The organism is Telluria sp. AZSoR62 (assembly GCF_058111565.1).
The window spans coordinates 56,395-112,275 of record NZ_JBYTST010000002.1 but is presented as its reverse complement, the minus strand read 5'-3'; the positions used below and the strand labels follow the sequence as shown (position 1 = coordinate 112,275).

52 protein-coding genes (2 of these 52 cut by a window edge) are annotated in these 55,881 nt (G+C 66.0%); 27 read left to right on the top strand and 25 right to left on the bottom strand.

Annotated elements, in window-relative coordinates; all coding sequences use genetic code 11:
- Positions 1-405, bottom strand: the 5' portion of a protein-coding gene (locus AC3XQU_RS03945) for an NAD(P)H-dependent oxidoreductase (RefSeq protein ID WP_489872837.1). 171 nt of this gene lie to the left of the window's left edge; only the first 405 of its 576 coding nucleotides appear in the window; the start codon lies at positions 403-405; its stop codon lies off the left edge, out of view.
- Between the two features lie 228 nt (positions 406-633).
- On the opposite strand from AC3XQU_RS03945, the gene AC3XQU_RS03940 reads away from it, so the two are divergent.
- Positions 634-999: a hypothetical protein gene (locus AC3XQU_RS03940; RefSeq protein ID WP_489872836.1), complete on the top strand. Its 366-nt coding sequence runs from the start codon at positions 634-636 to the stop codon at positions 997-999.
- A 161-nt stretch (positions 1,000-1,160) separates the two neighbouring features.
- Complete coding sequence (locus AC3XQU_RS03935; RefSeq protein ID WP_489872835.1) at positions 1,161-1,802, top strand: TetR/AcrR family transcriptional regulator; 642 nt, start codon at positions 1,161-1,163, stop codon at positions 1,800-1,802.
- Between the two features lie 74 nt (positions 1,803-1,876).
- Here the strand turns inward: AC3XQU_RS03935 and AC3XQU_RS03930 are convergent, their stop codons facing one another.
- The 5 genes from AC3XQU_RS03930 to AC3XQU_RS03910 form a co-directional block, all read right to left on the bottom strand.
- The gene (locus AC3XQU_RS03930) at positions 1,877-2,383 is read right to left on the bottom strand and encodes a porin family protein (protein WP_489872834.1); all 507 of its coding nucleotides are present in this window, start codon (positions 2,381-2,383) and stop codon (positions 1,877-1,879) included.
- Positions 2,384-2,625: 242 nt separating this feature from the next.
- Positions 2,626-4,038 carry a dihydrolipoyl dehydrogenase gene (gene lpdA, locus AC3XQU_RS03925; protein ID WP_489872833.1) on the bottom strand — a complete coding sequence of 471 codons (1,413 nt, stop codon included), beginning with the start codon at positions 4,036-4,038 and terminating at the stop codon, positions 2,626-2,628.
- 7 nt (positions 4,039-4,045) lie between these two features.
- Complete coding sequence (locus AC3XQU_RS03920; protein ID WP_489872832.1) at positions 4,046-5,377, bottom strand: dihydrolipoamide acetyltransferase family protein; 1,332 nt, start codon at positions 5,375-5,377, stop codon at positions 4,046-4,048.
- The gene (locus tag AC3XQU_RS03915) at positions 5,378-6,391 is read right to left on the bottom strand and encodes an alpha-ketoacid dehydrogenase subunit beta (protein ID WP_489873199.1); all 1,014 of its coding nucleotides are present in this window, start codon (positions 6,389-6,391) and stop codon (positions 5,378-5,380) included.
- 38 nt (positions 6,392-6,429) lie between these two features.
- Positions 6,430-7,662 carry a 3-methyl-2-oxobutanoate dehydrogenase (2-methylpropanoyl-transferring) subunit alpha gene (locus AC3XQU_RS03910; protein ID WP_489872831.1) on the bottom strand — a complete coding sequence of 411 codons (1,233 nt, stop codon included), beginning with the start codon at positions 7,660-7,662 and terminating at the stop codon, positions 6,430-6,432.
- A 229-nt stretch (positions 7,663-7,891) separates the two neighbouring features.
- Between AC3XQU_RS03910 and AC3XQU_RS03905 the strand changes: the two genes are divergently transcribed.
- Complete coding sequence (locus AC3XQU_RS03905; protein ID WP_489872830.1) at positions 7,892-9,481, top strand: EAL domain-containing protein; 1,590 nt, start codon at positions 7,892-7,894, stop codon at positions 9,479-9,481.
- Positions 9,482-9,554: 73 nt separating this feature from the next.
- Here the strand turns inward: AC3XQU_RS03905 and AC3XQU_RS03900 are convergent, their stop codons facing one another.
- Both AC3XQU_RS03900 and AC3XQU_RS03895 read right to left on the bottom strand, forming a co-directional pair.
- Complete coding sequence (locus AC3XQU_RS03900) at positions 9,555-10,715, bottom strand: hypothetical protein (protein ID WP_489872829.1); 1,161 nt, start codon at positions 10,713-10,715, stop codon at positions 9,555-9,557.
- 47 nt (positions 10,716-10,762) lie between these two features.
- Positions 10,763-12,145, bottom strand: a complete 1,383-nt coding sequence (locus AC3XQU_RS03895) for an amino acid permease (RefSeq protein ID WP_489872828.1) — start codon at positions 12,143-12,145, stop codon at positions 10,763-10,765.
- A gap of 459 nt (positions 12,146-12,604) precedes the next feature.
- On the opposite strand from AC3XQU_RS03895, the gene AC3XQU_RS03890 reads away from it, so the two are divergent.
- Positions 12,605-13,192 (top strand): PEP-CTERM sorting domain-containing protein, encoded by a 588-nt coding sequence (locus AC3XQU_RS03890; RefSeq protein ID WP_489872827.1) that lies wholly within the window; start codon positions 12,605-12,607, stop codon positions 13,190-13,192.
- Between the two features lie 64 nt (positions 13,193-13,256).
- On the opposite strand, the gene AC3XQU_RS03885 is transcribed toward AC3XQU_RS03890, so the two are convergent.
- The 4 genes from AC3XQU_RS03885 to AC3XQU_RS03870 all read right to left on the bottom strand — a co-directional run bounded on the left by AC3XQU_RS03885 (position 13,257) and on the right by AC3XQU_RS03870 (position 16,360).
- Complete coding sequence (locus AC3XQU_RS03885; protein WP_489872826.1) at positions 13,257-14,207, bottom strand: retroviral-like aspartic protease family protein; 951 nt, start codon at positions 14,205-14,207, stop codon at positions 13,257-13,259.
- 95 nt (positions 14,208-14,302) lie between these two features.
- Positions 14,303-14,668: a hypothetical protein gene (locus tag AC3XQU_RS03880; RefSeq protein ID WP_489872825.1), complete on the bottom strand. Its 366-nt coding sequence runs from the start codon at positions 14,666-14,668 to the stop codon at positions 14,303-14,305.
- A 201-nt stretch (positions 14,669-14,869) separates the two neighbouring features.
- Positions 14,870-15,865 carry an amidohydrolase family protein gene (locus AC3XQU_RS03875; protein ID WP_489872824.1) on the bottom strand — a complete coding sequence of 332 codons (996 nt, stop codon included), beginning with the start codon at positions 15,863-15,865 and terminating at the stop codon, positions 14,870-14,872.
- An 84-nt stretch (positions 15,866-15,949) separates the two neighbouring features.
- Entirely contained in the window at positions 15,950-16,360 is a 411-nt protein-coding gene (locus tag AC3XQU_RS03870; protein WP_489873198.1) for a secondary thiamine-phosphate synthase enzyme YjbQ, read from the bottom strand.
- A gap of 125 nt (positions 16,361-16,485) precedes the next feature.
- Here AC3XQU_RS03870 and AC3XQU_RS03865 point away from each other — a divergent pair, with 125 nt between their 5' ends.
- Positions 16,486-16,776, top strand: a complete 291-nt coding sequence (locus AC3XQU_RS03865; protein WP_489872823.1) for a hypothetical protein — start codon at positions 16,486-16,488, stop codon at positions 16,774-16,776.
- A 21-nt stretch (positions 16,777-16,797) separates the two neighbouring features.
- Here AC3XQU_RS03865 and AC3XQU_RS03860 read toward each other — a convergent pair whose 3' ends face one another.
- From AC3XQU_RS03860 to AC3XQU_RS03835, 6 genes are all read right to left on the bottom strand, one after another.
- A complete protein-coding gene (locus AC3XQU_RS03860) occupies positions 16,798-19,089 on the bottom strand; it encodes a putative bifunctional diguanylate cyclase/phosphodiesterase (protein WP_489872822.1) in 2,292 nt (763 codons plus the stop codon).
- 155 nt (positions 19,090-19,244) lie between these two features.
- Positions 19,245-19,946 carry an MBL fold metallo-hydrolase gene (locus AC3XQU_RS03855; protein ID WP_489872821.1) on the bottom strand — a complete coding sequence of 234 codons (702 nt, stop codon included), beginning with the start codon at positions 19,944-19,946 and terminating at the stop codon, positions 19,245-19,247.
- 57 nt (positions 19,947-20,003) lie between these two features.
- Complete coding sequence (locus AC3XQU_RS03850; protein ID WP_489872820.1) at positions 20,004-20,810, bottom strand: TlpA family protein disulfide reductase; 807 nt, start codon at positions 20,808-20,810, stop codon at positions 20,004-20,006.
- Between the two features lie 57 nt (positions 20,811-20,867).
- Positions 20,868-22,184, bottom strand: a complete 1,317-nt coding sequence (locus AC3XQU_RS03845; protein WP_489872819.1) for a hemolysin family protein — start codon at positions 22,182-22,184, stop codon at positions 20,868-20,870.
- Positions 22,185-22,368: 184 nt separating this feature from the next.
- Positions 22,369-22,668 carry a hypothetical protein gene (locus AC3XQU_RS03840; RefSeq protein ID WP_489872818.1) on the bottom strand — a complete coding sequence of 100 codons (300 nt, stop codon included), beginning with the start codon at positions 22,666-22,668 and terminating at the stop codon, positions 22,369-22,371.
- Between the two features lie 140 nt (positions 22,669-22,808).
- Complete coding sequence (locus AC3XQU_RS03835; RefSeq protein WP_489872817.1) at positions 22,809-23,702, bottom strand: LysR family transcriptional regulator; 894 nt, start codon at positions 23,700-23,702, stop codon at positions 22,809-22,811.
- Positions 23,703-23,788: 86 nt separating this feature from the next.
- Here AC3XQU_RS03835 and AC3XQU_RS03830 point away from each other — a divergent pair, with 86 nt between their 5' ends.
- From AC3XQU_RS03830 to AC3XQU_RS03820, 3 genes are all read left to right on the top strand, one after another.
- The gene (locus AC3XQU_RS03830) at positions 23,789-24,586 is read left to right on the top strand and encodes an NAD(P)H-dependent oxidoreductase (RefSeq protein ID WP_489872816.1); all 798 of its coding nucleotides are present in this window, start codon (positions 23,789-23,791) and stop codon (positions 24,584-24,586) included.
- Positions 24,587-24,636: 50 nt separating this feature from the next.
- Positions 24,637-25,035, top strand: coding sequence for a nuclear transport factor 2 family protein (locus AC3XQU_RS03825; protein ID WP_489872815.1), 399 nt, complete (start codon positions 24,637-24,639; stop codon positions 25,033-25,035).
- A 115-nt stretch (positions 25,036-25,150) separates the two neighbouring features.
- Positions 25,151-27,043 (top strand): metallophosphoesterase family protein, encoded by a 1,893-nt coding sequence (locus AC3XQU_RS03820; protein WP_489873197.1) that lies wholly within the window; start codon positions 25,151-25,153, stop codon positions 27,041-27,043.
- Here AC3XQU_RS03820 and hmgA read toward each other — a convergent pair.
- On the bottom strand, positions 27,040-28,335 hold the full coding sequence (gene hmgA, locus AC3XQU_RS03815) for a homogentisate 1,2-dioxygenase (protein ID WP_489872814.1): 1,296 nt from the start codon (positions 28,333-28,335) through the stop codon (positions 27,040-27,042). The genes AC3XQU_RS03820 and hmgA overlap by 4 nt on opposite strands.
- Positions 28,336-28,494: 159 nt before the next feature.
- On the opposite strand from hmgA, the gene AC3XQU_RS03810 reads away from it, so the two are divergent.
- From AC3XQU_RS03810 to AC3XQU_RS03795, 4 genes are all read left to right on the top strand, one after another.
- Entirely contained in the window at positions 28,495-29,400 is a 906-nt protein-coding gene (locus AC3XQU_RS03810; protein WP_489872813.1) for a LysR family transcriptional regulator, read from the top strand.
- A 79-nt stretch (positions 29,401-29,479) separates the two neighbouring features.
- Positions 29,480-30,568, top strand: a complete 1,089-nt coding sequence (hppD, locus tag AC3XQU_RS03805) for a 4-hydroxyphenylpyruvate dioxygenase (protein ID WP_489872812.1) — start codon at positions 29,480-29,482, stop codon at positions 30,566-30,568.
- A 114-nt stretch (positions 30,569-30,682) separates the two neighbouring features.
- Positions 30,683-31,036, top strand: coding sequence for a CidA/LrgA family protein (locus AC3XQU_RS03800; protein ID WP_489872811.1), 354 nt, complete (start codon positions 30,683-30,685; stop codon positions 31,034-31,036).
- Positions 31,029-31,766, top strand: coding sequence for an LrgB family protein (locus AC3XQU_RS03795; protein ID WP_489872810.1), 738 nt, complete (start codon positions 31,029-31,031; stop codon positions 31,764-31,766). Before AC3XQU_RS03800 ends, AC3XQU_RS03795 begins: the two co-directional genes overlap by 8 nt.
- Positions 31,767-31,899: 133 nt before the next feature.
- Here AC3XQU_RS03795 and AC3XQU_RS03790 read toward each other — a convergent pair whose 3' ends face one another.
- Positions 31,900-32,496: a hemerythrin domain-containing protein gene (locus tag AC3XQU_RS03790; protein WP_489872809.1), complete on the bottom strand. Its 597-nt coding sequence runs from the start codon at positions 32,494-32,496 to the stop codon at positions 31,900-31,902.
- A 346-nt stretch (positions 32,497-32,842) separates the two neighbouring features.
- Here AC3XQU_RS03790 and AC3XQU_RS03785 point away from each other — a divergent pair, with 346 nt between their 5' ends.
- Both AC3XQU_RS03785 and AC3XQU_RS03780 read left to right on the top strand, forming a co-directional pair.
- Positions 32,843-33,865, top strand: coding sequence for a manganese catalase family protein (locus AC3XQU_RS03785; protein WP_489872808.1), 1,023 nt, complete (start codon positions 32,843-32,845; stop codon positions 33,863-33,865).
- A 60-nt stretch (positions 33,866-33,925) separates the two neighbouring features.
- Positions 33,926-34,849 carry a ZIP family metal transporter gene (locus AC3XQU_RS03780; RefSeq protein ID WP_489872807.1) on the top strand — a complete coding sequence of 308 codons (924 nt, stop codon included), beginning with the start codon at positions 33,926-33,928 and terminating at the stop codon, positions 34,847-34,849.
- A gap of 17 nt (positions 34,850-34,866) precedes the next feature.
- On the opposite strand, the gene AC3XQU_RS03775 is transcribed toward AC3XQU_RS03780, so the two are convergent.
- The gene (locus tag AC3XQU_RS03775; RefSeq protein ID WP_489872806.1) at positions 34,867-36,117 is read right to left on the bottom strand and encodes a lipopolysaccharide biosynthesis protein; all 1,251 of its coding nucleotides are present in this window, start codon (positions 36,115-36,117) and stop codon (positions 34,867-34,869) included.
- Between the two features lie 493 nt (positions 36,118-36,610).
- Positions 36,611-37,954 (bottom strand): MFS transporter, encoded by a 1,344-nt coding sequence (locus AC3XQU_RS03770; RefSeq protein WP_489872805.1) that lies wholly within the window; start codon positions 37,952-37,954, stop codon positions 36,611-36,613.
- 189 nt (positions 37,955-38,143) lie between these two features.
- Between AC3XQU_RS03770 and cyoA the strand changes: the two genes are divergently transcribed.
- The 11 genes from cyoA (at position 38,144) to AC3XQU_RS03715 (ending at position 48,440) form a co-directional block, all read left to right on the top strand.
- Entirely contained in the window at positions 38,144-39,169 is a 1,026-nt protein-coding gene (gene cyoA / locus AC3XQU_RS03765) for a ubiquinol oxidase subunit II (RefSeq protein ID WP_489872804.1), read from the top strand.
- 2 nt (positions 39,170-39,171) lie between these two features.
- A complete protein-coding gene (gene cyoB, locus AC3XQU_RS03760) occupies positions 39,172-41,175 on the top strand; it encodes a cytochrome o ubiquinol oxidase subunit I (protein WP_489872803.1) in 2,004 nt (667 codons plus the stop codon).
- A complete protein-coding gene (gene cyoC / locus AC3XQU_RS03755; protein WP_489872802.1) occupies positions 41,168-41,806 on the top strand; it encodes a cytochrome o ubiquinol oxidase subunit III in 639 nt (212 codons plus the stop codon). The genes cyoB and cyoC overlap by 8 nt, the downstream gene beginning before the upstream one ends.
- Positions 41,803-42,204, top strand: coding sequence for a cytochrome o ubiquinol oxidase subunit IV (gene cyoD / locus AC3XQU_RS03750; RefSeq protein ID WP_489872801.1), 402 nt, complete (start codon positions 41,803-41,805; stop codon positions 42,202-42,204). Before cyoC ends, cyoD begins: the two co-directional genes overlap by 4 nt.
- Positions 42,204-43,001, top strand: a complete 798-nt coding sequence (locus tag AC3XQU_RS03745) for an SURF1 family protein (RefSeq protein WP_489873196.1) — start codon at positions 42,204-42,206, stop codon at positions 42,999-43,001. The genes cyoD and AC3XQU_RS03745 overlap by 1 nt, the downstream gene beginning before the upstream one ends.
- A gap of 17 nt (positions 43,002-43,018) precedes the next feature.
- A complete protein-coding gene (locus tag AC3XQU_RS03740; RefSeq protein ID WP_489872800.1) occupies positions 43,019-44,356 on the top strand; it encodes an ATP-binding protein in 1,338 nt (445 codons plus the stop codon).
- Positions 44,353-44,895 (top strand): response regulator transcription factor, encoded by a 543-nt coding sequence (locus AC3XQU_RS03735; protein WP_489872799.1) that lies wholly within the window; start codon positions 44,353-44,355, stop codon positions 44,893-44,895. The genes AC3XQU_RS03740 and AC3XQU_RS03735 overlap by 4 nt, the downstream gene beginning before the upstream one ends.
- Before the next feature lie 2 nt (positions 44,896-44,897).
- Positions 44,898-45,269 carry a c-type cytochrome gene (locus tag AC3XQU_RS03730; RefSeq protein WP_489873195.1) on the top strand — a complete coding sequence of 124 codons (372 nt, stop codon included), beginning with the start codon at positions 44,898-44,900 and terminating at the stop codon, positions 45,267-45,269.
- 120 nt (positions 45,270-45,389) lie between these two features.
- Positions 45,390-47,231 carry a hypothetical protein gene (locus AC3XQU_RS03725; RefSeq protein ID WP_489872798.1) on the top strand — a complete coding sequence of 614 codons (1,842 nt, stop codon included), beginning with the start codon at positions 45,390-45,392 and terminating at the stop codon, positions 47,229-47,231.
- Positions 47,232-47,263: 32 nt separating this feature from the next.
- Positions 47,264-47,722: a hypothetical protein gene (locus AC3XQU_RS03720; protein ID WP_489872797.1), complete on the top strand. Its 459-nt coding sequence runs from the start codon at positions 47,264-47,266 to the stop codon at positions 47,720-47,722.
- 211 nt (positions 47,723-47,933) lie between these two features.
- Positions 47,934-48,440, top strand: coding sequence for an MOSC domain-containing protein (locus tag AC3XQU_RS03715; protein ID WP_489872796.1), 507 nt, complete (start codon positions 47,934-47,936; stop codon positions 48,438-48,440).
- Positions 48,441-48,537: 97 nt separating this feature from the next.
- Here AC3XQU_RS03715 and AC3XQU_RS03710 read toward each other — a convergent pair whose 3' ends face one another.
- The 3 genes from AC3XQU_RS03710 to AC3XQU_RS03700 all read right to left on the bottom strand — a co-directional run bounded on the left by AC3XQU_RS03710 (position 48,538) and on the right by AC3XQU_RS03700 (position 51,834).
- On the bottom strand, positions 48,538-50,520 hold the full coding sequence (locus tag AC3XQU_RS03710) for a S8 family serine peptidase (RefSeq protein WP_489872795.1): 1,983 nt from the start codon (positions 50,518-50,520) through the stop codon (positions 48,538-48,540).
- Positions 50,521-50,826: 306 nt separating this feature from the next.
- A complete protein-coding gene (locus AC3XQU_RS03705) occupies positions 50,827-51,186 on the bottom strand; it encodes a ZIP family metal transporter (RefSeq protein ID WP_489872794.1) in 360 nt (119 codons plus the stop codon).
- 150 nt (positions 51,187-51,336) lie between these two features.
- Positions 51,337-51,834, bottom strand: a complete 498-nt coding sequence (locus tag AC3XQU_RS03700; RefSeq protein WP_489872793.1) for a MarR family winged helix-turn-helix transcriptional regulator — start codon at positions 51,832-51,834, stop codon at positions 51,337-51,339.
- A gap of 103 nt (positions 51,835-51,937) precedes the next feature.
- Here AC3XQU_RS03700 and AC3XQU_RS03695 point away from each other — a divergent pair, with 103 nt between their 5' ends.
- Positions 51,938-54,748 carry a bifunctional diguanylate cyclase/phosphodiesterase gene (locus tag AC3XQU_RS03695; protein ID WP_489872792.1) on the top strand — a complete coding sequence of 937 codons (2,811 nt, stop codon included), beginning with the start codon at positions 51,938-51,940 and terminating at the stop codon, positions 54,746-54,748.
- A 148-nt stretch (positions 54,749-54,896) separates the two neighbouring features.
- Positions 54,897-55,881, top strand: the beginning of a protein-coding gene (locus AC3XQU_RS03690; protein WP_489872791.1) for a penicillin-binding protein 1A. 1,487 nt of this gene lie beyond the right edge of the window; only the first 985 of its 2,472 coding nucleotides appear in the window; the start codon lies at positions 54,897-54,899; the stop codon falls past the right edge of the window.

Genomic DNA, 55,881 nt, shown 5'->3' with positions numbered 1-55,881 from the left:
CTCCAGCGGGGCCAGGTAGTCCGGCAGCGCGCGGCCATGCACGCCGCCTGCGCGGTAGTCGTCCGGCGCGCCGCTGGCGGCCACCGCCGCCCAGGCAGCCTTGCCCGCCAGCGGGCCGGGTTGCCGCAACGCCCATTCGGGTTTGAACACGGTGTCGAACCATTCCTTGAGCAGCGCCGGCATCGCATACCAGCCGAACTGGAACACGAACACGATGAGGGGCGCGGCCTTGACCAGCTCGCGCTGGCGCCGCACGTCGATGTAGAAATCGGGATAGAGCTGGTACAGGTCCTGCACCGTCACGCCGGGCAGGCTGGAAATGGCGTCGGCCACGCGCCGGCTGATGCGCGAGCGGTGCAGCGAAGGGTCGGCGAACACGACCAGGGCGCGCAGGTCTGAAGTCATGGGCAGCAAGGCAAGGGAGGGAAACCCGGATTGTACATTGCGACATTGCCAAGCTGTACGATCCGCGTAATCGCAGCCTGGGCGCGTGCCAGGTTCCTACGGCCGCCGGGCCCCGGAAGCGAGCCTTCCGGGACGGCCTGATCCTACAGGCGGCGCGGGCCGGGGCCTATTCGTGCGCGCCCCGTGCAGGACTATCATGTCCTTCTGAATTCATTAAAGGAGGCCAGCATGTCGATGCAAAGCGAAGGCAAGGACGCCAAAGGGCGCAACTACGACCAGGTCACCAAGAACGGCACCAGCAGCGCAGGCAGCATGGGCGTGGGCGGCACCGGCGACGCGGGCAAGCTCGAGCAGCAAGGCTCGGAGCAGCGCGACAGCCGCACCGATGACCTGCTGGCCGGCGATACCGCCGACCAGGAAGCCGACCAGGGCTTCGGCGGCGGCAGTTTCAGCGGCGAGATCCAGACCGGCATGGAAGGCATCGCCAGCCGTTCCGGCAGCGGCGCCGGCAACCGCCAATCGGGGCAGGAGGACCGCCAAGGCAAGGAAGACGGGGGCGGGCGCGCGGACAAGGAAGCAAACCCACAACGCTGATTCCATCGCGCCCACCTGCGCCGGGCGTGCTGGTCTACCTCCGCGCCGGCATGGCGCCCATCACCGACCGGTAAGGCGCTGAATCGCGGTTGCCGGCAGCCCGATGCTGACACTCTGCATTGTCATAATTGATATGACAAGTTTCTGTGTAGAATGTCGGCATGAAAGCTGAGCTGACCACCACGCGCTCCTACCGGGGCCTGTCGCAGGACGAACGGCGCGCCGAGCGCCGCTCGCGCCTGATGGCGGCCGCCATTGCCGTCTACGGCGAACGCGGCTACCACCAGGCCACCGTCAAGGCGGTGTGCGATCAGGCCGGCCTGACCGAGCGCTACTTCTACGAATCCTTCGCCAACAGCGAGGCGCTCCTGATCGATTCCTTCAACGCCGTCACGCATGCCGTGCTGGGCGAGATCACGCGCGCCGCCGAGGCGGCAGGGCGCGGGCGCATCGCGCGCTCGCGCGCCATGCTGCACGCGTATTTCGCGGCCCTGCAGCGCGAACCGCAATCGGCGCGCGTCTTCCTGGTCGAGATCCGCGGCGTGAGCCGGGCGGTGGACCTGGCCTTCGATGCGGCCCTGCGCGCGATCGGCCGCGAAGTCGCCCGCATCGTGGCGCCGCCGGGCGCCCCGCACGACGAGCTGCTGCAGGCCGGCGTGGTCGGCGGCGTGATCCACATCGCCCTGCGCTGGATCGAGGACGGCTACCGGCCGGGCATCGAGGCGGTGGTCGACTCGGCCCTCACGCTCGGCGCCGTGCTGGCGACGGCGCGCCGGCCCAGGGCCGCACTCGCGGCCGCATGAAAAAAACCCGGTGCGAGCCGGGTTTTTTTCTTGGTGCCGGCGCTGCCACATGGGCAGCGCTTGCTCGATGCTGCTTAGAACTGGAAGGCGACGCCAACGCTCAGGTTGGTGGTGTCGCTGGCCGGCTTTTGCAGTTCCAGGCGAGCCGACACGGCCGGGGTGAACGCGTAGCCGACGCCCAGGCCGATCACGGCGCCCGAGGTCGATTCATCGGCGCGCGAACCGCGCACGTTGACCTTGGCTTCCAGGTGGTTGTAGCCCAGGCGGCCCAGCAGGCTGAAGCCGTTGCTCAGCGGCAGGGTGCCGACGACCGACAGAGCGGCCTGGTCGACGTCGAGGTCGCCCGACACGCCGAAGGCGGTCACGGTGTACTCGCCGAGGCGGCGGAAGCTGGCTTCGACGGCGACGTTCTGGACGAAGGTGTAGCCGGCGAACACGCCGGCGCTGGTGGCGCGGCCCGATGCGTCGTCGATCTTGGTCTTGCCGACGTCGGCGCCGACGTAGAAGCGGCCTGGTTCGGCGGCGAAGGCCGACGACGAAGCGATGACGAGGGCTGCTGCAGCTGCGATTTGCTTGAACATGATGTAAACCTTTTCTGTTTTTTTCCTGCGGACTTCGCAGGGCCGCGATTATTGCATGGCATGGTGAAATGCGCAAATTCGGCGCGACGCGTGCGTATGCCAATATTATTCGGTATGCACGCTATTTATGCAAATGGGATAAGGCTCAAGGACGGTTATCCCGAATTCCTCGTGTAGGCAGGCTGGGGCGGGCAGGCAGGAAGGCCAGATGCTGCCGCCCGGGCGGGCGGCAGCAGGACAACTCAGATGTGCAGGGCGTGGCCGAGCGCGCGCATGGCTGCTTCCTGCACCGCCTCGCCCAGGGTCGGGTGGGCGTGGATGGTGCCGGCGATGTCTTCCAGCTGGGCGCCCAGTTCGATCGACTGGGTAAAGCCCGCCGCCAGTTCGGAGACGGCGCCGCCGACGGCCTGCCAGCCGACGATGCGGTGGTCGCTCTTTCTCGCCACCACGCGCACGAAGCCATCGGTGCTCTCGATGGTCATGGCGCGGCCGTTGGCCGAGAACGGGAAGCTGGCGGTGACGATCTCGATGCCCGCCTTGTCCGCGTCCGCCGGCGACATGCCGACCACCACGATCTCCGGATCGGTGAAGCATACCGCCGGGATCGCGCTCGGTGCGAACGCGCGGCGCTTGCCCGACACGATCTCGGCCACCATCTCGCCCTGGGCCATCGCGCGGTGCGCCAGCATCGGCTCGCCGGCCAGGTCGCCGATCGCCCACACGTTGCGCATCGAGGTGCGGCACTGGTTGTCGACCTTGATGGCGGGCCCGTTCATGTCGAGCATCAGGTTTTCCAGGCCCCAGCCGACCGTGCGCGGCTTGCGGCCCACGGCCACCAGCACGCGGTCCGCCTCGAGCAGGGATTCGACGCCGGAGGCGTCGCGCACCCGCACCCGGGTCTGCCCGTCGCTGTCGTCCATCCCCAGCACCGAAGTGGCCAGGCGCAGCTCGACGCCCAGGCGTCCCAGGGCCGAGGCCACCGGTTTCACCAGGTCGGCGTCATAGGCCGGCAGGATGCGGTCGGCCGCTTCCACGACCGTGACCTGGGAGCCGAGCTTGCGGTAGGCCGTGCCCAGCTCCAGGCCGATGTAGCCGGCGCCGACCACCACCAGGCGCTGCGGAACGCCGCCCGGGGACAGCGCTTCCGTCGACGAGATGACCGGGCCGCCGAAGGGCATGAAGGGCAGCTCGACCGGGACCGAGCCGCTGGCCAGCAGCATGTGCTCGCAGCGGATGCGTACCGTGGCTTCGCCGGCGCCGTCGGGCGTGACTTCGACCGTCTTGCCATCCAGGATGGTCGCCCAGCCGTTGACGAGCTTGACGCCGTTTTTCTTGAGCAGCGCGCCGACGCCGCCGGTCAGCTTCTTGACGATGCCGTCTTTCCACGCCACGGTCTGGTCCAGGTCGATGCGCGGGTCGGAACCGGTGATGCCCAGCGGCGAAGTCTCGGCCGCGTAACTGCGCGCCTTGCAGAATTCATCGGCTGCGTGGATCAGCGCCTTGGACGGGATGCAGCCGATGTTCAGGCAGGTGCCGCCGGGCTGCGCGCCTTCGACCAGGATGGTCGGCACGCCGAGCTGGCCGGCCTTGATGCCGGCCACGTAGCCGCCGGGACCGCCGCCGATGATCAGGAGGGTAGTGTTGAGTGTTTCCATGCCTTGTCTATTCCACGAAAATGGTGGCGGGGGTTTCGAGATAGGCGCGGATCGCCTGCACGAACTTCGCCGCCACCTGGCCGTCGATCACGCGGTGGTCGAACGAGGACGACAGGTTCATCATCTTGCGCGCGACCATGGCGCCGTCGCGGATCACCGGACGCTCGACGATGCGGTTGGTGCCGATGATCGCCACCTCCGGCCGGTTGATCACCGGCGTGGTCACGATGCCGCCCAGCGGTCCCAGGCTGGTGATGGTGATGGTCGAGCCGGTCAGCTCGTCGCGCGTGGCCTTGCCGTTGCGCGCGGCGTCGGCCAGGCGCGCCACTTCCTGCGAACTGGCCCAGGGGTCGCGCGCCTCGGCATGGCGCACCACCGGCACCATCAGGCCGGCCTCGGTCTGCGTGGCGATGCCCAGGTGGACCGGGTCGTATTGCGTGAGCAGGTTGTTCTGGTCGTCGTAGCGCGCATTCATCATCGGATACGCGCGGATCGCCAGCACCACGGCGCGCATGATCAGCGGCAGCAGGGTGAGCTTGCCCCGGTCGGCGCCGTAGCGGGCGTTGAGCTGGGCGCGCAGGGCTTCCAGTTCGGTGACGTCGATCTCTTCCACATAGGTGAAGTGCGGGATCTGGCGTTTCGCTTCCTGCATCTTCTCGGCGATCTTGCGGCGCAGGCCGATGATCGGCGTGGCGTGCTCGCCCTGCAGCTGCGCATAGCGGTTGTCGCTGCCGCCGCCCTGGCCGCCCTGGCGGCGACCTGCGACGTGCTCGTCGAGGTCGGCGTGGGTGATGCGCCCGGCAGGGCCGCTGCCGTGCACGAACTGTAGCTCGATGCCCAGGTCCCAGGCGCGCTGGCGCACGGCCGGCGCGGCGTGCGGTTTGTCGCCTTCCGCGCGCATGCCTGGGGCGTGCTGGTGCGCCTTCTGCTGCGGTTTTTGCGGGGCCGGCGCCGGAGCCGGGGCGCGCGCAGGCGCTGCGGCTTCGGCCAGCGCCACGGCCGCCAGCTGCGGCTCGCCGACTTCTTCGGCCGGCGCCGTCGCGGCTGCGGTCTTGACCGGTTCCTGCCTGGCCTTGTCCCCGGAATAGTTGCCGGCGCCGGCGACTTCCAGGCGAATCAGTTCCGCGCCGACCGCCATCGCCTGGCCGATCGCGCCGCCCAGGCTCGTGACGGTGCCGGCCACCGGCGACGGGATCTCGACCGTTGCCTTGTCGGTCATGACGTCGGCCAGCACCTGGTCTTCTTTGACGGTGTCGCCGGGCTGGACATGCCAGGCCACGACTTCGACTTCGGCGATGCCTTCGCCGAGGTCCGGCATTTTAATGACGTGAATGCCCATTTATTTCGCCTCCATGGTGCGCTTCAGGGCCGCCGCGACGCGGTCCGGCCCCGGGAAGTAAGCCCATTCCTGCGCATGCGGGTAAGGGGTGTCCCAGCCGGCGACGCGTTCGATCGGCGCCTCCAGGTGGTAGAAGCAGTGTTCCTGCACCAGCGCGGCCAGTTCGGCGCCAAAGCCGCTGGTCTTGGTTGCTTCGTGCACGATCACGCAGCGGCCGGTCTTCTGCACCGACTTGACGATGGTGTCGAGGTCGAGCGGCCAGATGCTGCGCAGGTCGATCACTTCGGCATCGACGCCCGATTCGCGCGCCGCCGCTTCCGACACCCACACCATGGTGCCGTAGGCCAGCACCGTCACGTCATTGCCCGGGCGGACGATGTTGGCCTTGTCCAGCTCGACCGTGTAATACCCGGTCGGCACGTTGCCCAGTGCCTGGCCGGACCAGGGCACGACGGGACGGTCGTGGTGGCCGTCGAAGGGGCCGTTGTACAAACGCTTGGGTTCCAGGAAGATCACCGGGTCGTCGTTCTCGATCGAGGCGATCAACAGGCCCTTGGCGTCGTAGGGATTGGACGGCATCACCGTGCGCAGCCCGCAGACGTGGGTGAAGAAGGCTTCCGGGCTCTGGCTGTGGGTCTGGCCGCCCCAGATGCCGCCGCCGCAAGGCATGCGGATCACCATCGAGGCGGTGAATTCGCCGGCCGAGCGGTAGCGCAGGCGCGCCGCTTCCGACACGATCTGGTCGGTCGCCGGATAGAAATAGTCGGCGAACTGGATTTCCACGACAGGGCGCAGGCCGTAGGCGGCCATGCCGACCGCCGTGCCCACGATGCCGCCTTCGGAAATCGGCGCGTCGAACACGCGCGACTTGCCGTACTTGGCCTGCAGGCCGTCGGTGACGCGGAACACGCCGCCGAAATAGCCGACGTCCTGGCCGTACACCACGACGTTGCCGTCGCGTTCCATCATGACGTCCATGGCCGAGCGCAGCGCCTGGATCATGGTCATCGGCATGGTGGCCACGTCTTGAGTTTGATCGTCGCGTGCCATGTTCATACTCCCAGTTCCTGGCGCTGCCGGCGCAGGTGCTCCGGCATGTCTTTGTATACGTCCTCGAACATCGTCGCAGCGCTCGGCGCGCGCTCGTCGCCCAGGATGCCGTAGCTTTCGGCTTCCTTCTGGGCCGCGAGGATTTCGGCCTCGAGTTCGGCCTGCACGGCCTCGTGCTCTTCGTCCGACCACCAGCCGAGATTCGTCAGGTGCCGGCGCAGGCGCGCGATCGGGTCGCCCAGCGGGAAGCGCGAGACGTCGTCGGCCGGACGGTAGCGCGACGGATCGTCCGAGGTCGAGTGGGGACCTGCGCGGTAGGTGACCCATTCGATCAGGGCCGGGCCCAGGTTGCTGCGCGCACGCTCGGCGGCCCAGCGCGAGGCCGACAGCACGGCCAGGAAGTCGTTGCCGTCCACGCGCAGCGAAGCGATGCCGCTGCCGATGCCGCGGGTGGCGAAGGTGACGCTCTCGCCGCCGGCAATCGCCTGGAAGGTCGAGATCGCCCACTGGTTGTTGACCACGTTCAGGATCACCGGCGCGCGGTACACGTGGGCGAAGGTGAGGGCGGTGGAGAAATCGGATTCGGCGGTGGCGCCGTCGCCGATCCAGGCCGACGCGATCTTCGTGTCGCCCTTGATGGCCGATGCCATGGCCCAGCCCACCGCTTGCGGGTATTGGGTGGCGAGGTTGCCGGAAATGGTGAAGAAGCCGGCGCGGCGCACCGAGTACATGACCGGCAGCTGGCGGCCCTTGAGCGGATCGCGCTCGTTCGACAGCAGCTGGCAGATCATCTCGACCAGCGGCACCTGCTTGGCGAACAGCAGGCTTTGCTGGCGGTAGGTCGGGAAATGCATGTCGCCGTCCTGCAGGGCCAGCGCCTGGGCGGTGCCGAGGGCTTCCTCGCCGAGCGAGATCATATAGAAGGACATCTTCTTCTGGCGCTGGGCGATCACCATGCGCGCATCGAAGATGCGGGTCTTCATCATGGTGCGCAGGCCGAAGCGGAACAGCTCGCGGTCCGGCTCGGGGGCCCATGGGCCGACGGCGTTGCCGTCCGCGTCGAGCACGCTGATCAGGGACGAGGCGATGCCGCTGGTGTCGATCGGCGCGACATCGATCGGCGGACGCGGGACGGAGCCCGCTGGACTTAATTGAAGATACGAAAAATCGGTCTTGCAGCCCGGGCGGCCGGTAGGCTCCGGTACATGCAGCGACAGAGGCTTACTCTGACTCATAAACGCTACCCCTTTGTAAGGTGACTTGCGGCAAGCATGATAAGGCGAATGGGCCGGTGCACGGGAGTGCCGGCTAAGTATTTTCATGATGCTATGCAGCATAAAAATGCTGTAAAGAAATATCACCACGACATGTGCCGCCCAGCGACGGTGGTGTTTGCTACGCGTGGCGGGTAGCGGTAGTATGGAACGCAGCCTGCCCGCCAACTGATGCCCGCCGCAGGGAACCATGAAAAAGACGTTTCCCGTGATCCTGACCCTGCTGGTGGCCGTTGCCGGTATCGGCTTGCCGATCTGGGTAGCCATCGAAGAGTCGGAGCGGCAGGCATTCGATGCGGTCAGCGTGCACGCCCTCGGCTATGCGCGCGACGTCATGATGCGGGCCGATGAGACCGGTGACCAGGTAGCCGCGGCAACCGCCCGGCTTGCAAGGGAACACGGCCAGGCGCCGTGCGCGCCGGCCAGCATCGATGTCATGCGCCAGGCCGACCTGTCCTCGAGCTACATTCAGGCGGTGGGCCATGTCGTGGGCAACCGCATGCTGTGCTCCTCGATTGCCGGACCTTCCGGCGTGCTCGAACTGGGCCCGGTCGACTACGTCACCGCCGCCGGCGCCGAGATCAGGCGCAGCGTGCGCTTCCCGTTCGCACCCAATGATTCCTTCATCGTGGTCGGGAGGAACGGCTTTGCCGCCATCCTGCACAAGCGCCTGGCCATCGATACCGCCAAGAGCGAGCCGGACGTGGCACTGGCCGTGCTATCGCTGGAGAATCCGGTGCCCATCATTGCGCGCGGCCCGGTCGAGACGGCCTGGATCAAGCGGCTCGCCGCGCGCGAGGCCGTATTCGTCGACGGCGACTACCTGGTGGCCCTGGTGCGCTCCCAGCGTTACCGCACGGTCGCGGTCGCGGCGCTGCCGGTGCGCTACCTGAACGGACGTTCGGCCGATGTGTCGCTGCGGCTGGTGCCCGCCGGCCTGGCCGCGGGCGTCATGCTGACAATGGCGATCCTGTACCTGGGGCGCCAGCAGCTGTCCTTGCCGGTGGCGGTCAAGGTCGCGATCCGCCGGCGCGAGTTCTTCTTGGAGTACCAACCCCTGGTCGACTTGCGCAGCGGCGCCTGGATCGGGGTCGAAGCCTTGCTGCGCTGGCGCCGGCCGACTGGCGAGATCGTGATGCCCGACCTGTTCATCCCGATCGCCGAGCAGAATGGCCTGATCGAGCGCCTGACCCAGCAGTTGCTGCAGATGGTGGCGCGCGATACCGGCGCCTACCTGGCCGCGCACCCGGAGTTCCACGTCGGGATCAACGTCGCGCCTGCCGACTTCCATTCCAGCGGCTTCCTGGACAGCCTGCGCGCGACCGTGCAGGGCATCCAGGCCCGGCCCGGCAACATCATCCTCGAGGTGACCGAGCGCGGCATGCTCGACCCGGTGGTGGCGCGCCAGACCACCGGCGCCTTGCGCCGCCAGGGCTTCGCGGTGGCGATCGACGATTTCGGCACCGGCTACTCGAGCCTGTCGTACCTGGAAACGCTCGAAGTCGACTACCTCAAGATCGACCGCAGCTTCATCGAAGCGATCGGCACCGGCGCGCCGACCAGCCAGGTGGTCGGCCACATCATCCGCATGGCGAAAGACCTCGGGCTGCAGATGATTGCGGAGGGCATCGAGAGCCAGGCGCAGGAAGACTTCCTGCGCAAGCATGGGGTGCAGTATGGACAGGGCTGGCTGTACGGCAAGTCGATGGCCTTCGCCGACGTGGTCCAGCGCATCGCCGAGATGGAAGAGGCCGGGGCCAGCCTGGCCCAGGCCAGCTGATTGGACGCCGGGGACGACCGGATGGGCTCAGCCTCGCGGGAAAGGCCTGCTGCGCCTCGGATGCGAAGCGGGCCTATGGGCCGGCGCCCGCAAGGCAGGCTTGCTGCAGGATGTCTGCGAACGTTGGCGCCGCATTGTTGACCACCATGCGTATGTCGCGCGAATCGGTGCGCTGTTCCCCGAGAACGCGTCCCCGTACCGAGAAGAAGCGATCCATATCGGTCAGGCGTGTCCCTTGTGCATGGCAGGCTACCTCCGTTGCAATGCGGATTTCTACAGTGATGTCTTTGCCGGGCTCGACTCGGATGTAGGCAAAAGCGTGGTCCGATTCTTTCGCCGGTTGCCACCGCAACCGGGCTGTAAAGCCGGTGCGCTGCGCCTCGCCGAGCGTCCAAGGACCGATCAGCTCGTAATCCTGCCACTTCACAGGGAACAGGGTGACCGCACATGCGATGTCCTGCGGTGTCTTCGTGCAGGTCTGAACCAGCGCGGACATCGACGCGGCCCGTACGCGGTTGACTTCGCGGCCTCGCATGAGGAATGCGTCTTCGAGCTCATCCCAGATGAACAAGCTGGCAATCATGCAGGTGGTCACCGCTCCCATACTGATCGCTAGCGGCGGCAGGATATGCATGCGGGCGGGTAGCCCGGTTCGTCTGAACACCCTGGAAATTCCCCAGGTTGTTAGAGGAAGCACGACGACGGACGCAGCCGTGACCCATCCGAAGATAAAAAAGGAAATATTCAGCACGTCCAGAAGCCATCCGGCGGCGACGATCAACAGGGAGACAAGCGCATACGTGGCTGTCGCGCCCAGTGCGGCGTAGCCTGCCAGGCGGCGCGTTGCCCTGCGCGTCGCAGCCGACCCGGCTCCGAGTTGCCGGGCTGCGAGCATGCTGGTGCCATAGCCCACCGCACCTGCGAGCAGCACGTACAAGCTGCACCGGAATAGCACGGCGAGCTGCAATTCAGGCTTGATCTGAAGCGCCAGCTTGAAGGTCCACAGCGAATCCCACGGATTCACGAAGGGCGCGCCCTCGCTTGACACGATGATCAACATGGTGATGAACATGACCGAGCCGATGGCGATCGGGAGTCCGTACGACGGGTGCTGTTGCTGTTTGGCAGTCTTCAGGGGATCGGTCGCCTGCAACACCGCGAGCGTCGCCTTCATGGGCGGGAAGGCGATCAACGCGTACGTTTTCATGCGGTCGAGCGCCTCAACGAAACCCATAGTGCACTCCTCCCGCTTGATTCTTGACTGCGTGTCGCTTCATCCGGTCAGGCCGGGGCAACCCGTTGCGCGCCCCTATTGCGCTGGCGCATCCAGTAGCCCAGGCCCAGCAGCAATAGCCAGGCCGGAATCATGAACACCGACACCTGCAGGCCGGGTGTCAAATACATCACCACTACGATGCCGGCCAGGAAGGCCAGGCACAGGTAGTTCGTCAGCGGGAACAGCGGGCTGCGGAAGGCGGTGGCCTGGCCGGCCGCATCCTTGCGGCGGCGAAAGCGCAGGTGGCTCCAGCAAATCATGCCCCAGTTGATGACCAGGGCCGCCACGGCCAGGCCCATCAGCATGCCGAAGGCTTCGCGCGGGAGAAAATAATTGATACAGATGCAGATGCCGGTAGCGAACGCAGACACCGCCAGCGCCGCCAGCGGCACGCCGCGGCGGTTCACCTTCATCAGGGCGCGCGGCGCATTGCCCTGTTCCGCGAGGCCAAACAGCATGCGGCTGTTGGCATACACGCAGCCGTTGTAGACCGACAGCGCGGCGGTCAGCACGACCAGGTTGAGGATATTGGCCACTACGTTGCTGTCGAGGGCGGCGAAGATCAGCACGAAGGGGCTGCCGCCCAGCGCGACCTTGGTCCACGGGTAGAGCATCAAGAGCACGGCCAGCGCGCCGACATAGAAAATCGCGATGCGCCAGATCGCCTGGTTGATGGCGCGCGGGATGGTCCGCCCCGGATTGTCGGCCTCGGCGGCGGTGATGCCGATCATTTCCAGCCCGCCGAAGGAGAACATGATCACCGCCATCGACAGCGCCAGTCCGGCAAAACCGCTCGGGAAGAAGCCGCCGTGGCGCCACAGGTTGGCCACGCCCGCCTGCGGGCCGGCGGTGTCGCTCACCAGGAGATAGACGCCGAACACGATCATGCCGACCACGGCTGCGACCTTGATAATCGAGAACCAGAATTCGAGCTCGCCGAAAGCCTTCACGTTCATCAGGCTGAGCAGGTTGACCAGCACGAAGAAGCCGAGCGCCGACATCCAGGTGGGAATCTCGGGGAACCAGTACTGGATATAGATGCCGAGTGCCGAGAGTTCGGCCATGCTGACCAGGATGTACATGACCCAGTAGTTCCAGCCCGACATGAAGCCGGCCATGGGGCTGCCGTATTTCGCGGCGAAATAGCCGAAGGAGCCGGCGACGGGCTCGTCGACGATCATCTCGCCCATCTGGCGCATGATCAGGAAGGCGATCAGGCCGGCGAACGCATAGCCGAGCAGGGCCGAGGGGCCGGCCATCTGGATGGTCTGGGCAACGCCGAGGAACAGGCCGGTACCAATGGCGCCGCCGAGGGCGATCAGCTGGATGTGGCGGTTCTTGAGACCGCGCTTGAGTTCGTTACTTGCTTGGTGCTGCGGCTCGTTCATCGCTGGCCTCTGGGTCCGAAGGCAACAGTTGCCTTAAAGCCAGCGATTCTACTGCAAGGACGGCGCAGCGGGCGAAAACTTGCCCGTGCCCGTCCATGGCGCGTGCCTAGAAGCCGCGGTAGTTGCGTGGATAGCCCGAACGGCGTACCGATTTGCCGCCGAGTTTTTTCCAGAGGAAGCCTGCAATTGCCATCATGATCATTTTGCGCATCTTGTTCTCCATTGGATAGACAGCGTGTGCACGCTGCGATGGAGACAGCTTACCTGCTGGCGCGCGAAGGCGGCGCGAGCCTGGACCGGCGCTGCGCTGCCCGCGATTAAGCAATGCCTGTCGGATCTTTTTACACTCAGTATTTACGATGAGAAAAATTGCCTAAAGATTCAATATGTTGCATTGCTGGCATAGAGATTGCATATGAACATCATCGTAGTTCAAAATATAACCAAGGGAACCCTGAAATGAAAAAAATCACTGGCTCGATCGCCGTCCTGGCAGCATTACTGTGCAATAGCGTCGCAGCCGCGCCGCTGATGACCACCGAACTGCCGAAGAATGCCTACATCACCGTCGGCAAATACGACATCGCCTGGATCTCGCCATGGAGCCAGTTGACTACGCCGAGCGGCATCGATTTCTCCATCCAGTCGAAGTACGGCTGGGGCGCGATGACCAAGGCCATCTACAACGAAATCGGCGGCCTGGACGCCGACCAGTTCTCGTTCGTGGGCGCCAATGTCGACTACAAGACCGGCAACAACCTGGATGAAGCCAGCGGCGCACGCCTCGACTACGTGGTCAATGGCGCGCCGATGTTCGACGTGGCTGTCGCCACCCCATGGTTCACCCGCCACACCTGGATCGACTGGGGCCAGGGCCAGGTTGGCCAGTGGAGCCTGCTCGATGGCGACGTCGGTGGCGGCTGCGCCGGCGCTTGTAACGAGTCGCTGGCCGTGCGCCTGCACCAGGTGCCGGAACCGGCATCGCTGGGCCTGCTGGCCGCCGGCATCGCCGGCCTGGGCCTGTCACGCCGCCGCCGCAAGGCTTGAAGCGTCCTGCTTCGGCAATGAAAAGAGGCGCCTCGGCGCCTTTTTTCGTTGCTGCGGAAGGGGTTCAAGGTGCGGCAGCACCCGCCGCAGCCTGCGCCACCTGGCTGAAATAGATCCGGTTCTGGCTCATGGCGACGTACACGCGGTAGCGCTTGAGGAAGTCGGTGCCCAGCACCAGCATCTCGCCCGAGCGTTCCATGTTCACCAGGCGCAGGCTGAAGTCTTTCGTCTCCAGTTTGCCGATCGCCATCTGCGGCACGGGAACGGTCCAGAATGTCGAGTCGCGGTCATTCCATTTCAATCCGGGCTGCCCGCGCGTCGCGCCGGGCGATTCCGGGGTCAGACCCATGCGTTTGGCCGTGAACAAATCGAGGTAGGAGTGCGTGGTCGTGGTCGAGATCACGGCGTTGACGTCCTCGCCGTTGATGCGCACCTTGAACCAGGGGCGCAGGTCCTTGCGCTGCGGGTGGACCTGGAAGGGCACCGACGGCGTCTTCGGGTCCCAGTAGGCGAGCGGCGCGCGCAGGCAGCCGGTGGGCTTGAAGAACTTGAGGTAGCGGTCCTGCAGGTTGAGTTCGACGTCGTTGCGGAACAGGTAGTTGGCGCCGATGCGCGCGCCGACGCCCTCGTCGGTGAGCTTGTCGACCGCGAACCAGGCTTTGCGCAATTCGGTGGCGCCGATGGCGATATGCTCGATATTCGCGTTCAGCACGTAGACCCCGGCGTAATTGGTCTCGGAGCTGATCACCTTGACGCCCATGGCCTCCAGCGTGTCCTTGTCGAGCACGGTCGCATGCTGTCCGCCGCTGTCGATCAGGGCCTCGACCGGCTTGCCGTTGATGCGGGCCTCGGCCACCGGCACGCTGTCGCCGTGGAAGGTGAGCGGCAACGTCGCGACTTCACCAAGGACGCAGCCGGGCGGCAGCGACTGGGCCGATGCGGCGGTCGCGAGCAGGGCGGCGAAGAGGGCGCAGCCCAGAGGGCGCGCAAGACGGACGGGAAGGAGTGGGCGCATGACGGTCCTGAAGTGAATGTGCGGGGATTATAGGCAGGGGAGGCGGCGCCGGGAGTCCGGGCCATGCAATTACCCGGCGCGCATGGTTTGCGGCCTCAACCCGGCATCAGGAAGAAGGCGATCGCGCCCATCACGGTCGCCCCCATCATGGCCAGCACGAAGCCGGACATGCGCGCCAGCGAGCGCAGGCGCCGGCCTTTCTCGCGGCTGCGGATCAGGTAGACCGGGATGGCGACCGGCCCGATGCCGACCACGAAGGCATTCATCCAGCGCGAGCGGCGGAACATGCGCGCCTCGCTGTCCTGGCGGTACCAGTAATAAGGCAGGAAGTTGAGCAGGAAGGCGGTCAGGAGGATCCACCAGGCCGGCATCTGCATATGGGCCGCGGCGTACAGCGCTTCGGCCATGCCGCTGGCGAGCATGAGCGCCAGCAGCGCCCACAGGGTGTTCTTGGGTGTCATTCGTTCGGTGTCGACTGCGGTATTGTCTGCGGCGCCGGCCGCGCGCGGGTGCGTGCAGGCTAGCGAAGGCCGCGAGCATAGCAGCCGCCGGTGGCCCCGAAATTCAACAAAACTCACAATTGACACGAAAACGTGCCTGTCTGCGCCGATTATGCGCGGCAGGTGGCGCCAGGCCCGCCGCCGCGCCGCCGGCGGCGCTGCTCAGCGCAGGTAGGGCGCCACGTTGTTGGCGATGCGGTCGATTTCCGTGGGCGTGAGCGGCAGGGCGCGCAGGGCCGCCCAGGCCTGGCGCGGCTTCATGTTGGTGGGCGTGGCCGCGTCCGAGCCGTACAGGATCCTGTCGACCCCGACCTGGCGGATGCGTTCCACCATTTCGCGCGCGTGCAAGGGCGTGATAGCCGGCGTGGCGATCGAGGCGACGTCGAACCACAGGTTGCGGGTGTGCGGGTCCTTGCGCGCCGCGGCTTCGGCAAAGGCGCGCATCACCTCGTTGGCCGGCGGATCCTCGTAGCCGGGACCGGCGCCGGCCAGATGCGCCACCTGCACCACGATGTCGGTGGCCAGCGGCATCAGCTGCGTGAGGAAAGCCTGTGCCTGCGCCTGGCCATAGGGACGCTTGAGCGAGATCGAGGCGCGCATGTGCACGGCGATCGCCATGCGGTGCCGGTTGGCTGCGCGGAAGACTTCCTGCAGGCGGGCGATATGGGCCGGGTTCTCGAGCTGGACGTCGGAATTCCCGAAGTGCATCTTGATCCCGTGCCTGAGCTGCGGGTGGGCCGCGCAGCGTTCCAGTTCGGCCAGCGCATAGTCCTTCAGCGGGTTGAAGCCGCAGAAGGCGCGCAGGCGGCCAGGATATTTTGCGGCCTGGGCGCCGGTCCAGTCGTTTTCAAGCTTCACCTTGGCGTATTCGTCCTCGATCACGCGCGAGGGGCGGCCGTACATATAGGCCACCGACATCACGGCGGCGCGGCCGATCCCGGCCTCGTCGAGGTAGGCAATCAGGTCGGTCACCGGGATTTCCACCAGCGCGTCCGGGCCGGGCTTGGGCGCGATCAGCGCGATGATGCCGGGGCTGAACAGGTGCTGGTGGTGGTCGGCGGCGGGCGAGCCTGGCGCCGCTGCCGGGGTGGCCTGGCAGGCGCTCAAGGATAGCAGGAGGCTGGCCGTCGTCAGCAGCGCGGTGAGCAGGCGGGACATCGCGGTTCCTCTGGCGTGGAATGACACCGCAGCTTACCCAGCGCTGCCCGCGCTGTCCACGACAAACGGATACATATGGCGCAATCACATCACCGTGACCACCACGCGCCGCCGGTGCGGCGCAGTGCGGTGCTCGTACAGGTAGATGCCTTGCCAGGTCCCGAGCAGCAGGCGCGCGCCGCCCACCGGCACGGTCAGGCCCGACCCGGCAAGCATGGTGCGCACATGGGCCGCCATGTCGTCCGGGCCTTCGGCATCGTGGCGGTAGGCCGGGTCGGCGTCGGGCGCGAGCCGCGCCAGGATCGTCTCGAGATCGCGCCGGACGTCGGGGTCGGCGTTCTCGGTGATGAAGACCGAGCAGCTGGTGTGCTGCACGAACACGTGGGCCAGGCCGCACTGCACGCCGGATGCGCGCACCACGCCCGCCACCGCTTCGGTGATGTCGCGCGTGCCGCGCCCCGGCGTGGAAAAGTCGAGGATGCTCTGGTGCGCCATGGCTTGTCTCCGGGTGCTTGGTGATGCCATGATTATCCACCGATCGCGTCCCGGCTGCTTCCCCATCGCGTGGGCTACACTGCTGCCTGCAGGACGCACCGACTACCTTGAACAGGATGAACACGATGGATAACGCGACCCGGACTGAAATCGCGGCCCTGGGCCACAAGGCGCATGCGCTGACCGAGTCGGCCTACCGCCGGCATGCGGCCACGCGCGGCGACGCGGCATGGGCCGGCAAGCAGCGCATCCTGCTGGCCGACATGGCGCTGCACCTGCTGCAGACGGCGCTGCGGGAAGGCGAGCTGCCCGCCGATGAACTCAAGCGCAACCTGTACGCGATCCTGACGATCTCCGACCAGTTCCTGCCGGATGCGGGGCTGAAGGAAAGTGCCGGACGCTTGCTTGCTACCTGAGCCTGCCGGCGGCGCCGGCGCTCAAGCCGCCTTGATGGACAGCTGCGCCAGCAGGTCGTCGAGCGGCGCCGGACGCGAGAACAGATAGCCCTGCATGCAGGGGCTGCCGTTTTCGGCCAGGTACTGGGCCTGCTGCGCCGTCTCGATGCCTTCGGCCACCACGCGCAGGCCCAGGTGGTCGGCCATGGCCAGGATCGACTGCACGATCGCGGTGCCGTTGACGTCGTTCGGGGTGTCGCGGATGAAGCTCTTGTCGATCTTCAGTTCGTACAGCGGCATCTTCTTGAGGTAGGCCAGGTTCGAATAGCCGGTGCCGAAATCGTCGATCGAGAAGCGGATGCCCAGGGCCGCCAGTTCGTGCATGCGCGCGATGGTCTCGTCCAGGTCCTGCACCAGCAGGCCCTCGGTGACCTCGAAGATCAGCTGGCCGGCCGGGGCGCGGGTCTCGCGCAGGATGCTGCGCACGCCCTCGACGAAGTCGGCCTGGCGGAACTGCGCCGGGCTGACGTTGATCGACAGCGGGATCGGGTGGCCGGCCGCTTCCAGCCGCAGCCAGGAAGCGCAGGCTTCGCGCAGCACCCAGTTCCCCAGCGGGACGATCAGGCCGCTCGACTCGGCGATCGGGATGAACACGTCGGGCGGCACCAGCACGCCGTCGGCGCGGCGCCAGCGCATCAAGAGTTCGGCGCCGACCGGATGCTGGTTGCTGTCGACCTGCAGCTGCAGGTGCATCGCCAGCTCGCCGTTTTCCAGCGCGGATGCCAGGTCGCGCTCGAGCGTGAGCTTGCGCTCGGCCTCGGCCAGCATATTGGTCTCGAACAGGGCCACGCCGTTGCGCCCGCCGGCCTTGGCCTGGTACATGGCGGTGTCGGCTTCGCGCAGCAGGTCGTGGGCCGAGTGGCCCGACAGCAGCGGCAGCGCCACGCCGACGCTGCCGGTACAGCGGTAGGTATGCTCGTCGATGGTGACTTCTTCGCCCAGCGCCGCCAGCACCTTGTCGGCCACGGCCAATGCGGTCGCGGTGGCGGCATCGGTGTTCTCGCCCAGGTCGCCCAGCAGGACCACGAATTCGTCGCCGCCCAGGCGCGCCACGGTGTCGCGCTTGCGCACTACCGAACCCAGGCGCGCGGCGGCGTGCTTGAGCAGGGCGTCGCCGGTGGCGTGGCCGCGGGCGTCGTTGACGTACTTGAAGTTGTCGAGGTCGATGAACAGCACGGCGCCGAGCATGCCGGTGGCATTGCGGGTGGCGACCAGGGTATCCAGGCGCTCGGTCAGCAGGCGCCGGTTGGGCAGGCCGGTGAGCACGTCGTAGAAGGCCAGGCGGTGGATCTTGGTGTCGGAATTGCGGCGCTCGGTGACGTCGCGCCCGACCGCCACCCAGTGCGTGTTGCGGCCGGCCTCGCTGGCGAAGGGCACCATCTCCATCTGGACCCAGAACGGCTCGCCGGACTTGGTGTAGTTGATCAGCTCCGCGGTGACGGACTCGTTGCGCGCGACCGCGTCCAGGATGCGGTCAAGCTCGCGCGGATCGGTTTCCGGGCCATGCAGGATGCGCATGCTCTGGCCGATGATGTCGTCGCGGCTGTAGCCGGTGCGGCGTTCGAAGGCTTCGTTGGCGAAGATGATCGGCTGGTGGGCGCCCGGCTCGTCGACGGCCTGGGCGATGACCACCAGGTCGTTCAGGCGCGCCACCGCGGCCGACGTCAGGCGCAGCTCGGCGTTGAGCTCGTGCAGCTTGTCCTGCTTGGCTTCGAGCGATTCGGCAAAGCCCTGGATCTCGCCCAGGGTCTGGGACAGCCCCTTGAGCAGGGTGCCGCAGGTGATCGTGATCAGGGCGCCCACGCACAGGTAGTTGAGGGTGACGATCAGGGACGGCAGCAGGGTGCCGCCGCCCAGGCCCCTGACCACCAGCTCGGCGTGCCCGGACAGCCCCAGGCCGAGGATGATGGCGGCGCTGAGCAGGAGGGCGGCGAGCGCCTGCCGGGTGCCGAGCAGGATCACCGCCAGCACTGGCGGCGCCATCAGGAAGATCTGGCTGACGGCGCCCACCGTGAGCATCAGGCCGGTGCCGACCATGAACAGCACGGCGAGGAAATTCAGGACGCGCAAGGTGTAGGGCAGGCGGTCGTACGACCAGATCGCGAAGATCCAGCTCAGGGCGATGGCATCCATGACGGCGATCTGCCACATGCCCTGGCTCAGCGCCAGCGTGGCGCTGGGCACTGCGGCGACCGTGCCGAGCACGAGCACGGTCGACATCAGCTTGGTGAAGATCCGAAGGCGCCATTGCGCAATGTCGTAGAACTGTTTCATTCAGCGGCCCTGGTACGCATCGCTTCATGAATAGTTACTTCTGCGCACTACGTATTAACTAAAGGAAACAGGATACCTTAAGTATCGATTCCTGTCATGCGCCTTGAATGGAGGTGTTGTTCTACTGTCGCGCCTGGCGCGGCGCCGGCCGCCTTTCAGGCGCCGTGGGCCAGGCCGAGGTTGCGGTTGGCCGGCAGCGCGACGTCCATCAGCTTCGGACGCGGCAGGTTCAGGCCCGCCATCAGCACGACGAATTCCTCGCGCGAGCGCGCGGCCAGGCGCGCGTTGTGGCGCTTCTCCCAGCCGATCGAGGACAGCGACTGGCCCTTGTAGTCATGACCGGGCCAGACGCGGGTGGCGTCGTCGAGCGCGAACAGCTTGAGGGTGACGCTGTCGTACAGGGCACCGGCGCTGCCGCCCTGGAAATCGGTGCGCCCGCAGCCGTCCACCAGCAGGGTGTCGCCGGTGAACAGGTTGCCGCGCCACAGGTAGCACATGCTGCCCGCGGTGTGGCCGGGCGTGTGGATCACGGCGATATGCTCGCGCCGGCCGAAGCGCACCACGTCGCCGTCCTCGAACTGCACTTCGGCCGGCCCGATGCCGCATCCGCTCGGCACGCAGGCCTTGGCGCCGGTGAGCGCGCGCAGCTTGCCGGCCGAGGTGACGTGGTCGGCATGGGCATGGGTTTCCAGCACGTGGGTCAGCGTGAGGCCAAGGCGCTCGATGTGGCCGAGGTCGCGCTGCCAGTGGCGGTCGACCGGATCGATGATGACGGCGTCGCGGTTGTCCGGCGCGCACAAGATATACGTGTAGGTGGACGACTCGGCGTCGAACAGCTGGATCGGGGTGGCTTGCATGGGCTCTCCTGGGTGCGCGCTGTTGTACCACAAGCGCGGCCGTGCGGGAAGCCTGGCCTACCTTCCCATCGCCGCGAGCTTGTCGCGCAGGGTGGCTTCCGACAGCTCGCCCGCGTGGCGCGACTGCAGCATGCCGCGCGGGTCGTAGAACAGCGTGGTGGGGTAGCCGGGCGAGCCGGTGCGCGCCGACACCTGGGCGGCCGGGTCGATTACCACGTTCGCCATCTTCAAGCCCTGGTCCGCCAGATAGCGCGTGACGGTGGCCGCCGATTCCCCCTGGTTGACGAACACGAAGGCCACGCCCGGATTGGCCAGCTGCGCGGCGTGCAGGGCCGGCATCTCGCGCCGGCAGGGCGGGCACCAGGTGGCCCACAGGTTCACCACCAGCGGCTTGCCCTGGTAGCTGCGCAGCGCCACTTCGGCGCCATCGAGCCGCCGCACCACCAGGTCCGGCAGCGGGGCCCGCGCCGGCGCCATGGCGCGCTGCATCACGGTGCCGCCCAGCCAGACGGCGCCGCCCACCAGGGTCGCCAGCAGCAAGGGGCGCCGCAGCGGCGCATGGCGGCGGGTCAGTTCGGCGGCGATGGCGCAGGCCACGATCACGCCGACGCCGCGGTCGAAGCCGCCGTCGCGGATGTCGAAGGCGGAGAGGGGACTGGCCAGGAACAGGTCGTGGTGGCGCAGCACGAACACGGCGCGGGCGGCGAGGAAGCCGCCGATAAGGATCTTCCACAGCAGCGGCCCGGCGTCCAGGCCGTGGCGGCGGCGCTGCCATTCGGCCACGCCATTGGCGGCCAGGATGGCGGCAAGCACCAGCAGGGTGGCCACGGGAAGCAAGACCGGTCCGAGTTTGACGACGTCCACCGCATTGCTCCCGCTGTTGAGTTGGCGGGAGCTTACCGCAGAACGCTTAAGAGATGGTTAATCCAGCTCGGGTTCCGGCGCCGGCGGCGGATCGCGGCGCGTCACCAGGATGCGGTCGATCCGGTTGCCGTCCATGTCCATGACCTCGAAGCAGAAGCTGTCCCACTCGACGATGTCGGCCCCCTTCGGGATGTAGCCGAGCTGGTAGAGCAGGAAACCGGCCAGGGTGTGGTAGGCGCCGGTGTCTTCGCCGGGGAAGGTCGCGTTGGCCGCGAGCAGGTCGCGGAAGCGGTCGAGCGAGACGCCGCCATCGAGCAGCCAGCTGCCGTCCTGGCGCTGCACCGCATCGGCATCGTGCTCTTCGCCGCCGACCGCCACGTCGCCCACCAGCGCGCTCATGATGTCGGAGAGCGTGACCATGCCCTGGATGTCGCCGTATTCGTCGACGATCAGGGCCAGTTCGGCGCGGTTCTTCTTGAACATCTCCAGCAGCACCATGGCGCCCACGGTCTCGGGCACATACAGCAAGTCCTGCACCGCGCCGTCGATGTCGATCGCATCGATCGAACCGACCTGCACCGCCTGCGCCAGCAGGTCGCGCGCCAGCACGTAGCCCAGGATGTGCGAGCGGTCGCCGCGGCAGACCAGGAAGCGGCTGTAGGGCTGGGAGACGATGGTCTGGAGGTTGGCGGCGCGGTCCTCGGCCAGGTCGAGGATCACCAGGTCCACGCGCGGCGTCATCAGGGACTTCAGGTGCTGGTCGTCCAGGCGCAGGGCGCGCGAGACGATGTCGTATTCGGTCTTCTCGAACACGCCCGTATCGGCGCCTTCCTTGATGATGCCGGCGATGTCTTCTTCGGTGGGTGCTTCTTCCTTGGCCTGGTGGATGCCCATCAGGCGTACGATGGCATTGGTGCTCAGCGACAGGAACTTCACGAAAGGCGACATCAGCACCGACAGCGTGCGCAGGGGCGGTGCGATCAGGGTGGCGACCATCTCCGGGTAGGCCATCGCGATCCGCTTGGGCACCAGTTCGCCGAAGATGATCGAGGCCACCGTGATCACGAGCACCACGATCGCCAGCGCGACTTCGCGCGCATACGGGCCGATGCCGGGCAGGGTCTCGAGGTGGGGCGTGAGGTGGCTGACCAGCGAGGCTTCGCCGAAGGCGCCGTTGAAAATGCCGATCAGGGTGATCCCGACCTGCACGGTCGAGAGGAAGTGGCTGGGATCGTCGGCCAGCCTGAGCGCGGCGCGCGCCCCGCGGCTGCCTTCCTCGGCGCGCCGTTCCAGGCGCATGCGCTTGGCCGACACCAGCGCCAACTCGCTCATGGCGAACACCCCGTTCATCAGAATCAGGATGGAGATGATCAATATGTCGGTCAACACTGGCGCACAGGCCTTTCGCGGGCAAGCCGGGCCGTGTCCGGGCGCGCGGGGATTGCGCACGGCACATCATAGCCTGCCGGGCCCCAAACCTGCCGCACGATCATGACAAAAGGCTAATTCGACGGTTTCCTGCGGCTTGGCCGGCGGCCCGGCCAGCTGTTCCTTGCCGTCAAGGCAGGGTCATGTCCAGGCTGAGTTGGCCGAGGATGAAGAAGGTGGCCAGCCCCAGGCCCAGGAGCGACAGCACGAACAGGGCTGCCGCCTTGCCGGCCGCGCGCAGCACGGCGCGCTTTTCCATCGCCTGCTCCTTGTTCGCTTGATCGAAGTGCCATTTGATGGCGAAGAACATGCCGGTGCCCAAGGCGAGAACCTTGAACGTGCCGGCGACGATGGGGAACCAATCCATGATGAAGACTTCCGGGTGACGTGCCGCATACGGATGAGACAGGGGCACGGCAGCTTTCAGCATGCCGGGAGCCCTTGCTCGGCGTGATGGCCATTGTACGGAAAGGCAGGCCTCCTGCATCCGGACAAAATGTCTCAGTTGCAAGCAAGACAAGAGCGTGGCGCCGATCCGGCCTGTGGCGCTCTGCCGCACGGCAGCTTGCGTCATACCGAGCCGGCGATGGTCTCGCGCAGCCACTGGTGAGCCGGGTCGCGGTGGGAGCGCTCATGCCACAGCATCACCATGTCATAGGCGGGGACATCGACCGGGGGCGCGACGATCTGCAGCGCACGGGTGCTGCGCGCCAGCCGGGAAGGCAGCATGGCGACGAGGTCGGTACTGGCCAGCACGGACATCATGAACAGGAAGTGCGGGACCGAGAGCACGACCTTGCGCGCCACGCCCGCCTTGGCGAGCACCGCGTCGGTCGCCCCGAGGAAACCGCCGCCGTCGGGCGACACGATGACATGCTCGAGTTCGCAGAACTGCGCCAGCGTCAGTCGCGGCCCCAGGCGCGGGTGGCCCACTCTGCCGGCAAGCACATAGCGCTCGGCGAACAATAAACGGCGGCGTAGCCCTAACGGGGACCCTTCGGCGGTATGCAGGGCCAGATCGATCTCGCCCTGCTCGGCCTGCCTGGCTATGTGGGCCGGGACCAGGTCGAGCACGGCCAGCCGGGTTGCCGGCGCCAGCGAGCGCATGCCGGCCATCGCAGGAAGGAGGATCGACGATCCGCTGGAATCGGAGGCGGCGATGCGCCAGGTACGGTCGGACTGCGCCGGGTCGAACGGCCGGGCCGGCGCGACGGCGAGCTCGAGCGTTTCGAGCGCTTCGCGCAGCGGCTGAAGCAATTCTTCCGCGCGCGCGGTGGGCCGCATCCCGCGCGGCCCGGGAAGCAGCAGCGGATCCCCGAAGATATCGCGCAATTTGGCGAGATGCACGCTGACGGACGGCTGCGACAGGTTGAGGCGGCGCGCCGCACGCGTGACGTTCCGCTCGGCCAGCAGCACGTCGAGGGTCACCAGCAAGTTCAGGTCGAGCTTACGCAAATTAAGCATGTTAATAGCTTGTATGTGGATTATTCATTTCCAATATACCAGTTGCGGATCTATCCTGAATTTTTCCAACCATTGAAAGACCAGCGATGAACGTCCTTCTCGTATATGCGCATCCGGAACCACAATCCTTGAACGGCGCGTTGAAAGCATTCACCATGCAAAGGCTGCAAGACGCCGGGCATGCAGTGCAGGTGTCGGACCTGTACGCCATGGAGTGGGAAGCCTCGATCAGCGCGCAAGACAGCACCCGGCCGCAGTCCAACTCCCATTTCAGTGTCGCCTCCGAATCGATGCATGCCTTCCAAAACGGCCATCAAAGCCCGGACATCGCCAGCGAGCAGGAAAAGCTGCTGTGGGCCGACGCGGTCATTCTCCAGTTTCCTTTGTGGTGGTACTCGATGCCGGCCATTCTCAAGGGCTGGGTGGAGCGGGTCTATGCCTGCGGCTTTGCCTACGGCGTCGGCGAGCATTCCGATACCCACTGGGGAGACCGTTTCGGCGAGGGCACCCTGGCCGGAAAACGCGCCATGCTGATGGTCACGGCCGGTGGCTGGGAATCGCATTACGCTCCGCGCGGCATCAACGGCCCGATGGACGACATCCTCTATCCGATCAACCACGGCATCCTGTTCTATCCGGGCTTCGACGTCATGCCGCCCTTCGTGGTGTACCGCACCGGCAGCATCGATGCGCCCCGGTTCGCGCAGATCCGCGAGGAACTCGGGAACAGGCTCGATACGCTCTTCAGCGCCGATCCGATCGCGTTTCGTCCTCAGAACAAGGGCGATTACGAGATCCCGGCACTCACGTTAAAGGCCGCCATCTTGCCCGGCCAGTCCGGACTGTCGATCCACATCGACGATGCGCGAGCGTCCTCGATCTGATGTGTACCGCGGCGGCAGCCCCGCTTGGCGTGCTTTGAAAAGGAAATTCCATGGATGTGAATACCAACAAACATCTGGTCGGCCGCTTTCTCGCTTGCTTCGACAGCGCGCGGACCGACCACATCCTCGAGATGATGGACGAGGATGCCAGCTGGTGGGTCAACGGCAAGCCGCATCTGTTCCCGTTTGCCGGCTTGAAGCACAAGGCGGAGATGCAGTCTGTTTTCGATGCGCTGTTTTCCTTCTTCGAGGGCGGCTTGAAAATGGAAGTGAACAGTGCGATCGGAGAGGGAGACAGCGTCGCGGCCGAAGTGGTCTCGCATGGAATGACGAAAACCGGAAAGCGCTATGCAAACGAGTACCACATCCTGTTTCGCTTCCGTGAAGGGAAGATCCTCGAGGTCCGCGAATATACCGATCCGATGCATGCGGTCGAGGTGATGGCCTAGCCCATCGACCGCGCCGTGCTCGGGCCGCCGGCCCTGTCTGCTACACTGTTTTGGTCATTCAACCAGCCCAGCGCCGCGATTGCCCCAGCTTCCTGTCTCCGATGCCTTGCCGCCCGTGCTTGCCGGCCCGATCCTGCGCCGCCTCGAGCCGGGCCGCCTGGTGTTGTGGCTGGTCGGCAGCGCGCCGCTCGACCTGATCCTGGTGCTGGCGCCCGAGGCAGGCGCGTCCCGGCGCTTGCAGCTGGACGCGCAGAGCTGCCGCGTCCTGCCGGTCGGCCGCCACGCCTGGGTGCACCTGATCGACGTCGCGCTGCCGCAGGCGCTGCCGCTCGACATGGTCATCGAATACGACCTGCTCCTTGCCCAGGAAGATGGCGCCGCCATCGGTATCGGCGACTATGCGCCGCACCTGCTGCATGCCGGCGCGAGCCGGCCGAACCTGGTGCTGCGCAGCCGCAGCGACAACATCCTGTACGGCTCCTGCCGCAAGCCGCACCATCCGGCGCGCGACGGCCTGGCGCGCGCCGATGCCATCATCGCCGAACACCTTCACCAAGCCGACGAGCGGCCCGCCATGCTCATGCTGTGCGGCGACCAGGTGTATGCCGACGACGTGGCGGGGCCGATGCTGGCGGCGATCCATGCGCTGGTGCGGCGCCTGGGGCTGTATGGCGAGACGCTCGAGGGCGCGGTGGTGGCCGACAGCGAGGCGCTGTACGCCCATCCGGCCAGCTATTACCGGCGCGTGGAGCTGCTGCCCGCGGTCAGGTCCAACGAGGCGCTGCGCGACCGCTTTTTCGGGGGCAGCGAAAAGCCGATCTTCACCACGGCCAACGCCCATAACCACCTGGTCACCCTGGCCGAGGTGATGGCCATGTATCTGCTGGTATGGTCGCCCGTACCATGGCAACTGGTGGCCGATGCGCCGGCCCCCCGGATGGACCAGGCGCATGCCCAGCGCTGGGCGCGCGAGTCGCACGCACTGGCGGGCTTCCGGCGCGATCTGCCGCGTGCCGCGCGGCTGCTGGCGCATGTGCAGACCCTGATGATCTTCGACGACCACGACATCACCGACGACTGGAACCTCTCAGCCAAGTGGGAGACCACCGCCTACGGGCACCCGTTCTCGCGCCGCATCGTGGGCAATGCCTTGATCGCCTACATGCTGTGCCAGGGCTGGGGCAACCGCCCCGAGGTGTTCGGGACGATGCTCGACGCGATGGCGCGGCTCACTGCCACCGCAGCCGGCGACGGCCGCCTGGACGCGCCCTTGCAGGACGCGCTGGTCACGCGCCTGCTGGCGTTTCGCCAATGGGACTTCGTCATCCGCACCAAGCCGACGATCATCGTGCTGGACACCCGCACCCGGCGCTGGCGCAACCGGCGCCGGCCCGGCCATCCTTCGGGCCTGATGGATTGGGAATCCCTGTGCGAGCTGCAGCACGAGCTGCTGGACGAGACGGCCGCCGTCATCGTCTCGCCGACGCCCATGTTCGGGGTCAAGCTGATCGAGGTGGTGCAGCGGATTGCTACCTTCGCCGGCCTGGCCCTGACGGTCGACGCCGAGAACTGGATGGCGCACCGGGGCGCTGCCAGCAGCATGCTCAATATCTTCCGCCACTCGCGCACGCCGGGCAATTACGTGGTGCTGTCGGGCGATGTGCACTATTCGTTTGCCTACGACGTCGAGGTGCGTGGCTCGGAGCGCTCGCCGCATATCTGGCAGATCACCAGCAGCGGCATCAAGAACGAATTCCCGCCCCGCCTGCTCGACTGGCTCGACCGCCTCAACCGCTGGTTGTATTCGCCGCGCTCGCCGCTGAACTGGTTCACCCAGCGCCGCGACCTGACCTTCACGCCGCACCTGCCCGCAGGGCGCCGGCACGGCGAGCGGGTCTGGAACGGGGCCGGCATCGGCCAGGTGTGGCTCGACGCGCAAGGGCGCCCGGTGCGCATCGTGCACCACAATGCCGACGGCCGGGAGTCCACCCGCTTCCTGGCGCCTTAAGGCGCGAGCCGGAAGTTCTTCTGGATACCGGCCCAGCACTGCTGGTAATCGGCCTGGCGCTGTTTCGAGGCCAGCGCATAGGGAGTGGGCACGATCACCTGGCGCGTCTCGAACATGAAGGCCATGGTGTCGGCCACCTTGTGCGGCTGCGAGGTGTCGCTGCTGCTCGCCTTGGCGAAGGTGGCCGCGTCCGGCCCGTGTCCGCTCATGCAGTTGTGCAGGCTGGCCCCGCCCGGGTTGAAGCCGTCGGCCTTGGCGTCGTAGGCGCCGTGGATCAGGCCCATGAATTCGCTGGCCACGTTGCGGTGGAACCAGGGCGGGCGGAAGGTGTCTTCGCCGACCAGCCAGCGCGGCGGGAAGATCACGAAGTCCAGCGTGTCCACCCCGGGCGTGTCGCTGGGCGACTGCAGCACCAGGAAGATCGACGGGTCCGGGTGGTCGTAGCTGATCGAGCCGATCGCGTTGAAGTGGCGCAGGTCGTATTTATAGGGCGCGTAGTTGCCGTGCCAGGCGACGACGTCCAGCGGCGAGTGGCCGATGGATGCTTTCCACAGGCCGCCGCAGAACTTGGCGACCAGCTCGAAATTGCCCTCGATGTCTTCGTAGCGGGCCACGGGGGTGAGGAAGTCGCGCGGGTTGGCCAGGCCGTTCGAGCCGATCGGGCCCATGTCGGGCAGCTGCAGGAGGGCGCCGAAATTCTCGCAGATATAGCCGCGTGCTTCGCCGTCAGGCAGATCGACCCTGAACCGCACGCCGCGCGGGATCACGGCAATCTCCTGCGGCGCGACGTCGAGCAAACCGAGCTCGGTGTGGATGGCCAGGCGCCCGAGCTGGGGCACGACCAGCAGTTCGCCGTCGGCGCTGTAGAAATACCGCCCCTGCATCGGCTTGTTGGCCGCGTACAGGTGGATCGCGCAGCCGCTCATGGCTTCGGGCGAGCCGTTGCCGGCCATGGTGACCCAGCCTTCCAGGAAATCGGTGGGGGCGTCCGGCATCGGCAGGGGGCTCCAGCGCAGCTGGTCGGGCGGCGCCGGGGTGTCGAAGCGGCTCACGATGCGGCCCGCATCCATCGCCTCGAAGGCGCCATGCACGGCGGCCGGGCGAATCCGGTACAGCCAGGAGCGGCGGTTGTGGCTGCGCGGCGCGGTAAACGCCGTGCCGGAGATCTGCTCGGCATACAGGCCGTAGGCCACGCACTGCGGCGAATTGCGGTGCTGCGGCAGGGCGCCCGGCAGCGCCTCGGTGGCGAACTCGTTGCCGAAGCCTGACTGGTAGCCTGGGTGCTGGCTCATGCTGGAATCTCCTGGATTGCGGGGTCGTTGAGGTAACGCGGGCTACTGTAGAAGAATTCACACTACTTTACGAGATGAATAGCGAAATGTAGACTATTCATCAAGCAAATACTGCTATTCCTGCGCGAGCCCCGCGCCCACAATGCACGCCGAGACCCCATGATCGAACCGCACGCCATCGACCTGAACCTGCTGTCGGTCTTCCAGGAAGTCTACCGGGAACGCCAGATTTCCGCGGCCGCCAAGCGCCTGGGACTGTCCCAGTCGGCAGTGAGCAATGCGCTGGCGCGGTTGCGGCGCAGCTTCGGGGACGAGCTGTTCGTGCGCACGGCGACCGGCATGCAGCCGACCCCGCTGGCGACGCAGATGGCCGAGCCGATCGGGGTGGCGATGGCGCAGGTGGCGCTGGCCCTGAACCAGCGCAGCCGCTTCGATCCGGCCACCAGCGGCAGGCGCTTCGTGCTGGCGATGACGGACGTGGGCGAGATTTATTTCATGCCGGCGCTGATCGAGCGCTGCCGCGTACTGGCGCCGCTGGTGGAAATCAGCTCGGTGCGGGCCGCGGCGGCGGCGCTGAAGGAAGAGATGGAAAGCGGGCGGGTCGACCTGGCGATCGGCCCGTTCGAGGACGTGTCGGAAGCGCTGTACCAGCGCCAGCTGTTTCGCCAGCCGTACGTGACGATGTTCCGCAAGGGGCATCCGCTGGGCAAGGGCCCGATGACGCTGGCGCGTTTCGTGCGCGCCGAGCACGTGCTGGTGGCGTCCGGCGAAAGCCCGTACGAGCGCGTCAACGCGCTGCTCGAACGGGCCGGCGTGGGCCCCTCGGTGCGCTTCCGGGTGCCGCATTTCACCGCGGTGCCGTATATCGTCGGCACGAGCGATCTGGTGGTGACGGTGCCGCAAAAACTGGCCGAGCGCGCCGCGGCGCCGTTCGGGCTCGAATGGATGGTGCCGCCTTTGGAACTGCCGCCGCTGCAGACGAATGTGTTCTGGCACCGGCGCTACAACCAGGACCCGGGCAACCAGTGGCTGCGCGGCTTGCTGGCGGAAGTATTCGCAGAATAAGCAACAAGCGAGAGAACACGCATGACCCGGCCGCACCAGACGGCGGCCGGCTTGATCAACGACATACAAGGAAAGAACAATGGCAGACCTGTTTGAGAATCCCATGGGCCTGATGGGCTTCGAGTTCGTCGAGTTCGCGTCGCCGACGCCGGGCGTGCTGGAAGCGGTGTTCGCGCAGCTGGGCTTCACCAAAGTCGCGGTGCACCGCTCGAAGCAAGTCGCCTTGTATCGCCAGGGCGGCATCAACTTCATCATCAACAACGAGCCCAAGAGCTACGCAGCCTACTTCGCCGCCGAGCACGGCCCGTCGGCCTGCGGCATGGCCTTCCGCGTGAAGGACGCGCACAAGGCCTATGCGCGCGCGCTGGAACTGGGCGCCCAGGCGGTCGAGATCCCGACCGGCCCGATGGAACTGCGCCTGCCCGCCATCAAGGGCATCGGCGGCGCGCCGCTGTACCTGATCGACCGCTTCGAAGAAGGCAAGTCGATCTATGACATCGACTTCGAATTCATCGAGGGCGTCGAGCGCAACCCGGTCGGCCACGGCCTGAAGATCATCGACCACCTGACCCACAACGTCTACCGTGGCCGCATGGCCTTCTGGGCCAACTTCTACGAGAAGCTGTTCAACTTCCGCGAGATCCGCTACTTCGATATCAAGGGCGAGTACACCGGCCTGACCTCGAAGGCGATGACGGCGCCGGACGGCATGATCCGCATCCCGCTCAACGAAGAAGGCAAGGCGGGCGGCGGCCAGATCGAGGAATTCCTCATGCAGTTCAACGGCGAAGGCATCCAGCATATCGCCCTGCTGTCGGACGACCTGATGAAGACGGTGGACTCGCTGCGCGCCGCCGGCGTGCCGCTGATGGCCGCGCCGCCGGAAACCTATTACGAAATGCTCGAAGGCCGCATCCCGGGCCACGGCGAGAATGCCGACGAACTGAAGTCGCGCGGCCTGCTGCTCGACGGCAGCGTCACGGACGGCAATCCGCGCCTGCTGCTGCAGATCTTCTCGACCACCCAGCTCGGACCCGTGTTCTTCGAGTTCATCCAGCGCAAGGGCGACGACGGTTTCGGCGAGGGCAATTTCAAGGCGCTGTTCGAGTCGATCGAGCGCGACCAGGTGCGGCGCGGGGCGATCGCGGGGGCTGCGGCCGAAGCGTAAGGTTTCGGCTTTTGCAGAAGGTCCACTTGGGCCCCGGCGAAGGCCGGGATCCAGGTTTGGGCGCACGCCGCCACTGCCATTTGCTATGCTGAGCGCGATCCCCAAGGAGCGCCCATGCTGCCCGCATTTACCATCCTCCTGCTGTTCCAATGCCTCGGCGAAGGCATCGTCTTCATGCTCGGCCTCCCGCTGCCGGGGCCCGTGGCCGGCATGCTGCTGCTGATGGCGGCGCTGGTCGCCCATCCGCCCTTGATGGACGCCGTGGAGCAGGGCGCCAACACCTTGCTGTCGCACCTGTCGCTGCTGTTCATCCCGGCCGGCGTGGGCATCGTCGCCACCGTCGGCAGCGGTAGCGGGCACTGGCTCGCCATCCTCGCGTCGCTGGTCGCCAGCACGATGCTGACGCTGGCCGTCACCGGCCTGCTGCTGCGCGGCCTCGAGGCCGGGACGAAAGCAGACGATGCCTGACTTCACGGGCCTGGGCCAGTTCTGGGTCTATCTATCGGCCTCGCCCTTGCTGGGGCTGACCATGACCCTGTGCGCCTACCTGGCGGCCCAGCGCGTGTTCGTGTACTTCGGCGGCTCGCCCCTGGCCAACCCGGTGGCGATCGCGATCGGACTGATCGCGCTGGCGCTGTGGTTTTCCGGCATGTCCTACGGCCGCTATTTCGCCGGGGCCCAGTTCGTGCATTTCCTGCTCGGCCCTGCGACGGTGGCGCTGGCCGTGCCCCTGGTGCGCCAGCTGCCGCGGCTACGGCGCGCCTTCCTGCCGCTGGCCTGCGCGCTGCTGGCAGGCTGCGTGACGGCCATCGTGTCGGCCGTGTCGGTCGCGGTGCTGCTGGGGGCGACGCCCGAGCTGGCAGCCACGCTGGCGCCGAAATCCGCCACCTCGCCGATCGCCATGGCGGTGACGGAGCGCCTTGGCGGCATCCCTTCCTTTACTGCGGCCCTGGTGGCCGGCACCGGCATCTTCGGAGCAATCGTCGCGCGCTACGTGTTCGACGCCCTGCGCATCGGCTCGCCGGCGGCGCGCGGCTTCGCGCTCGGCCTCGCGGCCCATGGCATAGGAACGGCGCGTGCCTTCCAGGTCAGTGCGGAGATGGGTGCGTTCGCCGGGTTAGCGATGGGACTGAATGGCGCGATGACGGCCTTGATCGCGCCGTGGCTGGCGCCGATGGTGATGCGGTGGTTTGCTTGAGAGGTGTGCGCCGATGTTGCGTGGCTGCGGCCAAAGCGTCAGGCTGTTGAACGCGTGGGCAGCGCACTCGGCGCGGCGGGATGCCGTGCCGGGCGGAGCTGCCCACCCTACGAACTGCGGCTGATATGGTGCGTCAGGCCGGGGTCGATTTCCAGGACTTCTTTGGCGCGAAGGCCTTGGCCGCGAACACGGCGCTGGCCAGGCCCACCAGCAGGGCGGTGCCGCTGCCGGAGAAGCCGACGGCGTGGCTCTTGGCCAGTTTGCCGGCCTTCGGGCCGACCAGCTGCATGCGGCGGCGGGTCATCTGGGCGCCCAGCTCGGACAGCGCATCCTTGGTCAGCATGGCTTCGGCATGCGGCAGCAGCGTGGTTTCCTCGTCGGCCACGTGGTGCATGACGTCGCGCATCAGTTCCATGACCAGCTTGTCGTGACGCGGGTCGGAGCCGCTGGTGCGGCGCAGCTCGGCGATCAGGCGGCGCATCTCGTCGTGCTCGGGCTCGGCCTTGTGCATGAAGGGCTCGCCGGCGTCGCGCTTGCGCATGACCGGATAGAAGATTTCTTCTTCCAGGGTGGCGTGGATTTCCAGCGCGTCGCAGATGGTGTCGGCCAGCGCTTTCTTCACGCTCGGGCGCTTGTCTTTCTCGTACTGGTGGAAGGTGACCATTACGTGGGAATGGTCGAAGCGGATCATGTTGGTGATTGTCGGGCTCAGCTTATTAAGTGAAAACATGGTCGGTCTCCTGTGGTCAGTTATTCAACATGTTAGTGCTGGCTTGCCCGGCTTTACTGTAGGCGCGCGCGCCGTACCTGTGTCGGTGCGGATCGCATGCGGCGGTCTGACGGGACGTGCAGTCTGCCGAGCCTGTTAAAAGATTTCTCAACCGACATTATGTTTACATCCATTAACAAGATGTCACTCTAGTCCTACAGCCGCACGCGCCGACACCTGATTACCTCGACGGGGCAGGCCTGCCAAGATGGACTCATTCGGCTGCCGACCCCGTCGGCGGCCACCTGAAGGGTTGGCGCGCTCCCTGCGCGCCGCCCACGTGTTCAACCCACGGAGGAACGAGTCCATGTTTGCACATAACAAGCGCCTGCAATACACAGTCCGCGTCAGCGGCCCCAACCCAGGGCTGGCCAACCTGATGCTCGAGCAGTTCGGCGGTCCGCAGGGCGAGCTCGCAGCCGCCATGCGCTACTTTACCCAGGCCGTATCGGAAGACGATCCAGGCCGCAAGGACATGCTGTTCGACATCGCTACCGAGGAGCTGAGCCACCTCGAGATCATCGGCCATATCGTGGCCATGCTCAACAAGGGCGCCAAGGGCCGCCTGTCGGAAGCCGTCGACAGCGAAGCCGAGATGTACAAGTCGATCACCGGCGCCGGCAACGACAGCCACATTACCCAGGTGCTCTACGGCGGGGGAACCCCGCTGGTGAACTCGGCCGGCGTGCCATGGACGGCAGCCTACATCGACTCGATCACCGAGCCGACCGCCGACCTGCGTTCGAACATCGCGGCCGAGTCGCGCGCCAAGATCGTCTACGAGCGCCTGATCGCCCTGACCGACGACCCGGGCGTGAAGGAGGCCTTGGGCTTCCTCATGACGCGCGAAGTGGCGCACCAGAAGTCCTTCGAGAAGGCGCTGTATGCGATCGAGCCGAACTTCCCTCCGGGCAAAATGCCGGCCGATCCGCGCTTTGCCAGCGTGTACTACAACATGTCCCAGGGCCCGGGCGAGACGCGCGGCCCATGGAACCAGGGCGCCGACTGGGACTTCGTCACCGACCGCGAGAAGCAGCAGGCCGTGGACGGCGGCTCGGGCGAAGCCGAAGTGGCGCTGCCCAGCGGCGACATCGACATCCTCAAGCAGATGGCCATGCGCACCATGTCCGACCCGATGTCGTCCCCGCGCACCGGCGCCGAACTCGGTATGAGCATGCAGTCCGCTGGTGGTGGTACGATGGCTGGAACATCGGGCAATGCCATGGGCGAGCCGACCGGCGCATCGAAGGGCGGTCCGCTCGATGACACCGGCCTGAGCAAACCATCCGACAAAGGCACCGCCAAGTCGACGAAAGCAATGAAGAAGTAAGCCAGCGCCGCGCGGCAGGCAGTTCCTGCGCCGCCGCGCGGCCTTTTTCCCGGGCATTGCATGAATTTTCGTACAGAACACGCACACGGCAACAAGCTATTTTCCGCACGCGGTTTCCTGCGTGCGCTGACCCTGCGCCACATCGTCGGTTTCCTCGTCTGCGCAATCGGTTGCCTGCTGCTGCTGGGCAGCCTGGCCGAGCAGCTCATCACCTCCAATCCCAAGATGTACCGCGCCCTGACCGGCGGGGCGATCGCCGCCGCAGCTACCGCGCTGGGCACCCTGCCGGTCTTGCTGGCACAGAATTTCTCGAAACGTACCTACGACTGCTTCCTGGGCTTTGGCGCCGGCGTCATGCTGGGCGCGACCGCGTTTTCCCTGATCATTCCAGCCCTGGCCGCGGCCAAGTCCGCCGGCGCCGGCAACTGGGAAGCCAGCCTGATGGCGGGGGCCGGCATCATGGCCGGCGCCGGGGCCATCCTGCTGATGGGGCGCGCCGTGCGCACCGAGGGTATTCTCGACGGGAGCGACGCCGGCGTTTCGCTGCGCCGCGCCTGGCTGTTCGTCTGGGCCGTGGCCCTGCACAACCTGCCCGAAGGGCTCGCCATCGGCGTGGCCCACGCCGGCATCGACCTGGAAAAAGCGCATGCGCTGACTACCGGCATTTCGATCCAGGACGTGCCCGAAGGCCTGGTCGTGGCGCTGGCCCTGCGCACGGTCGGCTACGGCCGCCTGACGGCGGTGGGCATGGGCGTGGCCTCGGGTCTGATCGAACCGGTCGCGGCCGCCTTCGGTGTGGCCCTGATCGGCATTGCGGCCGGCATGCTGCCGTTCGCGCTGGCCGCCGCCGGCGGCGCCATGCTGTTCGTGATCGTCAACGACGTGGTGCCGGAATCGCGCCAGAGCGGCAACGGCACCTGGGCCAGCATCGCGCTGGTGTTCGGTTTCATCCTGATGACGGTGCTCGATACGGCGCTGTCCTAGCGTAGGCCTCCATCGCGCTAGGCCGCTGCCCGCCGGGGCAGCGAGCACTGGTGCGACATGAACAGATAGACCACGTACAGCAGCGAGCGGCCGATGGTGTAGGCAACCAGGCTCTCGTGCAGCGACAGCGGCGCCAGGAACACGGCCAGGGTCATCGCGAACAGCACGACCTGCCACGCCAGTTCCACTTTCTGCTTGCCCGCGATGAAGAACACATAGCTCAGCGGGCTGGCAATGAAATTCAGGAAGCACAGCGGCGCCAGCAGGGCGGCAAGCTCCCCCGCTTCGCGCCAGCCGGCGCCGAACACCCATGCGAACAGCTGCGGCGCGAACAGGAACAGCACCAGCGCCGGGCCCAGCGCCAATCCCAGCAAGGCCTTGAAGGTCGCCCGGTAAATGTCTCGGCAATTGCCCACCGCCTCGAATTCGTGCACCGCCTCGCGCTTGAACACATCCAGCACCGACACCGCGATGAGGGCGGTGGGGGCGCTGATTACGCGCTGGGCCAGGGCGAACAGGCCGGCGGCCAGGGCGCCATGGTGCAGGCCGATCATGAACAGGGGCAGCTGGCCGACCAGGGTATTGAGCAGGCTGGAGGGCAGGGAAAAGCGCCAGAAGGCCTGGTGCTTGAGCAGGTAGGCGCGCTGCTCCTGCCCAAGCGTGAGGCGCAGGCCGGCCTTTGGCGGCGCCAGCAGCAGGCGAGCGGCCAGCAGGCCGCTCCCCAGCCCGATCAGCTGTCCCGCCATCAGCGCGGTACTGTTCAGGCCAGCGTACAGCAGCAGCACCTGGGCCAGGGCAATGGTGCCGGCCTGCAGCACCTTGGCCTTGGCGGCCTTGGCGAACAGGTTGTGGGAAGCCGCATAGGCCAGCGAGGCCTGCATGGTGGCGGTCAGCCAGGTGCCCAGGCCGATCGTGAGCAGCTCGAACCACGACATCGCGCACACCATGGGCAGCCCGAGGGCGCGCGCGGCCAGTGCGAAGACCGTCATCATGAAGGCCAGCAGCGTGGCCGAATAGGCGATCACGCCGAAGCACAGGCGCTGCTGTTCCTTGGCGTGGTCGAGCACCATGGCGGCTTCCAGGCGCAGGGTGGCGACGATCGAGGCAACCGCGATCACGCCCAGCCAGACGCTGAAAGCGCCCATCTCGGCCGGCGTGCACAGGCGGGTGAGCAGCGGGGCGACCAGCAGCGGCACGGCCTGGGCGCCGGTCGATCCGACCAGCACCGTGGCGACGTTTTTCCAGAAGCCCGACCGTGGCATGCTCATGAAGGCACCGTCTACATATGCTGACCGGCAAACATCACCAGCGCAGGCCGTGGACGGTTGCCGCGCCATGCCTGCCCGTGCGCGCCGGGAGGCGCAGGGGCGTACCGAAGGCCCTTGCCGGGGCAGGGCCGTCATCGTGCGGGCCGGGCCGCACGTCCTGGTCGCTGGCGGGGTGTCGCAGCGTCGTCTCCGTGTTCGATATGGGGCAATGGTTGTGATAACGCATCCACAACCCGGACGGTTTGCGGCGCCGCAAACCTGTTTCATTGAGGAAGCCGGCCAGTCCAGCCATTCCACACATGCTAGCCTGCGCCGCCGAACGGCCTTTGTCCGCGTCCAAGCCGGCGCGTAAATTCGTGTAAATCCGCCCTGTGCATCGGTGCGGCAGGATCGCCGTGGCGAAGAAGCGGGCCTGGAAACGACGACGCCGGCAGTGCTTGCGCAGTGCCGGCGTCGTGCGGGCGCGGCCGGGGGGCCGCGCGGGGAGAGGGAATCAGTCCTTGATCTCGAGCGCCCGGTTCAGGCTCAGGGCGGCCAGCGAGCCGACAGCGCCCGACAGCAGGTACAGGCTCACATAGCCCAGGCCATAGTGCGCCGACAGGCCCAGCGCCACCAGCGGTGCGAAGGCCGCGCCGACCAGCCAGGCCAGGTCGGAAGTGAGCGCAGCGCCCGTGTAGCGGTATTGTTGCTTGAAGTTCGAGGTCACGGCGCCGGCCGCCTGGCCGTAGGACAGGCCGAGCAGGGTGAAGCCGACCAGGATGAAGATGTTCTGGCCGGTTTCGCCGCCGTCCATCAGCGAAGGCACGAAGCCCGAGAAGATGGCGATCAGCGCCGCCAGGGTGCCCAAGGTGGTGCGGCGGCCGACCTTGTCGGCGATGAAGCCCGACGCCAGGATGGCCAGCGCGGCCAGCACGGCGCCATACATCTGGATGTGCAGGAACTCGTTCATCGGGCGGGTGTCGTAGAGCTGGATCCAGGACAGCGGGAACACGGTCACCAGGTGGAACAGCGCATAGCTGGCCAGGGCGGCGAGGGCGCCGATGGCGATGTTGCTGCCTTGCGACTTGACCAGCTCGCCGACCGGCGCCGGGTCGAGTTCATGCGAGTCGAGCAGGCGCGAGTATTCGCTGGTGGACACCAGGCGCAGGCGGGCGAACAGCGCGACCACGTTGATCATGAAGGCGCAGAAGAACGGATAACGCCAGCCCCAGACCAGGAAATCGTCCTGCGACAGGTTCGAGAGCAGGAAGGCGAACAGGCCGGCGGCGATCAGGAAGCCGATCGGGGCGGCCAGCTGGCCCAGCATCGCGTACCAGCCGCGCTTGTGCTCGGGGGCGGACAGGGCCAGCAGCGACGGCAGGCCGTCCCAGGAACCGCCCTGGGCCACGCCCTGGCCAATGCGCATCAGGGACAGCACCACGATCGAGGCGGCGCCGATCTGGCCATAGGTCGGGATGAACGAAATGACAACAGTACAGGTGCCCATCAGGAACAGGGCGATGGTCAGCTTGATTTCTCGGCTGTAGCGCTTCTGGATTTCCATGAACAGCACGGTGCCGATCGGGCGCGCGATAAATGCGAACGCAAAAACGGTAAACGAGTAGAGTGTGGCTTCGAGCCGGTCAGCCCATGGGAAAAAGACCGCCGGAAAAACCAGCACCGACGCAATCGCGTAGACGAAGAATTCGAAATATTCCGAGGCGCGGCCGATGACCACGCCGACGGCGATATCGGCCGGGTGGATTTCGCCGTCGCGGGCATTGATGTTGCGGGCGCCGCTGGCAGGGTGGCTGATGGGAGCGGCGCCTGCGCCGCCGTACTGGGTCGAGCTTTGCATATCTTCTCCTGATTCCTGAATCTGATTCTTCGTTCTTGTTGCTGATCTCTACCCGGCCCAAGGGTTGCTTCTTACCGCAATGCATTTATTGCAATACGGCATGGGTGGGACAAAGTGTCCAATGGTTCCCGTAGGCCGTTGGCAGTACAGTAGCATGTTCTTATTCCCATGTAACGTTAGATACCTAGCATGATTCCTAAAATTGTCCGCCGCGGACTGCCTTTGCTCCTGCTTGCGCTGCTTTCCGGCTGCAACACGGTAGTGATGAATCCCAACGGCGATATTGCAAGACAGCAGGCCGACCTGATCACGGTGTCGGTCTTGCTGATGTTGATCATCGTCGTCCCGGTGATGATCCTGATCGTCCTGTTCGCCTGGCGCTACCGCAAGAGCGCGAACGCCAAGTACGAACCCGACTGGGACCACTCGACCAAGCTCGAGCTCGTGATCTGGGGCGCGCCGCTCCTGATCATCATCGTGCTCGGCCTGATCACCTGGGTCTCGACCCACAAGCTCGACCCTTACCGCCCGCTCGACCGCATCGATGCGAATCGTCCGATCGCCGCCTCGACCAAGCCGATCGAGGTGCAGGTGGTGGCGCTGGACTGGAAGTGGCTGTTCATCTATCCGGAGCAGGGCATCGCCTCGGTCAACCAGCTGGTCACGCCGATCGACACCCCGATCCGCTTCAAGATCACCGCGTCGACCGTGATGAACGCGTTCTACATCCCGACCCTGGCCGGCATGATCTACGCGATGCCGAGCATGGAAACCACCCTGAACGCGGTGCTGAACAAGACCGGCGACTACTACGGCCGCTCGACCAACTTCAGCGGCGAAGGTTTCTCGCACATGCGCTTCGACTACAAGGGCGTCACCGCCGGCGAGTTCGACGCCTGGGTCGCGCAGATGAAGGCCACCCCGGGCGCGCTGGACCGCGCCGGCTATATCGAGCTGGAAAAGCCGACCTCGCGCGAACCGGTGCGTCATTACGGCTCTGTCGAGCCGGCACTGTTCAACCGCATCCTGAACCGTTGCGTGGCCGACGGCACCGTCTGCATGAACCAGCAGATGGCGGACGACCACAAGCGCGCCCAGATCGCCGCCGCGATCAAGCAGCTGCCGAAATCGAGCGCTGCCCAGATGGCGGAAGCGGAAGTCTGCGTCACGCCGGTCCCTGCCGGCGCCGCTCCTAACACTATTGTGAAAAAGTAATCATGCAAGACTCATTCGACCTGACGAAGCTTATCTTCGGTCGGCTCAGCTGGGACGCGATTCCCTTCCATGAGCCGATCCTGCTGGCTACCTTCGCCGGCGTGATCGTGGGCGGCCTGGGCCTGGTGGCCCTGATCACCTACTTCCGCCAGTGGGGCGGCCTGTGGAACAACTGGATCACCAGTATCGACCACAAGAAAATCGGCATCATGTACATGATCCTGGGCCTGGTGATGTTCCTGCGCGGCTTCGCCGATGCGCTGATGATGCGCGCCCAGCAGGCCTTTGCCTTCGGTAACAACCACGGCTTCCTGCCGCCGGACCACTACGACCAGATCTTTACCGCCCACGGCGTGATCATGATCTTCTTCGTGGCGATGCCGTTCGTGACGGGCCTGATGAACTACGTGGTGCCGCTGCAGATCGGCGCGCGCGACGTGGCTTTCCCGTTCCTGAACAACTTCTCGTTCTGGATGACCACCATGGGCGCCGTGCTCGTGATGGCTTCGCTCTTCGTGGGTGAATTCGCGCGTACCGGCTGGCTGGCCTATCCGCCGCTGTCGGGCATCCTCGCCAGCCCCGGCGTGGGCGTGGACTACTACATCTGGTCATTGCAGATCGCCGGTGTGGGCACGCTGCTGTCCGGCGTGAACCTGATCGTCACCATCATCAAGATGCGCGCACCGGGCATGGGCCTGATGAAGATGCCTGTCTTCGTCTGGACCTCGCTGTGCACCAACATCCTGATCGTGATGTCCTTCCCGATCCTGACCGCCGTGCTGGGCATGCTGGGCATGGACCGCCTGTTCGACACCAACTTCTTCACGAACGACAAGGGCGGCAACGCCATGATGTACGTGAACCTGATCTGGATCTGGGGCCACCCCGAGGTCTACATCCTGGTGCTGCCGGCCTTCGGCATCTTCTCCGAAGTGGTCTCGACCTTCTGCGGCAAGCGCCTGTTCGGCTATACCTCGATGGTGTACGCCACCGTCGTGATCATGATCCTGTCCTACCTGGTGTGGCTGCACCACTTCTTCACCATGGGTTCGGGTGCCAGCGTCAACTCGTTCTTCGGCATCACCACGATGATCATCTCGATCCCGACCGGGGCGAAGATCTTCAACTGGCTGTTCACGATGTACCGCGGCCGGATCCGTTTTGAATTGCCGATGATGTGGACCGTGTCCTTCATGCTGACCTTCACGGTCGGCGGCATGACCGGCGTGATGCTGGCCATCCCGGCGGCCGACTTCGTGCTGCACAACTCGCTGTTCCTGATTGCCCACTTCCACAACGTGATCATCGGCGGCGTGCTGTTCGGCCTGTTCGCCGGCTTCAACTACTGGGCGCCGAAGATGTTCGGCGTGAAGCTGAACCAGTTCTGGGGCAAGGTCTCGTTCTGGCTGTGGTCGATCGGCTTCTGGGTCGCCTTCACCCCGCCGTACATCCTGGGCTTCATGGGCGTGACCCGCCGCGTGAGCCATTTCGAGGATCCGTCGATCCAGTGGCTGTTCCAGATCTCGTTCGCGGGCACCCTGATGATCGCCGGCGGTATCGGCGCGCTGCTGCTGCAGATCTTCTTCACCTGGAAAGACCGGGCCAAGCTGCGCGACGTCACCGGCGACCCATGGGATGGCCGCACGCTGGAATGGGCGACGACCTCGCCGCCGGCCGACTACAACTTCGCGTTCACGCCGGTGGTGCACGACAACGACACCTTCGCCGACATGAAGAAGAACGGCTACCAGCGTCCGCTCAAGGACTATGTCGCGATCCACATGCCGAAGAACACCTGGGCAGGTTTCGGGATCTCGGCGCTGGCCATGGTGGTGGGCTTTGCCGTCATCTGGCACATGTGGCTGCTGACCGCGGTGTCCTTCGTCGCCATGATGGCCGCGATCGTCATCCACACCTTCAACTACAAGCGCGATTACTACATCTCGGCCGAGGAAGTGACCCGTACCGAGGAAGCGCATACCCGTTTGCTGGAAAGCCATGTCTGAACTTAAAGCCACTATGCCAGGCGCGCTGAGCGCCGACGAGGTGACCTCGCGCTACCTGGTGCGCGAGCACCATCCGGAAAACGGCACCCTGCTGGGTTTCTGGATCTACCTGATGAGCGACTGCCTCATCTTCGCGTCCCTGTTCGCCACCTATGCGGTGCTGGGCCGTAACTACGCCGGCGGTCCATCCGGCGCCGAACTGTTCGACCTGTCGCTGATCGCGGTGAACACCGCCTTCCTGCTGATGTCGTCGATCACCTTCGGCTTCGCGATGATCTCGGCGCAAGCCAAGAATGTCGGCAAGACCGTCCTGTGGATGGGCGTGACGGGCCTGCTGGGCCTGGCCTTCCTGTCGCTCGAGATCTACGAGTTCTACCACCTGATCCACCAGGGCGCCGGTCCCCAGCGCAGCGGTTTCCTGACCGCCTTCTTCGCGCTGGTCGGCACCCACGGCCTGCACGTGCTGTTCGGCTTCGTGTGGCTGGTGACGCTGATGGTCCAGCTCAAGAAGCATGGCCTCACCGGCGAGAACTTCCGCCGCCTGCAGTGCCTGTCGCTGTTCTGGCACTTCCTGGACGTCGTCTGGATCGGCGTGTTTACCTTTGTCTACCTGCTGGGAGTGCTGCCATGAGCGTGCAACACCACGAACACGGCCACAACCACGATGGCCACGAAACCTATGTGACCCATTACAGCGCCAAGGATTACGCGATCGGCTTCGTGCTGTCGCTGATCCTGACCGCGATCCCGTTCTGGCTGGTGATGGGCAACGTACTGCCGCCCAACACCACCCGCATCGTGATCCTGGCCTTCGCCGCGGTGCAGGTGGTGGTGCAGATGATCTACTTCCTCCACCTGAACTCGAAGTCCGAGGACGGCTGGAACATGATGGCGTTGATCCTGACCATCGTGCTGCTGGTGATCGTCATGTCCGGCTCCATCTGGGTCATGTACCACATGAACGCCAACATGATGCCGGCCATGGGCGGCGCGAGCGATACCACCCACGGCACCCACGACATGCCGTGATGCAGGACCAGCGCCGCCAGCCAGCAGGACCAGACACCCACCCGCCACGCAGCGCCTTTGCGCGCCGCGCGGTGGCGGTGGTGGCCCTGCTGCTGGCCGTGCTGTTTGCAGGTCTCGGAACCTGGCAGGTGATGCGCCTGCAGTGGAAACTGGACCTGATTGCCCGCGTCGACGCACGCGTGCATGCCGCCCCCATCCCCGCGCCTGGCGCGGCGCGCTGGGCGCAGGTGTCCAAGGCGAGCGATGAATACCGGCGCGTCCGCCTGGCCGGGCACTACCTCTACCCATTCACCACGCCCGTGCAAGCCCTCAGCGAGCTTGGTGCGGGCTTCTGGCTGCTCACGCCGTTCTGCACGGACGGGGGCCACATCGTCTTCATCAACCGCGGCTTCATCCCCGGCGCGGAGAATAAACCGGGCACCTATGCGGCGCGCCGTGCGGAGGGCAACCCCTGCGCGGCCGGCGGCGAGCGGGTCGAGCTCACCGGGCTGCTGCGCATCAGCGAGCCGGGCGGCGGCTTCCTGCGCGAGAACGACCCGGCGAACAACCGCTGGTATTCGCGCGACGTGGCCTTGCTGGCCCAAGCACGCGGGTTGTCGAACGTCGCCCCGTATTTCGTCGATGCCGGCAAGAATCAGGACCCGGCCGGCGCCCCCGAGCGCGCCGTGGGCGGCCTGACCGTCATCGCTTTCCAGAATAACCACCTCGTGTATGCGCTGACTTGGTATGCTCTGGCCCTGATGGTGCTGGGAGCATGGTGGTGGGTCCGCCGGCACGGCGCCGGGACCGAAGACTGACGCATACACGGACATCGATGCAATCCCCCCTCGATTTCTTCGCCAAGGCGGCGCGTTCTTCTCCCCAGGCGGCCGCGGCCAATGTGGAGTTCGCGGCCGGGCACAAGAACATGCTGCAGCTGATCGAGCTGCGCTGGATTGCCGTGATCGGGCAGGTCACGACCATCGCCGCGGCCATCCTGATTTTCGATATCGCGCTGCCGCTGGTGCACATGCTGCAGGTGCTGGCCTGCCTGATCGCCTTCAACATCGCCAGCCACCTGCGCTGGCACGAGCGGCGGCCGGTGTCGAACGGCGAAATGTTCATGGCCCTGCTGGTGGACGTGGCCAGCCTCACCGTGCTGCTCTACCTCTCCGGCGGCATCACCAATCCCTTCGCTTTCCTCTACCTGCTCCAGGTGATCCTGTCGGCCGTGCTGCTCGAGGTGGTCTGGACCTGGACCATCGTGGCGACCACGATCGGCTGCATGGCCGGCCTGGCCATGTATGCGCAGCCGCTGGCCTTGCCCTTCGACCATGCGCGCGGCATCTCGAGCCTGTACATCCAGGGTTTGCTGGTGTGCTTCGCGCTCGACGCGGCGCTGCTGGTGATGTTCATCTCGCGCATTTCCGACACGCTTCGGCAAAAAGCCGCGCAGCTGGCCTCGCTGCGCCAGCATGCGGTCGAAGAAGAGCATATCGTCCGTATGGGCCTGCTGGCCTCGGGCGCCGCCCACGAACTGGGCACGCCGCTGGCAACCGTCTCGGTGATCCTGGGCGACTGGAAGCGCATGCCGCAGTTCCGCAACGATCCAGGCTTGCTGGAAGAGATTACCGAGATGCAGACCCAGCTCCAGCGCTGCAAATCGATCGTCAGCGGCATCCTGCTGTCGGCCGGCGAAGCGCGCGGCGAATCGGCGGTGCGCACCACCGTCAAGAGCTTCGTCGACGGCGTGGTGGCGTCCTGGCAGGCCAGCCGGCAAGCGGGCAGCTTCCAGTACAATAACCGCATCGTCGACGACCTTCCCGTGGCGTCGGATTCTGCGCTGAAGCAGACCATCGACAACCTGCTGGACAACGCGCTCGAGGCTTCGCCCGACTGGGTTGCCCTGGACGCCAGCATCGAGGACGGCGTGCTGTTCCTGGTGGTGCAGGACCGCGGCCCCGGCTTCGCGCCCGACATGCTGGGCCAGATCGGCAAGCCCTACCAGTCGACCAAGGCCCAGCCGGGCCACGGCCTGGGCCTGTTCCTGGCGGTGAACGTGGTGCGCAAACTGGGCGGCTCGGTGACGGCCGTGAACCGGACGCAGGGCGGGGCGCAGGTGACGCTTACCTTGCCGCTGTCGAGCATCGAACTGGAAGAGGACCGCATTTGACCGACACCCCTGAACGACTGCTGCTCATCATCGAGGACGACGAAGCGTTCGCGCGCACCCTGAGCCGCTCCTTCGAGCGGCGCGGCTACCGCGTGCTGGTCGCCCACGGCCCGGACGAAGCGACCGCGCTGCTCGCCTCGCATTCGCCGGGCTATGCGGTGGTCGACCTCAAACTCAAGGGCAACACCTCGGGCCTGGCCTGCGTGCAGCTGCTGCACGAGCACGATCCGGACATGCTGATCGTGGTGCTCACCGGCTTTGCCAGCATCGCCACCGCGGTCGAGGCGATCAAGCTCGGCGCGGTGCAATACCTGGCCAAGCCATCGAACACCGACGACATCGAAGCCGCCTTCGGGCACGTGGCAGGCAATGCCGAGGTGGAGCTGACCGCGCGCTCGACCTCGATCAAGACCCTCGAATGGGAGCGCATCCACGCCGTGCTGGCCGAGACCGACTTCAATATTTCGGAAGCGGCGCGCCGGCTCGGACTGCACCGGCGCACGCTGGCGCGCAAGCTCGAGAAGCAGCGGGTGAAATGAGCATGCGCGCCGTCATCGCCGCTTTATGCCTGCTGGCCGCCTGCGGCGCCCAAGCGGCCGATCCGCTCGCGGCCGGACGCCAGGCCTTCAAGCGCTGCGCCAACTGCCACCAGGTGGGGCCCACCGCGCGCAGCAATTTCGGACCCCAGCTCAACGGCATTGTCGGCCGCCGCGCCGGCTCGGTCCCGGACTATGCTTATTCGCCCGCGATGAAGCGGGCCGGCTTCGTCTGGACCGAGCAGAAGCTGGCAGCCTTCCTGCGCGACCCGGACGCGATGGTCCCGGGGAACAAGATGCGCTTCTGGGGCATCGGCAACGAGCGCCAGGTCGCGGACCTGGTGGCTTACCTGCGCTCCCACCCTTCGCCGAACTAGCTAGTTACCCATGCTGGGTCTTTTGCCAGTGCCGATCCAACTGTTAATTCTAGGCAATTGTTGATAGACTAACGCGCGCGTGTTCATGGTTGCACGGGCAGACTATTTGTTGGATTTGGCATGCAAGACAGAATCGAATTCGCGTTTACCGCGCATCAGTTGATCAAGGGTGGGTACTTCATTTCAATTTGCGAAGTGAAGATCGAGCCCCAGCCGACGCAAAGGAGCAAGCGCAAGAAGCTGGCTAAGGTCCACCGTATCAATCAAGCCGACACGGTGTCTCCCGCCGCCGTAGCTGAGGCTATGCCGGGCAAACCCAATGTGCAAACCGTCAAGGCGGTCAAGGAACGGTCAAACAACCAGCTTGTGCGTGACTTGTGGATCAGTCGGATGCTTGCTGCCGGCAATCCGATCAGCCTCGGAGATGGTCAGCGCCTCGACGACAGATTGCCGAATTGCGAAGGAACCCCCATGGGAACCCTTGTCTTGCGCGCCGGCAAACCCGGCCGCGACGCGCCGCCCAGTATCTCCTTCGACCATATCGGTGAGCAATTCCGTATTGTCTACCAGCGTCCTGGCGAGCTAGGCGCGGGCATCGGGTCGCTTGTGCTGCGGGCCGACGATGCTGCAATGGTCGCCAGGGTCTTCATGTTGACCAAGATCGCTGCGGCGAGGCTCGAAATGCAAGTAGCGTTGCGGGAAGCGGCGGATTTGCGCAGTCGCCTGGCAATGACCAATACCGGCAGTGCTTCAGGCTCGGATCCGGCGCAGCATGCGCAGGCGCGTGCCGCCCTCGAAAAACTCCTGCAAGAACAGCGGGCAAAGGAGCACCACCACCACGGCAGGCATGAAAAGCGCCTGCCACGCCGAATCTTGCTGGAAAACGCGCTGGCGACGTGGGTGCACCACACCCATGAGTTCATGCAGCACCACAAGACGCGCATGTCTAGCACAATTGGTATTGGGGTTGTGCTGGCCATCGTGTGGGTATGGCTGCCGCACCTGCTCGGCTACAGTCACTGGGCCTCCAGTATCCTTGGCTGGCTCCTGTTCGTGGCCTTGATCATCGCAAGCTCCTTGATATTGCTTAACGCGCTCAATCTGAAGACGCTGGAACTGAAGGTTGAAGAATCGATGCACGAGGAAACTGTCGAGCGCCTGAACGGGACGCTCGTCAATCTCGTCCAGACAAATGCCAATGTGGCAGCCGCCAATCTCTCACCGTATCCGGCTGGAGGATTCGCGTCCGAATTGCTATTGCATGAAATGGATCGGGTGCTGCAACTGAAAGAGCGCCTGGTATCGGTCGAAGGCGTGATCAAGGCACGTGAAGTGCACGTCTCGAACGGCATCAAGCACCTGGAAGGGCATCGCAACCGGGTCAGGCGCAGCACCATTGCGGCGGGTAGCGGCATTTTTGTCGGCTTTTTCACCTACGAGGTCGGCGAGTCTTTCATGGAATTCCTGCATGTGTCGCATCGGGAAGATAGCAAGGCGATGCTGGAATGGTTGATGGCGAGAAGCGACAGCAAGACGATTCCGGCGCAATCGACCTCCTACGAAATGCAAATAAATGTCATGCAGGATCGCGCGGCAATCCATGGTGAAAGGGTGGTTGAGTTGTCCTCAGCCGCAGGAAGCGGGCCGGCCCAGGGGGCGACCAGACCAGCCGTTCCCGCCGCCAAAAGCGAGGCGAGCCCTCCGCGGCCGGACGCGCTACCGGGTATCGACCCGGTGGGCAGCGGGACGGCGCTGCGGATCGACTCCGGCCATGCGGACGGGCGCATTACCGGCTCGACCGCCCCCGGTTTCAATCAGGAATTCGCGGACAGGTTTCATCAGCCTGAACTGTACGCTCATAGCTGGCTGTTGACGATCACGATCATCGTCAGTGTCCTGACAGCGTGGATTGCGATTCGCAAGCCCGCTGCCGAACACGGCGGCGGACATGGTCACCATTAGAATAATATCAATTAACCTATCGAGCTAATAACATGAGCGAAAAAACACTTGAATCGTTGTACCTCAGCTTGCTCAAGGAAGAACTGGGTGTCGACGGAGAGGTCGACGAGGACGGCGATGTGATTTTTCAGGCGGAATTCGGTACGCTCGCATTCAGCATCGATGCGGAAACGGATCCCGAATTCATGATGCTGATCTTCCCGAATTTCGCGACGCCTGAGCTAATGGGGATCAGCAAGCAGGAGCTGTTCGAAGCAATCAACACCGTAAACGGCAGTTGCAAGGCGTCCAAGGTATTCGTGCCGGCGCAAATGCTGACTGGAAGTTGCGCCGCCAGTGCGAGTATCGAATCTTTCATGGCCCCGCCAGATCAAATGCCTGCGCTCGAACTGTTGCGGGGCACACTCAAACGCAATATTTCCGCCCTACTGGATTCAGTGCACAACCTTATCATCGAAGCAGAAAAGATCAAGGCCAAGAGAGGCGCCTAGCCAATTGCCACACTCTCCGAAAGCGCTGCTCCGGGTGCCCGCCTGCAGTAGTTCTACCATCGGGAAACTTGAGTCGCTTGCTGTCCGCGCGCGTCGCAGCGCCGCTCCACGCCGCGTCGATGCCGCGCTAGCCATGGCTGAGATGGGATTAGCGGACGACAGGCACGCTAACCTACGCTCGCCGCGCCAGCTGCTGCTGGCCAGCGCAAGCATGTATGCGTCTCTCGCGCTCCCCCAGCACACCCTGCGCGAAAACCTGCTGGTCGATTTCGATACCGCGCAGCTCGCATCCGGCACCATCCTGCAGATCGGCCCCGAGGTCACCCTGCGCCTGATGTTCCAGTGCGAAGCCTGCGGCCAGCTCGACCTGCAGCGGCCCGGCCTTGCCGGCAAGGTGCGTGCACGGCGCGGGATGCTGGCGCGCGTGCTCACGGGAGGATGGATGCGTGCGGGCGACCCGGTTCGCGATCTCGGCCAGCGGCTGACGCCTTGGTCGGACGACTGGCGCGCGCGCGTCGTGCAGGTGCTCGAGGCCGTGCCGGAGGGCAGCGTGCTCGCCTACCGCGACCTGGCCGCGCTGGCAGGCATCCAGAGCACTTATTGCCGCGCCTTTCCGCGGCTGCTGGCCAAGTTGGGGCCGGCGTACGCGGGCAAGGCAGTGACGGCGAGCGCGGCGCAGACGCTGCCGCGCTGGGATGGCGCCGGCTTGTTCGACTGAGCCAGGCAATCGCGGCGCAGGCGCCAAAAAAATGCCGTCCAGCGGGTACCGGACGGCATTGTCTTGAGTAGCTGGCGTCACGCCCGCATGAAACGGGTCAGCGCGTCACGCTCGAATAGCTGCACGACTTGAGCACGCCCGAGATCGGATCGCCGAACACCGCATTGGTGCAGGCGGTTGCGCCCGCCACGATCTTCTTCGCGTACACGCCCGATGCGCCATAGCGCACTTCGCGGGTGCCGGTGAAGGAGCAGGTCGCGCCTTCGGTCCCGCAGTTGGTCCAGGTCTCGACAACCGGCGCCGGTGCAGGCGCAGGCGCCGCAGTGACAGTCGACGCGCTCGCATACTGGCAGGTCTTGGCCATGCCCGGCATCGGGTCGCCGAACACGTTGTTGTTACAGGCGATCGAACCGGTGGCCGTCAGCGTTGCGTAGCTGTTGTTGGCGCCATAGCGCACCTGGCGAGTATTGCTGAAGCTGCAGACGCCGCCTTCGGTCGCGCAGTTGGTCCAGGTAACGCCGGTCGCGGGCGGAGCGGCGTTGGCCACGTTCACGCCGACCGAAGCCGACGACCCGGCGTTGCCGGCGAGGTCATACGCGACCGCCACCAGGGTGGCCGCGCCGTTTGCCGCGCCTGCCGAATCCCACGAGAACTGGTAAGGCGCCGCCTGGTCGACCCCGACCGTGGTGCCGTTGACCTTCAGTTCGACCCGGTTGACGCCGACGTTGTCGCTGGCCGTCACGCTCACGGCCACCAGGCCGCTGACGCTGCTGCCATTGCCGGGCGAGCCGATCGCAGATACAGGCGCCTGCGTGTCGGCGGTGGTGCGCTTGGCGACCGCTGCCGCCACGGCAGCTGCCGCGTTCACGCGTCCATGGCCGAAATAGGTGTCGCGGCCGGCCGCGCCCAGGTCCACCGCCGTCGAATACAGCAGGCTTTCCACCGTCTGGTTGTCCAGCGACGGATTGGCGGCCATGACCAGGGCGCCCACGCCGGCGGCGACCGGGCTGGAGAACGAGGTGCCGTTCCACTGCTGGTAGATGCCGCCCTTGGTCGTGGACCAGATCCCCGCGCCCGGTGCGGCGAGCGTGACGACCGAGCCGAAGTTCGACCAGCTGGTGCGGCTGTCGCCGGCATCGGTTGCCGACACGACGATCATCGACGAAGTCGGTGCGATGGCGGAATCCACGCCGTTGTTGCCGGCCGAGACGAACAGCAGGCCGCCCTTGCTTTTCAGGTATTGGGCAGCGTTCTGGATGGAGGCGCTGCCGGCAAGCGGCCCGAAGCTGACGTTGACGATGCGCGCGCCGCGGTCGGCGGCATAGGTAATGGCGCTGACAATGGTGCTGAGGTAGGCGGTGCATCCGCCCGAGGCCGCGTCCATCGCGCCGATGCGGATCGGCATGATCTTGGCCTGGCCTGCCACGCCCGCGACGCCCATGGCGTTGTTGGTCGATGCAGCGGCGCTGCCGGCAACCGCGGTGCCGTGGCCGCAGGTATCGGCCGTGTTGGTGTTGTTGTCGACGAAGTTATAGCCCGGCACCATGTTGCCAACCAGGTCAGGATGGCTGCCATCGACGCCGGTGTCCAGGATGGCGATGGTGACGCCGGCGCCCTGGGTGCTGTTCCATGCGGTCGGGGCGCCGATCTTGGCCAGGTGATAGGCGCTGGCGTAATACGGGTCGTTCGGCACGTACGATGGCTTCACCTTGCGGTCGAGCTCGACGCGCTTCAGGTGGGGATGCTTGGCCAGGCGGGCCAGCACGGCCTTGGCCGAGGCGCCTGCAGGCAGGTCGACGATGTTCAGGCTGCTCTTGCCGATCTTGCGGGCACGCCCGCCGTGGGCGCCCACGATGGCGGCCAGGTTGGACGGCGACAGGCCGGCTGCCGGCACCACCACCAGGCGGTTCTCGGCATATTTGCCGATCGCGTCGGATGTCTCGACGACTGCCGGAACCGGTGCATTGGCTGCAGCTTTCGGGACGGGAGCGGCTATTGCGGTCGAGGGCAGGGCGATGCTTGCGAAAGTCGTGCAAATGAAAGCGCCGGCCACGGTGGCCGATAAGGCTGATTTAATCATTTTCACCTAAATAGGAAGAATCGGAAGGAGGGAAAACCAGGAAGAAAATCAGTGCCGAACAGAAGACTGGGAGTTTCTGAACAAAGCGAGCCGAGATAATACCTAAAAACGTTCCGAATCTACGAAAATAAAATCAATTCGTAACAAAATAGATGTAAATTTCTGGATGTCTTGATAAGAATTGGAATCAAGTTGGAAACTCTTGATTAACTTGATAAGACAAGTCGATAAGATCCGGTATTCATTAGCCAATTCATTTTTATAAGATTCCGATAATCTTATGAAACCATTCCTTGGTTTTCCGTTTCAGCCCAGTTTGCTCAGCGCAAACGCCGCCAGGAAGCCTGTCACCGTGATCAGGCCGGCAAAATCGTGGGTTTCCTCGAAGGCTTCCGGAATCATGGTATCGACCAGCATCGCCAGCACGCCGCCGGCCGCTACTGCGGTAGTAGCCGCCACGATCTGCGGCGAGAAATGACGGAAGACGGCATAGCCGAGCAGGGCGGCCAGGCTCGATGCGAGCGCAATGCCGCCCCAGATGCCGAAAATATAATGCACCGAACGGCCCGACTGTTTCATGCCGGCTGCGCTGGACAAGCCTTCCGGGATATTCGACAGGAAGATTGCCGCCACTGCCGCCATGCTCACGCCATTCCCGCCGAGCATGGACAGGCCGATGACGATGGATTCGGGAATGCCGTCGAGCAGGGCGCCGACGGCAATCGCCGTGGCGCGCGCCGCGCTGCGATAGTGCCCAATTTTTCCGATGGCCTGGATCGGCTGGAAACTCGGCGCGCGCCGCGCCTCGCACGCGCCCTAGAGCTGGGCCAGCGGCAGCTTGCCGGCCTCGCGGTCGGCGTCGAGCACCTTGATCAGCCGTTCCAGGTCCTCTTCCATCCGTCCCAGCGTGGCCGTATCGAGGCTGGCCAGGGCGTCGGGCAGCACGCCGGCGAAGGGCAGCGGCGCCCGGCGCAATACGTCCACGCCATCGGGCAGCACCCGCAGCGCCACGTTGCGGCGGTCGGCGCCTTCGCGCGCGGTAGCCACGTAGCCGCGATCGGCGAGCGCGCGCACCAGGTTGCTGGCAGTGGACTGGTGGATGTCGAGCTCGCGCGCCAGGCCGGAGGCGCCGATGCCCGGCTGGCGTTCGATCACGGACAGTGCCCATAGCTGTGCGCCGCCGACCCCGGCTTCGCGCTCGACCTGGCGGAAATGGGTCTTGACGGCATTGAAGACGATGCGGAACTGGCGCAGCACCCGCATCGAGGTGTCGTCGGCGGCGGGCGGGCGGGGATCGGGCGTCGGCTCTGTCATGGCGCCATCTTAGCGGAAACGCAATTGCCGCGCAGAAGCAGGCCCGTCGTTTGCGCGTGCGTAATGTGGTGCGGCGGCGGCGGACTTGCGCTAGCATGGGTCCATGATTCGGCTGCTGGCAAAACCGCTCTTGCGGCGCTGGCATATGGTGTCGCGCGCCGCCGTGGCAACCTTCCTGGCCGGGCTCGCGCTGACAGCTGTCCTGTTTGGCGTGGCACGCCAACTGGAGGCCGACAGCGCGCGCGCCGATTTTGACCAGCGCACCGCCGTGCGCACCGCGGCCGTTACCCGCGCGTTTGCCGAAGCCGTGTCCGACCTGCGCTCGCTGAACCTGCTGTTCGCGGCCAACGGCGGCGACGTCTCGCGCGAGGCCTTCGACGCCTTCGCCCAGCCGCTGGCGGCGCGCAACGGCTACCTGCTGGCCCTCGAATACCACCGCTTCGTGGGCGACGCGGAGCGTTCCGCCTTCGAGGCAGAGCGGGCACGCTACTGGCCCGGCTTCGCGATCCGCGAGCGTGGCCCGAACGGACTCGTTCCGGCAGCGCCGCGTCCGCGCTACCTGGTGGCCGACTACATCGTCCCGATCGCCTCCAATGCTCCGGTCTTCGGCTTCGACGCCTGGTCCAATCCGCAGCAGCGGCGCTTCACCCAGCAGGCGATCGACACCGGCGAGCCGACCGCCAGCCCATTGCTGCGGCTGGTGCAGGGCGACGGCAGCCTGCGCGGCGTGCTCGTGACGATGCCGGTCTATCGCCCGGGCGGCGAATTGTTTTCCGTCGAGGGGCGGCGCGCGGCCACGCTCGGCTGCACCACCGTGGTGCTCGACGCGGCGGTGCTGGTCGGCGGCAGCCTGCATGCGGCGCGCCTGCTGACCATGGGCGACTACAAGCTCATCTTGTATGGCTACACCAACGATGGCCGGCGGGTCCCGGTGTTCAGCCACCCGGGGGCGCCGGCCCCCCTGTCGTCGCTGGAGCGCTGGTTCGGCGGCGGCCCGGCGACGATTACCCGCCGCATCGAGGTCGCCGGGGCGCGCTGGGAGTTCGAGGCGCAGCGCCTGACGCGGCGCCTGGACACCCAGGCCGGCTCGATCTCCATCCTCGGGTATGGCATGTTCCTGAGCGGGGCCGCGGGCTGGCTGGTCCACCGGCGCGGCGCCCGCACGCGCCGCATCGAATCCCTGGTCGAGCGCCGCACCGCCGACCTGGCCACCACCGCGGGCGCGCTGCGCCTGCACCAGCGCGCGATCGAGGCCGCGGCCAACCCGATCCTCCTGATCAGCGCGACCCGTCCCGGCTACCCGATCGAATACGCCAACCCGGCCTGCGAGCGTACCCTGGGCTATCCCGAGGGCGGCCTGGCCGGCATGCCGCTGGGGATGCTGGCGCGCCGCGACAGCGACGAGCCGGGAGTCGAGGAGCTGCGCCAGGCCCTGGACGAGCGGCGCAAGGGCCATGCGCTCGTACGCCATGCTACAAGGGACGGGCGCGAACTGGTCAGCGAGGTGTATCTCGCCCCGGTCAACGACGAGGGGGGCCGCACCGAGCATTTCGTGTTGACCACCTACGACGTGACCATGGCCAAGCGCTACGAGGCCGAGCTGGCGCACCGCGCGCGCTACGATACGCTCACGGGCCTGGCCAACCGCGCGCTGCTGGCCGACCGCATCGAGCGCGCGATTGCGATGGCCGGGGGCAGCCCGGTGTGGACGGTGGCGCTCGACATCGATCACTTCAAGCTGATCAACGACACGCTCGGGCGCCAGCGCGGCGACGAGGCGCTGCGCGCGATCGCGGCGCGCATCGCCGGCGCCATGCGCCAGGCCGATACCGCGGCGCGCTCCGGCGGCGACGATTTCATGCTGGTCCTGTGCAACTGCCTGGACGAGCGCCAGGCCGCGACCCAGGTGCAGGCCGTGCGCGAGGCCATCGCCGAGCCGCTGCCGATCGACGGCCAGGTGCTGGTGTTCGGCTCCAGTGCGGGCGTGGCCGGCTACCCGGTCGACGGCATGGATCCGGAAACCCTGGTCAAGCATGCCGAAGTGGCGATGTACCGCGCCAAGGAAACCGGCCGCAACGGCGTGCAATTCTACGCGCCGCACATGAACGCGCACGCCAACGACCGCCTGGCGCTGGAGGGCGCGCTGCGGGTGGCGCTGCGCAAGGACCAGTTCGAGCTGTACTTCCAGCCGCAGGTGGACCTGGGCAGCGGACGCGTGGTGGGCACCGAGGCCCTGATCCGCTGGCGCCACCCGCACCTGGGCACGGTGCGGCCGGACCGCTTCATCGCCCTGGCCGAGGAGACCGGCTTGATCGTGCCGATCGGGGCCTGGGTCCTGCGCACGGCCTGCCGCCAGAACCAGGACTGGCAGCGCGCCGGTTTCGGGCCGCTGCGGGTCGGCGTGAACCTGTCGGCGCGCCAGTTTTCCGAGCCCGACCTGGTGCAGACCGTGCGCCAGGTGCTCGACGAAACGGGCCTGGGCGCGGACTCGCTCGAGATCGAGCTGACCGAGAGCATGATGATGGCCGACGTCGAATCGGCGATCGAGACCATGCGCTGCCTGAAGGCCATGGGCGTGACCCTGTCGATCGACGATTTCGGCACCGGCTATTCGAGCCTGGCCTACCTGAAGCGCTTTCCCGTGGACGTGCTCAAGATCGACCAGTCGTTCGTGCGCGACATCGTCGGCAGCGCGGACGGCGCGGCCATGGTCGACGCCATCATCTCGCTGGCCCACGGGCTGCGCATGCACGTGATCGCCGAGGGCGTGGAAACCCTTGCCCAGCTCGACTACCTGCGCGGCTGCGGCTGCGACGAGGTGCAGGGCCATATCTATGGCCGCCCGGGCCGGGTGGAAGACGTCGAGCCGCTGCTGCGCATGGGCCGGATGGAGCCCACGCCCGAGCCGGTGTGAGCCGGCGCCGGCGGCCCGCGCGCGCGCCGGCGCGGCAGGCGGCCCCGGCACACGATCCCCGCGGCGGTATTCCGTACCGGTCAGCTATACTTGCCGCAGGCGCCATGCGCAATGCTCATCACCGTAACAGGCAGCAAGGATCGATATAGTGGACCAGGAAGACAAGACCGACATCAAGCACGAGACCGGCAATACGCCGCGCACGCGGCTCCAGCAGCATGGACAGCGCCTGTTCGAGGGCGTCGGCAAGCAGGCCCGAAGCGGCATGTCGATGGCCCAGGCACGCCTGCGCGACCGGCCGCTGCCGGAACAAATCCTGCTGGTCGGACTGTGGGCGCTGGCTGCCTTGCTGTCCGCCTTCTTCATCTACCTGCTGGTCCTGATTCCGCTCACCCCCGGCATCGACGACCTGCACCAGGCCCGCACCGCGCGCCCGAGCATCATCCTGTCCGCCGACGGCAAGGAGCTCGGCAGCTTCGAAAAAGGCCTGCAGGAGCGCGTCAAGCTGTCCCAGGTGTCGCCGCACGTGGTGAAAGCCCTGATCTCGACCGAGGACCACCGCTTCTACGACCACCACGGCGTCGACTTCAAGCGCATCGGCGGGGCCATGCTGGCCACCGTCAAGGGCGATGCCCAGGGCGGCTCGACCATCACCCAGCAGCTCGCGCGCAACATGTTCCCCGAAGAGATCGGGCGCGCGCGCAGCGTCAACCGCAAGATGAAAGAGCTGATCACGGCGATCAAGATCGAGAACACCTACAGCAAGACCGAGATCCTCGAGGCCTATCTCAACACCGTGCCTTTCCTGTACAACGCCTACGGCATCGAGATGGCGGCGCGCACCTATTTCGGCAAGCCGGCCCTGAAGCTGGACGTGCTGGAATCGGCGACCCTGGTGGGCATGCTCAAGGGGACCCATTACTACAACCCGGTGTCCAATCCGGAGCGCTCGAAGACCCGCCGCAACGTGGTGCTGTCGCAGATGGCCCGGCACGGCGCCTTCAGCGAGGAGCGCTACCGCGCGCTGGCCAAGCGCCCCTTGCGGGTGCGCTTCGCGCGCCTCTCCGACCGCAGCGGCAAGGACAGCCATTTCACCGCCCATGTCCGCAAATGGCTGCAGGAGTGGGCCGACG

Excerpts from the sequence above, each read along its gene's own strand:
- AC3XQU_RS03710 (WP_489872795.1), bottom strand. The coding sequence starts at position 50,520 with ATGATTAAATCAGCCTTATCGGCCACCGTGGCCGGCGCTTTCATTTGC.
- AC3XQU_RS03870 (WP_489873198.1), bottom strand. The coding sequence starts at position 16,360 with ATGGCGCACCAGAGCATCCTCGACTTTTCCACGCCGGGGCGCGGCACG.
- hppD (WP_489872812.1), top strand. The coding sequence starts at position 29,480 with ATGGCAGACCTGTTTGAGAATCCCATGGGCCTGATGGGCTTCGAGTTC.
- cyoD (WP_489872801.1), top strand. The coding sequence starts at position 41,803 with ATGAGCGTGCAACACCACGAACACGGCCACAACCACGATGGCCACGAA.
- cyoB (WP_489872803.1), top strand. The coding sequence starts at position 39,172 with ATGCAAGACTCATTCGACCTGACGAAGCTTATCTTCGGTCGGCTCAGC.
- AC3XQU_RS03725 (WP_489872798.1), top strand. The coding sequence starts at position 45,390 with ATGCAAGACAGAATCGAATTCGCGTTTACCGCGCATCAGTTGATCAAG.
- AC3XQU_RS03920 (WP_489872832.1), bottom strand. The coding sequence starts at position 5,377 with ATGGGCATTCACGTCATTAAAATGCCGGACCTCGGCGAAGGCATCGCC.
- AC3XQU_RS03900 (WP_489872829.1), bottom strand. The coding sequence starts at position 10,715 with ATGGGTTTCGTTGAGGCGCTCGACCGCATGAAAACGTACGCGTTGATC.
- AC3XQU_RS03800 (WP_489872811.1), top strand. The coding sequence starts at position 30,683 with ATGCTGCCCGCATTTACCATCCTCCTGCTGTTCCAATGCCTCGGCGAA.
- AC3XQU_RS03790 (WP_489872809.1), bottom strand. The coding sequence starts at position 32,496 with ATGTTTTCACTTAATAAGCTGAGCCCGACAATCACCAACATGATCCGC.
- cyoA (WP_489872804.1), top strand. The coding sequence starts at position 38,144 with ATGATTCCTAAAATTGTCCGCCGCGGACTGCCTTTGCTCCTGCTTGCG.
- AC3XQU_RS03940 (WP_489872836.1), top strand. The coding sequence starts at position 634 with ATGTCGATGCAAAGCGAAGGCAAGGACGCCAAAGGGCGCAACTACGAC.
- AC3XQU_RS03930 (WP_489872834.1), bottom strand. The coding sequence starts at position 2,383 with ATGTTCAAGCAAATCGCAGCTGCAGCAGCCCTCGTCATCGCTTCGTCG.
- AC3XQU_RS03915 (WP_489873199.1), bottom strand. The coding sequence starts at position 6,391 with ATGCCGATGACCATGATCCAGGCGCTGCGCTCGGCCATGGACGTCATG.
- lpdA (WP_489872833.1), bottom strand. The coding sequence starts at position 4,038 with ATGGAAACACTCAACACTACCCTCCTGATCATCGGCGGCGGTCCCGGC.
- AC3XQU_RS03895 (WP_489872828.1), bottom strand. The coding sequence starts at position 12,145 with ATGAACGAGCCGCAGCACCAAGCAAGTAACGAACTCAAGCGCGGTCTC.
- AC3XQU_RS03910 (WP_489872831.1), bottom strand. The coding sequence starts at position 7,662 with ATGAGTCAGAGTAAGCCTCTGTCGCTGCATGTACCGGAGCCTACCGGC.
- AC3XQU_RS03695 (WP_489872792.1), top strand. The coding sequence starts at position 51,938 with ATGATTCGGCTGCTGGCAAAACCGCTCTTGCGGCGCTGGCATATGGTG.
- AC3XQU_RS03795 (WP_489872810.1), top strand. The coding sequence starts at position 31,029 with ATGCCTGACTTCACGGGCCTGGGCCAGTTCTGGGTCTATCTATCGGCC.
- AC3XQU_RS03835 (WP_489872817.1), bottom strand. The coding sequence starts at position 23,702 with ATGCTTAATTTGCGTAAGCTCGACCTGAACTTGCTGGTGACCCTCGAC.
- AC3XQU_RS03840 (WP_489872818.1), bottom strand. The coding sequence starts at position 22,668 with ATGCTGAAAGCTGCCGTGCCCCTGTCTCATCCGTATGCGGCACGTCAC.
- AC3XQU_RS03855 (WP_489872821.1), bottom strand. The coding sequence starts at position 19,946 with ATGCAAGCCACCCCGATCCAGCTGTTCGACGCCGAGTCGTCCACCTAC.
- AC3XQU_RS03775 (WP_489872806.1), bottom strand. The coding sequence starts at position 36,117 with ATGAGCATGCCACGGTCGGGCTTCTGGAAAAACGTCGCCACGGTGCTG.
- cyoC (WP_489872802.1), top strand. The coding sequence starts at position 41,168 with ATGTCTGAACTTAAAGCCACTATGCCAGGCGCGCTGAGCGCCGACGAG.
- AC3XQU_RS03715 (WP_489872796.1), top strand. The coding sequence starts at position 47,934 with ATGTATGCGTCTCTCGCGCTCCCCCAGCACACCCTGCGCGAAAACCTG.
- AC3XQU_RS03770 (WP_489872805.1), bottom strand. The coding sequence starts at position 37,954 with ATGCAAAGCTCGACCCAGTACGGCGGCGCAGGCGCCGCTCCCATCAGC.
- AC3XQU_RS03730 (WP_489873195.1), top strand. The coding sequence starts at position 44,898 with ATGCGCGCCGTCATCGCCGCTTTATGCCTGCTGGCCGCCTGCGGCGCC.
- AC3XQU_RS03935 (WP_489872835.1), top strand. The coding sequence starts at position 1,161 with ATGAAAGCTGAGCTGACCACCACGCGCTCCTACCGGGGCCTGTCGCAG.
- AC3XQU_RS03700 (WP_489872793.1), bottom strand. The coding sequence starts at position 51,834 with ATGACAGAGCCGACGCCCGATCCCCGCCCGCCCGCCGCCGACGACACC.
- AC3XQU_RS03705 (WP_489872794.1), bottom strand. The coding sequence starts at position 51,186 with ATGCTCGGCGGGAATGGCGTGAGCATGGCGGCAGTGGCGGCAATCTTC.
- AC3XQU_RS03720 (WP_489872797.1), top strand. The coding sequence starts at position 47,264 with ATGAGCGAAAAAACACTTGAATCGTTGTACCTCAGCTTGCTCAAGGAA.
- AC3XQU_RS03905 (WP_489872830.1), top strand. The coding sequence starts at position 7,892 with ATGAAAAAGACGTTTCCCGTGATCCTGACCCTGCTGGTGGCCGTTGCC.
- AC3XQU_RS03810 (WP_489872813.1), top strand. The coding sequence starts at position 28,495 with ATGATCGAACCGCACGCCATCGACCTGAACCTGCTGTCGGTCTTCCAG.
- AC3XQU_RS03780 (WP_489872807.1), top strand. The coding sequence starts at position 33,926 with ATGAATTTTCGTACAGAACACGCACACGGCAACAAGCTATTTTCCGCA.
- AC3XQU_RS03830 (WP_489872816.1), top strand. The coding sequence starts at position 23,789 with ATGAACGTCCTTCTCGTATATGCGCATCCGGAACCACAATCCTTGAAC.
- AC3XQU_RS03890 (WP_489872827.1), top strand. The coding sequence starts at position 12,605 with ATGAAAAAAATCACTGGCTCGATCGCCGTCCTGGCAGCATTACTGTGC.
- AC3XQU_RS03745 (WP_489873196.1), top strand. The coding sequence starts at position 42,204 with ATGCAGGACCAGCGCCGCCAGCCAGCAGGACCAGACACCCACCCGCCA.
- AC3XQU_RS03865 (WP_489872823.1), top strand. The coding sequence starts at position 16,486 with ATGGATAACGCGACCCGGACTGAAATCGCGGCCCTGGGCCACAAGGCG.
- AC3XQU_RS03860 (WP_489872822.1), bottom strand. The coding sequence starts at position 19,089 with ATGAAACAGTTCTACGACATTGCGCAATGGCGCCTTCGGATCTTCACC.
- AC3XQU_RS03875 (WP_489872824.1), bottom strand. The coding sequence starts at position 15,865 with ATGTCCCGCCTGCTCACCGCGCTGCTGACGACGGCCAGCCTCCTGCTA.
- AC3XQU_RS03885 (WP_489872826.1), bottom strand. The coding sequence starts at position 14,207 with ATGCGCCCACTCCTTCCCGTCCGTCTTGCGCGCCCTCTGGGCTGCGCC.
- AC3XQU_RS03740 (WP_489872800.1), top strand. The coding sequence starts at position 43,019 with ATGCAATCCCCCCTCGATTTCTTCGCCAAGGCGGCGCGTTCTTCTCCC.
- AC3XQU_RS03880 (WP_489872825.1), bottom strand. The coding sequence starts at position 14,668 with ATGACACCCAAGAACACCCTGTGGGCGCTGCTGGCGCTCATGCTCGCC.
- AC3XQU_RS03825 (WP_489872815.1), top strand. The coding sequence starts at position 24,637 with ATGGATGTGAATACCAACAAACATCTGGTCGGCCGCTTTCTCGCTTGC.
- hmgA (WP_489872814.1), bottom strand. The coding sequence starts at position 28,335 with ATGAGCCAGCACCCAGGCTACCAGTCAGGCTTCGGCAACGAGTTCGCC.
- AC3XQU_RS03785 (WP_489872808.1), top strand. The coding sequence starts at position 32,843 with ATGTTTGCACATAACAAGCGCCTGCAATACACAGTCCGCGTCAGCGGC.